This window comes from Thalassospira sp. CH_XMU1458, assembly GCF_037027205.1.
Taxonomy (GTDB): Bacteria; Pseudomonadota; Alphaproteobacteria; order Rhodospirillales; family Thalassospiraceae; genus Thalassospira; species Thalassospira tepidiphila.
In genome coordinates this window covers 1,030,118-1,086,500 of the sequence record NZ_JAYMDW010000002.1, presented here as the reverse complement: position 1 = coordinate 1,086,500, position 56,383 = coordinate 1,030,118, and the positions used below count along the sequence as shown (strand labels likewise).

Here is a 56,383-nt window from a genome sequence, read left to right as displayed (position 1 = left end):
GGGCGAGGTCAGTTTAAACGTAACGCTACGTTCTGTTTGATCGGAAATGGTCCAGAGCCGCCTGTCAAAACCATCCGGTCCGCCGTGCAGGTGATGTTCGCCTTCATTGGCGGCAAGCTGAACAATATCCCCGTTTTCATCCCGGTAGCGCGACTTTTCGATGCGGTTGGCATAACGCCCGCACACCGCCCCGATATAGCTATCCTGATCAAGATAGGCGGCATCATCAATCAGGTTAACCGCGATATTGGTTTCGTGTCCGTCCTTCGGATCACGCAAATATACCCCGCAAAGGCGCGCGCCAAGCGCAGAAACCAATACGCGAATCTGAGAGCTCTCTAATGCAGCGCGGGGGGCGTTTTCGCCCTTTTTAAGTGTGTTGGTGTGGGGTTTTGCCATGTCTGGTATCGCGATGGTTTGTGACATTCGATTCTTGCCAAGATATTGATTTTTATTGGTTTAGCCAAGTTTTAATGTCGCTTGGCGCGATCACTCTAAAGGATGATGCACTATATGGTTGAGGGCTTAGAAATCATATTGTAATACTATATGGCTTTTAAGCAATAAGCCACTCTTAGGGAGGAAATCGTGGTAAGTTTTAAGAAGATGGCAGTTTCTACTGCCGCAATGGGTGTTGCACTTGGTCTGTCGTTTGCTGCGCACGCAGAAATGATGATCGGTTTCTCGCAGATCGGTTCGGAAAGTGGCTGGCGTACGTCTGAAACGGCGTCGATCAAGGCCGAAGCCGAACGTCGTGGAATTGATCTGAAATTCTCCGATGCACAGCAGAAACAGGAAAACCAGATCAAGGCAGTCCGTTCTTTCATCGCGCAGGGCGTGGATGGCATTCTTCTGGCTCCGGTCGTTGAAACCGGCTGGGATCAGGTTCTGAAAGAAGCAAAAGACGCCGGCATTCCGGTTGTCCTCGTTGACCGTGGTGTTGATGCAAGTGAAGACCTGTATCTGACCAAAGTGGCGTCGGACTTCGTGGTCGAAGGTGCACTGGCCGCTGCATGGCTGGCTGCTGAAACCAATGGCGTTTGCGACGTTGTCGAACTGCAGGGAACTGTTGGTTCGTCTGCCGCCAACGACCGTAAGGAAGGTTTTGAGTCGGTTGTTTCCAACTTCCCGGCCATCAACATCATCCGTTCGCAGTCCGGTGACTTCACCCGTTCCGGCGGCAAGGAAGTCATGGAAAGCTTCCTGAAGGCTGAAAACGGTGGTGCCAACATCTGTGCGGTTTATGCCCACAATGATGACATGGCACTGGGTGCCGTTCAGGCCATCAAGGAAGCCGGTCTGAACCCGGGTGAAGATATGCTGATCGTATCCATCGATGCGGTGCCAGATATCTTCAAGGCGATGGCCGAGGGTGACACCAATGCCACCATCGAACTGAACCCGCATCTGGGTGGCCCGTCCTTTGACGCGATCAAGGCGGCAAAGGCTGGTGAAGAAGTTCCGAAATGGATCAAGGCAAATGGCCCGCTCTATCTGCCAGATACCGCTGCGGAAGAATACAAAATGCGTAGCAAATAACCTCTGACGTCCCCCATGGGTTCTGCCCATGGGGACAAGAGGCACGCTTCTCATTGCATCGGACGTGCTCCGGCGATTGCCGGGGTGCGTCCGGCTGTATCCGCAGCAAAAGACTTCAAAGACAGACTAGGGAGAGGGGCAGGATATGTCAGACACAGTGCTTTCAGTGCGCGGTGCGGGGAAGTTCTTTCCCGGCGTCAAGGCGCTGGAGGATGTGGATTTTGACCTTGAACGCGGCGAAATTCACGCCCTTCTGGGCGAAAACGGGGCCGGTAAATCGACCCTGATCAAAGTGATTACCGGGGTGCATCCGCGCGATGCCGGTACGGTGTCACTCGAAGGACAGGAAATCCATCCGCAGCATCCCGGCGATGCGCAGGAACTCGGCATTTCCACGGTTTATCAGGAAGTCAACTTGGTGCCGACGCTGTCGGTCGCCGAAAACCTGATGTTGGAACGCCAGACCCGTAAATTCGGGTTGATTTCATGGAAAAAGACCGAGGCCGATGCCAAGACCGCCCTTGAGATTTTGGGGCTTGATATTGATGTCAATCGGCCGCTGGGCTCCTATTCGGTGGCGATCCAGCAACTGGTGGCAATTGCGCGCGCCGTCGCCCTTGATGCCAAGGTTCTTATTCTTGACGAACCGACCGCGTCACTTGACGGCGAAGAAATCAAAACATTGTTCCGGATCATGGGCGAGCTGCGCGACAAGGGGTTGGGGATTGTTTTTGTCACCCACTTCCTTGATCAGGTTTACGCGGTAACCGATCGTATCACGGTGCTGCGCAATGGCCGCCTGGTGGGTACGTTTGTCACCAAGGAACTGGCGCAGATTGATCTGATCAATCACATGCTGGGACGTGAATTGGCCGAAGTCAGCGCGCATCGCCATCAGGACGAAGGCAGCTATGATGGGCCGGCGCGCCAGATCCAGATCAAGAATTTGGGCAAAAAGCGTGTGCTTGAACCGGTTTCGCTTGATCTGAAAGCGGGCGAGATCGTTGGTCTGGCCGGTCTTTTGGGATCGGGCCGTACAGAGCTTGCCGAGCTGGTGTTTGGCACGCAAAAAGCCGATAGCGGTCTTGTGTTTCTGGATGGGGAGCCGGTTATGCTGCGTTCCCCGCGCCATGCGATCCGGGCCGGTTTCGGGCTGTGCCCCGAGGACCGCAAACAGGACGGCATTGTTGCCGAACTGAGTGTGCGTGAAAACATCGTGCTTGCCCTTCAGGGGCGGCGTGGTTGGCTGCGCCCGATCCCGCGCGCCGAACAACAGAAATTTGCCGATGACATGATCAAGGCACTGGGCATTGCCACCCCCGACAGTGAAAAGCCCGTCGGGCAACTGAGCGGTGGCAATCAGCAAAAAGTCATTCTGGCGCGCTGGCTGGTGTCCAAGCCGATCCTGTTGATCCTTGATGAACCGACACGCGGGATTGATGTTGGCGCACATGCCGACATCATCAAACTGATCAAGGAGCTCTGTGACGAGGGGCTGGCATTGCTGGTCGCGTCATCCGAGCTTGAAGAAATCGTCGCCTTTGCCGACCGCGTGGCTGTAATGCGTGATCGCGAAAAGGTTTCTGAACTGGTGGGTGCGGACATCACCCAGAACAGCATCATCGAGGCGATTGCACGATGACCAGTTTAAAAGACAAAAAGAAAATACGGGAAAGCAGCACCATGTCTGCATCTTCTTTGTTAAGTCGACCCTGGTTTGGTCCGGTCGCAGCACTGATCCTGATCGTGCTGGGGATCGGGATCATTTCACCGGATTTCTTCAATATCCGCATTGTTGACGGCCATCTGTACGGATCGCTGGTCGATGTTGTCCATCGCGGGGCCTCGACCGCCCTTGTTGCGGTGGGGATGGCGATTGTGATTGGCACGCGCGGCATTGATCTTTCGGTGGGCTCGATCATTGCCATTTCGGGGGCGGTGATGGCGGTTCTGATCCGCGATACCGATCTGCATCCGGCGGTGATTATCCTGGCCGCTCTTGGTGCCGGGATTTTGTGCGGTTTGTGGAACGGCATTCTTGTTGCGTTCCTTGATATTCAGCCCATCATTGCCACCCTGATCCTGATGGTGGCCGGCCGCGGCATTGCCCAGATGATCACCGGTGGGCAGATCGTGACCTTCCATGGCGAATTTTTCGAGGCGATCGGCAGCGGTTATTTGCTGGGTATTCCGTGGCGGGTGATTATTGCGGCTGCCGTGATTGCCGCGATCTATTTCATCATGCGCAAGACCGCCTTGGGTCTGTTTGTTGAATCGGTTGGTGGCAATGCGCGCGCCAGCCGGGTCGCGGGCATCGATGCACGCGGTATCAAGCTGATGGCCTACGCCGCATCGGGTCTGTGTTCGGCCTTTGCCGGGATCATCATTGCCGCGGACATCCGTGGGGCGGACGCCAACAATGCCGGTCTGTGGCTTGAACTCGATGCCATTCTGGCGGTTGTCATTGGTGGTGCGTCGCTGATGGGCGGTCGGTTCTTTATTGCCATGACCGTGATTGGCGTTCTGATCATTCAGGCGTTGACCACCGGCATCTTGTTGTCGGGTCTTCCGTCGCAATACACCCTGATCGTCAAGGCCGCAGTGGTGATGGTTGTTCTGCTGGTGCAGGCGCCCAAATCCCGCGAACTTGTGGGGCAGGCGATGGAACGCATGAAGCGGGGGAAATCCGATGAAAATTAATGAACGGTTTTATCCGATCCTTGCCACGCTTGCGGTTCTCGTACTGCTGTATGGCTACGGGATTGTTGAACACCGCGCCTTTTCCGATACCTATGTTCTGGGCGCGCTTCTGACCGACAATGCCTTTTTGATCATTACTGCCGTTGGCATGACCTTTGTCATTCTCTCAGGCGGGATTGATCTTTCGGTGGGGTCAATGATTGCCTTTATCGGGGTGCTGATGGCCGAACTTGTGACCGGCTTTGGCATGCATCCGGTGACGGCAGCCGTGGTTGCGATGATTGTCGGATCGGCATTCGGGGCGTTTATGGGGGTGATTATCGCCAAGTTCGATATTCAGCCCTTTATCATCACGCTCGCCGGGATGTTCTTCCTGCGCGGCATGTGCTTCCTGATCAATCTGGATTCCGTTCCGATTGATCATCCGTTTGTCTCGGCCTTCAGCGGGTTCAAAATCCAGCTGCCCGGGCGCGGCTGGTTGACGGCATCGGCCCTTCTGATGCTGGCGACGGTCATTGGCGGGGTGGTGATTGCCCACTTCACCCGGTTCGGACGCAATGTCTATGCGATTGGCGGGGACCGTCACTCGGCAGAATTGCTGGGTGTTCCGGTCCACAGTACCATCATCCGGGTTTACACCCTGTCGGGCTTTTTCAGCGCGCTTTCGGGCGTGGTGTTTGCCTTCTATACCGCGTCGGCCTATCCATTGGCTGCCGTCGGGGTGGAGCTTGATGCCATTGCTGCCGTCGTGATTGGCGGAACGCTTCTGACCGGCGGAATGGGCTTTGTGCTCGGCACGTTCTTTGGCGGGATCATTATGGGGGTTATCCAGACCCTGATCGCCTTTGACGGGTCGCTGAACAGCTGGTGGACCAAGATCATGATCGGCGCGCTTCTGTTTGGCTTTATCGTCTTGCAACGCCTGATTACCCGGTCGTTTTCGGGGATGCGGGCCGGGGCGACATAAAGCGTCCGGCGATCAAAATACCTTCCTTCAAAACGCCCTGTTTGAATAAGCAGGGCGTTTTTTTCTGTTCCCTTACATGGGTCGTTTTGATCGTGCAATCAGGCACCGGCGCGGGGGCAAAACTTTTGACAAAAAAATTGGTCAATCAGGCGCATTATTCATTTTTGGTGAATAATAAGCCCTGTCTGCGCCAAACGCGCTACCCGGCGTTTTGGGGGTAAATTCAAATAGTATGAGGAATGGGGGCGGTGATCGTTTTGATCCGCCCCATCGGCATCGATTACAGGCCGATCTGATCCCAGTCATGTTCGACCGACATGCCGAGCTCCTTGCGCAGTTCGCGCATGGTCCGGCGCAGCAGGCCGTGCATTTTGCTGCGCGCCTCTTCGGGGTCGCGCTGGCTGATGGCGGCATAGACCGCGTGGTGATCAGGCAGCGACTTGACATGCGCCTTGGGTCCGCCAGACGACAGGCGGAAAGATCCGATCAGGGCGGTTTCGATCAACATGCCGAACGACTTCATGAAATCGTTGCCCGACGCATCCAAAATGCCCTGATGGAACACAAGGTCGGTAATATAGACCGCCTCGGTACCGGGTTCGGCCTTTTCCATTTCGAAATAGGCGGTTTCAAGATGCTTGATCTGTTCCGGCGTGGCGCGGACAGCGGCCATGGCGGCGGTGTTGGGCTCGATGATCAGGCGCGTTTCAAGCAGGCTATAGAGAAATGCCGGGTCCGGGTCCGGGAAATGCCAGGACAGGACATCGGGATCGAGCAGGTTCCAGCTTGAGCGCGGTTTGACCCGTGTGCCGGTTTTAGGCCGACTTTCAATCAGCCCCTTGGCCGAAAGGATTTTGATGGCTTCACGAAGCGCTGTGCGTGAAACATCAAGGGATTCACTTAAGGCCGCCTCTGTCGGCAGGACATCGCCAGGCGCAAGCTTGCCCGAAACAATGCGTGCGCCAAGATCGTGGGCAACAATGCTGTGCAGACTGCGTTTGGCGTAAGTTCTCGACATGGTAGACGACATATATTCCCTCCGGCGTGGCCCTGATTGAAAAGCAAATAGGCAAAAGGCCCGCTTTGTCATTATTCATATAATATGAATTAATTTTCAGGGCAACTTATCTGGTGCCGTCAACGCCTTGTGCTGCATAGCATATAATTATTTCAGAGGGGCGTCACGATGGCTGTTACGTATTTGCTTATGTCATGAACTTATAAACAAGCTTTCAGATAATGAAAGAAAAGACTGCATGGTTTGACGCTTGACAGGCCCGGATATCCTGATCATTAATGTTATTGTATGAAGAATAAAAAACAAGATTATCAGGAGGAAGCATCACGCAGCCGCGCACGGGAACGTGCCCGGACCATTCGTCTGGTCTGATGGGGGCTTGTCGGCGTAGCATGATGTTGGCGTCAGGAATTTTTCGCCTGTTGCGCCGCACATAGCTTGATGGATGCACTTTCTGTCAATTTTGGCCTAGAATCGTGTTTGGCGTCAGGGGAATCCGACGTCTGACATCTGAAAACAAAACGCACGACGGGAGATGAAACGATCATGTCTGATCGCATGCCGACACACTACACAAGCCTAAAAGACAAATCGGTATTCATCACCGGTGGGGCATCGGGTATTGGCGAGGCGATTGTGACCGCCTTTGTCGAGCAGGGGGCAAAAGTCGCCTTTGTCGACATCATGGAAGATGCCGGTAACGCACTTGTCGAAAAGCTTTCGAAAGATGCGCGAAATTCGCCTGTCTTTATCAAATGCGATCTGACCGATATTGCCGCCTTGCAGGCAGCCGTTGCCAAGGCGGCCGAGATCAATGGCCCGATCACCGGGTTGATGAACAATGCAGCGAACGATACCCGCCATAAATGGCAGGACGTCACCCCGGAATATTGGGATGAGCGTCAGGCAATCAATATTCGCCCGTCCTTCTTTGCCATTCAGGCGGTGGCCCCGATGATGCAGAAGGCCGGCGGCGGTGCGATCATCAATTTCGGATCGGTCAGCTGGATGATGGGGCAGGGCGGTATGCCGGGCTATACGACGGCAAAGGCCGCAACCCATGGTCTGACGCGCGGTATGGCACGCGATCTTGGCAAGGATCATATCCGCGTCAATACGCTCGTGCCCGGTTGGGTCATGACCCAGCGCCAGCTTGATCTTTGGGTCGATGAAGCCGCCGAACGCGAAATTGACGAGCGTCAGTGCCTGAAAAACAAGGTGATGCCCGATGACATTGCCCGCATGGCGCTTTTCCTGATTTCGGACGAGGCCCGCATGGTGACCGCGCAAAACTTTATCGTCGATGGCGGCTGGGTCTGAGGCCCGTATCGCCACACCGTATAACCACATTGACATCCCCGTATTCCGACATAGACCCAAGACCGTTCAGGACAGAATTCATGAGACTGGTTCAATTCAAGGACACCGCCGGCGCGCAACATGTTGCCGTGGTCGAAGATCAAAATACCCTGGTCCCGCTTAAGGGCGTTTCCACCACCCGTGAACTTGCGACCATCGCGCTTGCCAAGGGCATGACGATGATCGAAAAGGCAAAAATTCGTATGGGCGACACCACTGTCGACTATAACGAAGTTGCCCGTGATGGCCGCCTTTTGCCGCCGATCACCCATGTTGATCCGGCGCATTTCCTGGTGACGGGCACCGGGCTTACGCATCTTGGGTCGGCCTCGGCGCGTGCGAACATGCACAAGGCCGATAACAAGGACGCCAACGAAACCGATTCCATGAAGATGTTCCGCATGGGGGTTGAGGGCGGCAAGCCCAAGGCTGGCGAACATGGTGTGCAGCCGGAATGGTTCTATAAGGGCGATGGCTCCATCGTTGCCAATCCGGGGGCAGATATCCCAAGCCCGTCCTTCGCCCTTGATGGCAGTGAAGAACCGGAAATTGCCGCTGTTTATGTCATTGATCATGATGGCACCCCGGTGCGCATCGGCTTTGCGATTGGCAACGAGTTTTCCGATCACGTGATGGAACGTCAGAACTACCTGTATCTGGCGCATTCAAAGCTGCGCCATTGTGCGATGGGTCCTGAATTGCTGCTGGGTGATCTGCCAAGCCATGTCGAGGGCACCTCGCGCCTCTATCGCGATGGCAAGGTGATCTGGGAAAAGCAGTTTGTTAGCGGCGAAGACAATATGTCGCACTCGATCGCCAACCTTGAATATCACCACTTCAAATATGACCTGTTCCGCCGTCCGGGCGATGTGCATGCGCATTTCTTTGGCACCGCAACGCTCAGCTTTGCCGATGGTGTCACCACCCAGGACGGGGATGAATTCGAAATTGAATCGCCGCTATTTGGCCGCCCGATCCGCAACCGCCTGATGGTTCAGGCAGAGCGCCCGGTGACCGTCAAGGCGATCTGATGTCTTTCTGAGACTCCCAAGGGCCAAAAACCCTGTCTACCTCCAAACGACACGACTTGCCCCGGCGCTTAACTGTGCCGGGGTTTTCTTTTTTTAACTTTAGGTTGTGTTTTCTTTTGTTTATATTGTGTTTCTAATGTATCCCTTGTGTAGGGTGGGTTTTGAAGGGCTTATCTAAATAAGGATGGATGTTATGGTCGATTGTGGCGGCAAAGATTGTGTTGAGCCTGAGGTTGCTGTAATTAATGCAAAAAAAAACCGTGAATGGAATTTGTTTGCATTTACAATTATAATTCTTTTAATTTTTTCTGGGCCTGCTTTTATTTATATTGTGGTCCAGAATAGTCCTGAAAATCTAATTTTTGTTAGGGACAACATCCTACGCTTCACTATTCTAATTTTATTAGTGCCCACTCTATTTGGGCTTTTAATGTATAATCGAATACAGGCAGAGACGGCTATCGCGATTTTGGCCTCAATAGTCGGATTCGCATTTGGGACAGACACACTGAATGTAGGTTCTGGTTGAATCAGCAGTCGATTAAAGGGGGCAGTCCTCTTTTCACGGGTGATGTGCATGCGCATTTCTTTGGCACGGCGACGCTCAGCTTTGCCGATGGTGTCACCACCGAGGACGAGGACGAGTTCGAAATTGAATCGCCGCTATTTGGTCGTCCGATCCGCAACCGCCTGATGGTTCAGGCAGAGCGCCCGGTGACCGTCAAGGCGATCTGATGTCTTTCTGAGACTCCCAAGGGCCAAAAACCCTGTCTACCTCCAAACGACACGAACTCCCCGGCTCATGTTATTGGGGCGGGGTTTTGCTTTGGGGTTTCGGGGGTTTCTGTCGACCGCCTGAACGTTTTAATGACAGAGGTAAAAAACAATCGATTTCTTCAGAGCTGAATGTCAAATCCTCCATATTTTTTAAGCGGTTCTGAGCTTCGATATAAGCTTTGCCATCTGTTTGTGGAGCGGATTGATAAAGTGCGGCGAGCATAGCTTGCAACTCATCGCGACGTTCAACTGCATCATGCCTATCAAGGGCTGGCAAATCTGTCAGAAGAGAGAGGTAGCACTCTCGAATGTTCCATAGTTTTGCTGCAGCATCACGATGTTTTTGTGCAGTTGAGCCTAGGTCGAAGTTTTTCAGATACGTTGATACGAACAGCGTAAGAGACGAAATTAGAACCGTAGTGATCTCAACCCACGTCTTATCTGTAACAATTACACCAACAGCACTCGTGCTCGTTAGGGCGGTGAGGATGATTTGCCAGAGCTTATACCGATTAAGTGTTTTGGCACAGTTATCGGCCATTCGTTCATGTGTTTTGTGTGTATAAACCACGCGACCGAAGCACTCGCGGATTTGATCTTCAAGGAAAATGTCATCGTCAGCTTTCATGCTAACTTACCTCGGCACTTTGTGCGCTGATGGGAACCAGAATGTTATCACGAGCAACAACAACGCCATTCAAAACTGCAAAGCAGTCTACACAGTGATTGCCCCGGAAATCAGTGCTTTCGCGTCGCTCCCAATTACCTCCATCACTGATAATCTGACCGCGTATCATATCTCGACGTTCAGCCTCGTCACCTCGGTTAAGCACTTTCCAGTAAATGCTTGTGCCCGCTGGAAGATCGGTGCCATCCGCGATAAAGAATCGGAGGCTTTTTTTACGAAGAAGGATGTTGTGACGTTCAAGAAGGTTGAGCAAAAGTGTTGGCCGGAAGCCATTTTGCGTTACTTCACAATCAATTCGCATTTCATATCGTATGTCTAACGGGAAACGATCTTCAATGAATTCTTCAGTGTTGCGGAATGTGCTGTCAGCGAATGCGGCTTCCATCGCTCTAGAAACCGGAGCAGGATAACCATTACCGAACACATTGCGCCATTTCTGTCGTTCATTGGTCTGCCCACTGGCCTCAATAGCTTCCGAACACAGTTCGTAAGCTTTCTTTGCTCTTTTCTCGAATCTTTTCTTTACCTTTACACGCTGTCGGCTACCAAGGGCGGCATATTCGGTTTGCTTGGGCTGGTCAGATAAAAACTTGAAGAAATCACGACACATGTAACCGTAATAGAGGTAGCTTTTTTCGTCATATTCGTCGGTGGCCTCAAGAAAATTATAAGCGAGTGTGTCGATCAGAAGACCTCCCATTGCCACGCCATGTTTATTTTTCCAAGCGCGGGTTATCTTGCAAAGGCGACGGAGGTTTCTGTTTTTTCTTTGGTTCGCTTCCCGCATTTCATCGAGTTCTGCCTGCGGTTTTGTAATCTTCCATGATCCGCCATTCGCCGTGTCGGGATACTTAAAGCTTCCGTCCTCTTGTCGAAAAGCTGGCATTACTTCGATATGGAAATCTTTGTAAAGAACCTGCACGACTAACCGATCAACCTTTACAGTTGTGGACGGATAGCGTGTTTGGATGGCATCTTTTGTAGCCCGAAGAATAGCATACTGCTTGCCGTCCTTGTAAGTATCCCATTCTCGCTCCGGGATGATGTAGATCATATCCAGATCGGAGATGCCTTTAATCGCGGTCCATCGCCCGTATGATCCAACTTGAAGGCTGTTCGCGGTTTTTGATTCGGTCTCTCTAAACCGCTTGTTGAGTGCTGCGGTGATTTCGCCATAACGGAGCGAGATATTCGCTTCATTATCGACTTTGATGTTGCCTAAGAACGTTTTGAAATCATCCGCGATACTCACTATGCCTCCTAAGGCTCAAACTAGTATGTGTTCGAAGTTGTAGTTTTAGAATGCGACGAAACCTTAAGGGGGCTCGTTGTTTCAGGGGATGTAAATTATAAAAATCTACTTTGGTAAGTTTTTAGCGGAAATAAGGAAGATTGACCAGAGACAGAAGCTTGTTCTTATTGTGAAAAGGGGGCAGCCCCCTTTTTCTGCTGGTTTCTATAAAGCTCTTCAGCGCGCACAATCATTCTGTCTGTTCTGGCGGTTGATACTCTGGCCTAGTGACTGGATTTGGAAAAAGCGGACAGATTTATTTTAGGCAAGAAGAAATAGAGGGATCACTTGATTGAATTAGGAAGTGTGTCATCTGTTTTTTCGATAGGAGAAAAGACCGCTGTGAGTCTGGAGGTGGGCGAGTTGCCAGATCAAATCTCTCCAAACAAAACAGTCATACATTTTGAAGCAATATCTCCTGTTCTACTAAGCGGCTATAGATGGTGGCCGGAAAAAGAACTCTTGGATTTAATTTTTGAGACGAAACATATCTCGCCATTAATTGGTGCCCGCGTACATATATCCAATGAATAGTATGTAAAAAATCCGGCGTTTCCTTTTTCAGTCCCAACACGGAAAAGGGCACAGCCCCCTTTTAGCTTGTTTGATAGATGGACGCCCGCCTGCGCGGGCGTGACGGGCTGTGGGGCGTGGCATGACGGGGGTGGTGTTCGTTGTGGCAGATGGATGCCGGTAGAACGCGATAAGGGCAGCGGATTAGTTCCGCTGCCCTTGGTTTTGGTTGTTGGTGTGTGAGGTGGTGATGCGAAGGGGGGGGCTAGGCTTGTTCGCGGGCGAGCGGGGCGGTTCGCAGGCCCAGGGTTACGATGATCGATGCGGCGAGAAGCAGGAAGCCGGCAATGGTAAAGACGCCAAGCGCGCCGCTGGTGTCAAAGACAAGACCGCCAACCGCGGCACCGGTGGCAATGGCAAGCTGGAAACCGGCGACCAGAAGTCCGCCGCCGCTTTCGGCCTCATCCGGCACGGTGCGCGTGATCCAAGTGGACCATGCGACCGGCACACCGCCAAAGGCCATGCCCCAGATCGCAACAAGCACGGTGGTCGGGGCAACCGCACCATCAATGGCGACCATGCCGACCCCGGCCAGCCCCATGATCATCGGCATCAGGGCGATGGTCATGCGCAGCGAGCGGGCAATCAGCGCGCCGCCGACATAGGTACCGATAAAGTTGGCAACACCAAAGCCCAGCAAAATGCCCGAGACACCCGCCGTCGTGACGCCCGAGACATTTTCAAGGAACGGGCGGACATAGGTAAACAGCGCGAAATGGCCGGTAATGATCAGGACCAGTGAAAACAGCCCGAATTTCATGCGCGGGCGGTTGATGACCTCGATCAGGGTGCGCAGGGTCGCACGCCCGCGCGGCGGCATCTTGGGCAGGGTTGCGAATTGCACGACAAGGGCAAGAACGCCCAGCAGGGACGCCAGCATAAACACATTGCGCCAGCCAATGACATCGCCAAGATAGCTGCCGAGCGGGGCGGCAAAGACAGTGGCGGCGGAAACGCCGCTAAACAGGATGGCAAGGGCGCGCGGGACGTTCTTTTCCGGCACAAGGCGCATGATGATGGCCGCCGACATGGTCCAGAAACCACCAAGGGCAACGCCCAGCAAGACCCGGCCGGCCAGAAGGATGGCATAGTTCGGGGCCTGTGCGATCATGATGTTCGCGGCAATCAGAAGAACCGAAAAGCCGAGCAGAACATAGCGGCGGTCGATCTTGCGGGTCACCGTCGCGGTCAGAAGGCTGGTGATCAGGGCCATAACGGCGGTGGCCGACATGGCTTGGCCTGCCATGCCTTCGGTAATGCGCAGATCATCTGCCATCGGGGTGAGCAGGCTGACCGGCAAAAATTCGGCCGTGACCAGCCCGAATACCCCAAGCGTCATGGAAATCACAGCAGCCCAGGCAGCAGGTGCGGGCGCAGTGGTTTGATCCACGGCTTGGTCGGGGCGCGATTGAGGTTCACTCATGGGAAGTCCTTCGAGTTGATGTTTTGCATTGCACCCAAAATAGTCTGGACCGTTCGGACGATCTATGACAGTTTGTCTTTATTCATTGATCAATCGTCCGGAATGTCATGTCGCTTATTGCAAATGCAGATCTAAACAGCCCGTCCGATCATATCGAAGGCCAGTTCAATCCCGCCGGTCATGACATGGTAAATGAACTGCTTTCCGGTGTGCGGTTACGCGGCCTTGATTATCGTCGCATTGAAATATCCGCCCCGTTCGGCTTGCGGTTTGGCGAGGATGTTGACGATGGCCGCGCCTGGTTTCATTTCATCGGGCAGGGCACAGTTCATCTGCGGACCAAAAGTGGTGCGACGCATGTTCTGGGCTGCGGGGATGCGGTGTTGTTGCCCTGTGCGGGCATTCACGATCTTTACAGCCAGGATGGCGTTGCAATGCGCAGCATTGATGCGTTTGAAAAGGCGCCGCTATGTGATGCGGCATCGGAAATCCGCGCCTGCGAGGCCGATGTGTGCCGATCAAAGGACAATCTGATTTTCAGCTGTGCGATGGAATTTGATCTTGGCTGGCTGCATCCGTTGGCCCACCTCAAGCCGGAAATCATGCATATCGAAACGGTGCCGGATCATGATCCGCAAATCCCGGCAATCCTTGATGTGATGACAGCCGAACTTCGCGCCAAGCGGCCGGGATATGGTGTGATCCTGACCCGTCTTGCCGATGTGGTGGCCGCAGCGATCCTTCGGCGCTGGGTCGAGACAGGATGTGATGTGTGTGGCTGGGTGGAGGCGATCCGTGATCCCAAGCTGGCGCGTGTTCTAGCCGCCCTGCATAAGGAGCCGGGGCGGAGCTGGTCGGTTGCGGATATGGCATCGGAAATGGGTGTGTCGCGGTCTGTCTTTGCCGAGCGGTTTGTCGAGCTGACGAAATCAACGCCGCAACAATATCTGACCAACTTGCGCATGCGCCTGGCCAGCCAATGGATCGGGCGGGAAAACCTTTCCCTGGATGAAGTGGCCGATCGTCTTGGCTATGCCTCGGTCGCGGCATTCAGCCGTGCGTTCAAACGCACCACGGGCAAGTCCCCCGGTGCCATCCGCCATATTGATTACGCATCGCCATAAAGGACGTGCTGTGCGCTTTTTGCAGCGGATTGTAGCTTTGCCAGCAAGCCTTCGCGATTTTGCGCCAGCGTTGCCGGGGATGCACCAAACACCGAAAAGGCCGAGATCATATTGCCATGTTTGGTCAGAATCGGCACGGCGATGGCATAGATGTCTTTTTCGCGTTCGCCATTATTGGTGGAGAAGCCCTGATCACGGATGGTGGCAAGTTCGGCCCTTAGATCATCAAGGTCGGTGATGGTGTGATCCGTCATGCCGGTCAGGCGGGCATTCTTCAAATAGCGGTCCTGATCATCGGGGCTGAGATGCGCCAGCCACAGTTTGCCATGCGCTGTGCAAAAGGCATCAAGGCGCGATCCAATCCGGATATCGACATAAAGCGCCCGGTCGGGCAGGGCGCTCGGTGATCTTCGAGGCGAATTGACAATATGGGATATTTCTAAAGCGTCGGAAGTCACCGCTTAGAAATTCTTGATACAACAGCGGCTGATTTGGTGAGGACACGATTAGGTATGGTAAACATTTTCCCTGCAAAATGTTTACCTACCGACAGGTGTTTTGTAAACTTGTGACGTAAATCATAGTACAGCTCAACAATGCCTTGTTCTGAAAACTGAGAATAAGCTGCTCCACTAATCTCCCATTTTTCCCCTCGTTCCCACTGTCGAGTTCTTTTTGATAGTTTGTCTCCAAAACCAAGTAATCGTGTCCCGGGATATGTGTGCGCACGCATTATTTTACGCTCACATCCTTCTTTCAGGAAGCTGCCTCTGTGAAATACATCAGTGTTAAATATTATTAAGGATCCGGCAGGTGCAAGGATTTCAACAAACGGAGGTAGTCCCTCTGGGAGTACCTCGTTATTCATAGTATAGAATTCAGGAACTCCAACCGTTATTGTTCCATTGTGCTCTAATTGTGAAAACCATGCTCTGAACTGTTGCCTTGCGAGTGGTGCACTGCCGGGATGCACACCAAAAGCCCCTCTCCCGGTCTCTAGAATATCTTCCAAATAGACCATAAATTTGAGATTCCAAGTCTTATCAAAGTGCGAGGGAGCTACTTCCTTGCCGGTACCTATATCATGTGTGGCGTATATCTCAGTATTCAGCATGCAAGGTCTACCTACGATTTTCTCCGTTAGTTGAACGATCTTGTCGTCAGCAAATACCTTATCTACGGTCTCGAATGTTGGAGCAGTAACGGAACCACGGTCAAAAGCTGCATAATCAGCAATATCTCCACCGACTTTACGGACGTAGGCTACCTCGTCTTTATTCCTGAGACTTCTTATATGTTCCCATTCAGCTCGGAGGTTATCAAGGTTTGGTTGGGACACCCATGAAGGCAAAACAGCTACACCGAATTTTCTCAATGCACGCTCTACATCTTCCTCCTGAAAGCCATTTTTTAGGGTAATGTCTTCCAAAGTTGCGGCATTCATGGTGCTTTCTCCAAGTGGTTTCTTCGCTAATCGAATGCAGTAAAAATCTAATTATGATTTTAAATCAATTATTAGAAATTGCAATTGCACTAACTGTTGTGCGCCATTTACCAATTGCCTAGGATTTTTTTTTGTTTCAATAGTCCAAGTTCGCATTGGATCTTCTCTTTGAATCAATGATTGGGACATTGCAAAGGGGAGCATCTGATATTTGTCTATATCGTTACTCTTCGTGTCCAATATCTTTTTTATCGTTGCTCTGCTTACGTAATTCCACCCGATTTCCCATTCCCCTTCGGTATCACTTCCTTCGATAACACGTCGATGCCTCATAATCACATCGACCGGGTGGTCATTTATCATGTCGAGGACAACTATTCTGCCATTTGGCAGGGTAAGGTTAACTAAGTTCGACAAAACAGGTTCAGTGTCATCAAAGCAATTTAAAACACCTGACATGATACTGAAATCGAATTTTGAAGTGGGCGATAAAGTAGGTACAGAAATATCACCCTGAATAAACTCAACGCTAGGAAGGCGTTTCCTGGCAAGTTCTAACATCTTTTGTGATACATCAAAGCCGCTCAGCTTCAGTTTAGGAAACCTGAAGCTCAGATAATGCAATAAATCTCCGGTCGCGCAGCCAATGTCTATACAACTTCCACCATTTTTTGCTCCTTTTTCCTCCAAGATATTACCAATATGAACAAAAATATCCTTTGGTTTTTCTCTTCGATCTTCGTTTATGTAGATATCGTCATCCGCTATTCTGCGGCCAGAACCAGACCATTTACTTTGCATCTATCTTGTCTCTTTCTATTTGCTCTAACTGCCTGCAGATTCGAACAAAAGAGTTACCATCTAGTGGACCGAAACCAATCAATTCCTCTAAGCTATCAGAGATAAGTTGCTCAAATCGACTCTTTTCGGTCGCTAGCAATTTAATTTCCTCTAGAGTTTCCGAGTACGAAGATGTGGCCAAATAACTTGCAATGTTTGGAAATTCATCTAACCCAAACTGAAACAAATCGTAGTCTATGCACACTTTTCGAGCGGCGAGAGCCCACCGTGCGGTGCTGGAACCGTTAACCAACAAAACATCGTAAGATGGAATTAAATCAACAACGAAACCTGGGGTATTATATATACCGTTTTTCTCGAGCTTTTTTACGTCGTCTGTGATTATTCGTGGATGAAGGGAAAAAGATAATTGTACATTATTGAATCGCTTTAAATCATCGCAGAGCCGAGATATGTAATTCGCTACACTTGAAAATTCACTTTTTTGGGCCCAGCTGGTAGTTTCGCTTGGAGGAACGCAAACTAGTATTTTGACTTTATTTCTAGATATCTTTGTGCAGTTAGCAAACGCTATTTGAGCGGCGGGATCTCTTTCAAACGCATCGGATACCACATCTCCGTATATAGACCCGGTAACCACAATTTTCTTCTCTGGGACGCCCTCCTGTAAGTATCGCGCCTGCATTGCTTGTCCCTCGCTCAATATGATGTCGCTATTTCCTCCTTGAAAGCACCAAGGGTCTCTGAAGGTTATTCCGCAGTATTCCATTGCGATAATAAAAGAAGGCGGCAGATATATACTGTTTCCAAAATGAGTTCCTCTAATCCATTGAGGGTGATTGGTCTTTATGTACGAGCCTCCTGCGCTATCTGTATTGTATAGACTGCCATCTTCTGCTTTTTCCTCGACGCCTTTGTATACTAGTGATGAGGAATCCGCCATTCCATAGGGTAGGGTAGCTATGATCAGACCGCGTTGCTTTGCGACATGCAATAGCCAATAGTCTGAGGCAATACCATCCTCACCAGTTACAATCACTGTGGCGCCACTCTCATCAATTACCCTTTGGGCATCTTCAATACGAAATGTGTGGTACTTCACCATCTCAGAAAGTGCAGCATCAGGAATGCCGGTATCTTTAGGCACTCCGAGCGCAAAAGACTTTTTATTTATTAAATAATGTATTCTTTTTAGTATTCTAGAAAAGAAATTGTTTGTATTTTGTGCTGTATTATCGACCGGTCCGCGGTCTCCTTTATGAATAAAAAAACTAGCATTGAGAGATGTTGCTACGTCTGACACACGTTGAGCAACGCCGTCATCGTCTCGATCGCAGCAAAAACAGACAGAAAACCCATAGCGCTGCATTCGTTCAGCGACTTCTTTGTAATAGTTTAGTTGTCCAGTTTCGCCGCAAATAATAAGAATTCTTGGGTGAGTCAATTTTCATTATCTCTTATTAAATTTTGAAAAATATGTTTTCACTAATTATGCTCTGTTATTAGTCTGACAATATTTTCTGTTGCTCTTCCGTCAATTTCCCCCCATATTTTCCTGTTTTCTTCCATACCGCGTGCTTGTGTTTCATAGTATTCGTTATTTAGCATTTTCAATACTTTTTCTTTTGAATTCGAGAAGTTCGCAAAAGAAAAAAAACCTGGAGAATTGTCGTAGATAGAGAGGTTAAATCCATACATATCATAGTTGATGACCGGTTTTCCAGCTGCGAGCGCCCAGCGAATAGTCGATGAAAAGCATGTGAAAAATAAGTCGTGAACAGGGATTGCCGTAATCACACCGTTTTCAATAGTATTTAGATTCAAATTGTTGATGACTTCTCTGTCAGAATCTAGGGTGTTCGGGTGAATAGAAACTGAAATTTCAAGTTGTTCATTTTCGTCTTCGAGTCTCTTTAATTGTTGCCAAACTGTACTGTATGACTCAAATTCGCAAAATTTAGCACGAGTAGCATGATAGTTCGGCGGCAGTGATACTAGTATTTTTGTTTTGTTTGGGGCTATTTTTTTCTTGTTCTCAAATGCCCTCTTGGCATCCCCGTGTTCGGATATTTTCTCATAAATTAAGTCACAATATATCGAGCCAGTTGGCACAAGTTTTTTTTCGTCGATATTTTCATCTCGGTAGACACGCATCGTGTTTTCGCTCTCTACTGCAATGTATGAGCTTGGTCCGCCGTGTACAGTCCAAGGATTCTGAAGTTCTCCAATTATATCTTCTCTTGCAAGTATATACTCAGGGGGGAACAGTAAAAAATTTTTACGTTTGTATGTTTTGATCCATTGTGCGTGTTTGGAGCGGATCAATTGACCTAGTGCCGAGTTTGGAACTTCGTATAGTGTACCGTCAGCATACTTTTCAAGCAGTAGGTTTTGAAAGTCTTGGTGGTTGGATATCTCGTAAGGAACAACGATAACCGGTATCTTCAATTCTATAGCCGCAGATATGTATTCGAAAGGGGAAGATATTCCGTCTTCGAAGCAGATCAAATGTGTAGATTGTGACTTAGATATCTCTAGTTTTGCGATTTTCTTTTTCTGGAAAAAGTCACGTGCCGTACGCAGATACTTAATTCTGGACCGCATGGGTGCTGCTCTGTACTTCAATTGGCTTAGTGCTAGTAAATATAAATTTTCACAAAAGTTTTTAATAGTATTTATGTGTTCTCTGTTGCTAATCGTTGAGTTCGTTTTTTTCGATATTGTTATTATTTCTTGCGTTAAACCAGAGTTATTGGGCGTGCATAAAGTAACTTTAATACGCTGTTGTTGCAGCCTTGATGCTAGTTCGGTTGTCAATTGCAGCTGAGATTTCAGCGTTGGTACTATGAAAACTCTTGATTTTCTTGTTTCCCGGTTTGTTGTCATCCCCTTACCCTTCTTCTCTCCAGAATGTTTTGTGTTGCACTAATTCTGTGTTTAGTGGTTGGGGTTTGCATTTGCTTGCACGGATGCAATTGGCGCATAGAGTTCCTTCAAGGTCGTCAGCAATGTGGCGTTGACGTAAGTCACGAAACCGTTTGCTATGCCAAGCATCCTTTACTGACATGTTGGAAATGCTCTCTACTGCGAGTAGGTTTTCGTAGTCATTACAGCATGCTTTCATATACCCTTCTAGGCTAAAATGTGCTTTGTTAAAAGGAAGGTGGCAGTCACGGTAGGGAGGGTCAGGGAATTCTGACATTTGGCCTGATTGATTGGATGCCTCATAGTATAGTATTTCGTCAACATAGTCTGAGATAAGAGATTTCAAGTTGTCGAATGAGGCAATTGTATGGGGCATGCCGACAAACGAGACGCCTAGATATACATCTTGAGAAACCTTTTCTCTATAGGCGCTTACAAATCGGATGTTATCGATAACCTTGTCAAAGTTATCTTTTCCATGAACTGCTTTATAGGTTTCTCGGTCGCCGCCGTTTACAGAAAACTTAATCGAGTTCAGCCCTGCATCGAGAATTTTCTTAAATTTGTCGTGTCCGACCAATGCCCCATTGGTCGAGATGTACTGATATTCGTAGCCAGTTTCTTTGCAAAACGAGATATACTCGTCTAACCACTTGCAGGTCAGTGGTTCTGCACCTGCGAATAAGCCGATTTCCCTAGCGCCGCATTCGTAGGACTCTGTAACGATACGTTTGAATAGATCTCGATCAATGTGCCTCTTTGGGCGCTCCATTAGTGTGTAAGCGCAAAAATTACAATTATGGTTACATATGTTCGTTGTCTCAACCTGAATCTGTCTAGGGAATGGAGGGCATTGTTCTCGTTTTGAATCAGTTATCATATTCAAAAGTCGCGTACCAATATGGCTTTTCCCGGTGTATCCGCTAGAGAATATTTCGGTGAGATCATCTTCGATGAATTGTTTGTTCTCTTTTGCCATAGTTAATTCGGTTCCCAAAAACTGATTTGATTAGCCATATCTTGTGCCTTTTTTTAAATGATGTGCAAATGAATTCCAACACCGAATTCATACGTGGTGAGGATAAGCGGGACAGTCGGCTGGTGTAAGCGTGCAGGGTAACCCGCTTCACATAATATTTCTTGCTAAAGCATCTTGGAGATGTTGATGATAATAATTTGCACTTGTGTGTAAGGGGCATGTATTGCCATAGCATGGTCACAAAGGGTTCAGGGGATAAGCGTATGATAGCAGTATTGGTCGGCTAATCAGTTCGCGCCGCAAATTGTAATTTTTGCAAGATGTGCGGCAATTTGCGTGCTCTCTAGAAGGCTCTGGCGGTTCTGGTCAAGTATCTCAACTGATGCGCCAAATACCGAAAAGGCCGAGATCATATTGCCATGTTTGGTCAGGATCGGCACGGCGATGGCATAGATGTCTTTTTCGCGCTCGCCATTATTGGTGGAAAAGCCCTGATCGCGGATGTGGGCAAGTTCGACCTTTAGTGCATCAAGATCGGTGATGGTGTGATCCGTCATCCCCTTAAGGCGGGCATTTTTGAAATAGCGGTCCTGATCATCGGGGCTGAGATGCGCCAGCCACAGCTTGCCATGCGCTGTGCAAAAGGCATCAAGCCGCGACCCAATCCGGATATCGACATAAAGCGCCCGGTCGGGGAGGGCCTTGGCGATGCAAACTGCTGCGTCGCGATCAAATTCGGTTGCCATGCAGGCTTCGCCTGTTTCGCGCGCCAGCTGATCAAGGATCGGCTGCAGGATGGTCGGCAGGTTGCCATCGTGCAAAACACGATCCCCCAGATCGGCAAACATATACCCCAGCCTGAAAACCCCGCGTGACGTCACCCGCAATGCCCCGGCATGCACCAGTGTGTGCAGAAACCGGTGGGCGGTGATCATGTTGATGCCTAGTGCATCGGCCGTTTCCTTGGCGGTCAGTTCACTTTGCCCCGCCGCAAACAGATCAAGAATTTTAAAGGCCTTAAGCACGGAACCATTGAGTTGGCTGGTCATCGGGTTGCTTTTCTCCACGCAAACAGATCGGACGCCGCTGTGCCGTCTTGACGACCACCGGATTTCAATAATAAACTATATTATAAATCATATTTCAACTATAGAAATAACGGGCATGCGCCCGGAAAGCAAGAGGCGTCTGATGAAAAGCGACAAGCAGGAAAATCCCGGCCAACTGACCCTGACTGCCGGTGGGGCGGTCCTGGCCCGCATGAAGGCCATCGGGATTGATTACATCTTTGCCAATTCAGGGACCGATTTCCCGCCAATCATCGAAGGGTTGGCCGAGGCCGCGGCAAAGGATATCGACCTGCCGCACGCGCTGATTATGCCGCACGAAAATGCGGCGATGGGGATGGCGCACGGCTATTACCTTGCCACCGGCAAGACGCAGGCCGTGATGGCGCATACCAATGTTGGCCTTGCCAACTGTGCAATCGGGGCGATCAATGCCGCGACCGAACATGTGCCGGTTGTTTTGATGTCGGGCCGAACGCCAGTGATGGAAAAGGGGCGTCTGGGGGCGCGCACCGTGCCGATTGGTTGGGGCCAGGAAATGCGCGATCAGGCAGCGCTGGTGCGCGAAAGCACGAAATGGGAGTATGAGCTTAAATTCCCCGAACAGGTGCCGGATGTTGTCGACCGTGCTTATGCGATTGCATCATCGGTGCCCAAGGGCCCGACCTATGTCAGCCTGCCGCGTGAAGTTTTGTGCGAACCGTGCCCGAGTGATCAGATCGAAGGTCCGCTTCGTATGCAGCCGGTGCCTGTCGCCCCGCCACAGGCCGTGGTGGAACAGGCAGCCGACATTCTGGCCAATGCCAAAAACCCGGTGATCATTGCCCAGCGTGGAACGGGCACGGCGGAAGCCTTTGGCCGCTTTGGCGATCTGGTCGATCAGTGGGGCATTCCGGTGGTGCAATACTGGGCGATCCAGCTTGCCATTGGCACCGAACACCCGATGTTTGCCGGGATGGACCCAGCGCCGTGGCTTAAAAATGCCGATGCGGTGGTGGTGATCGATTGTCTCGCCCCCTGGTCGCCCGATATCCATGATTTGCCGGATGACTGCAAAGTCATCCAGATCGGGCAGAACCCGCTTTATTCGCGTTTCCCGGGGCGTAATTTTGCCGCCGATATCTCGCTTGTTGGTGAAACCGGTGATGTGATCATGATGCTGGCGGATGCCATGGATCATCGTCATGACGACCAAAAATCTGTTTGCGAGGATCGCCGGGCCAAGGTGGCAGCCATCAATGCCGAAACCCGTAAAAAGGCGTTGGCGGCGGCGGATGCCGGGGCGGTGGACCCGATGACCAAGGCCTATGTGTCACGCTGTCTTTCGGATGCGATTTCAGGCCGGGCGGCGACGGTGTTTTCGGAGTTGGGCTGTCCGTTGGAACCGCTTTCGCTTTCTGAACACAGCAGCTGGTATCAGGAACCGCATTCCGGCGGGCTTGGTTGGTCCTTCCCGGCATCGATGGGCTATCAGTTGGCGGATAAGAATAAACTGGTCGTCGCGACCATGGGGGACGGATCCTATATGTTTGCCAACCCGACGGCGTGTCATCAGATTGCCGAGGCGTTGGAGCTTCCAATCCTGATCCTTGTGCTCAACAACAATGAATGGGGGGCGGTGAGACAGTCCGTGACGGGGATGTATCCCGATGGTTATGCGGCAAAAACCAACGAAATGCCGCTGACCGCCCTTAAGCCCAGCCCCGATTTCACCAAGGTCGCCGAGGCCAGCCGTGCCTGGGTTGCCAAGGCCAAACGCGCCGAAGATTTGCCCGGTATCCTGAATGAGGCGATCAAGCATATCGACACCAACCGCACCCATGCGTTTGTTGAGGTAACGATTGCGCCTTAAGCGACTGCTTGGGTCATTAATGATCGGCGCCCGGCATATTGTCGGGCGTCATCGTTTTGATCAGATGCACTGTATTGTGGCATCGCAAAATGCCTGCTTGCATCGCAGGCAATTTCATTATTTGATTGAGCTAATTATTTGAATTGCCTACCCGGAAGGAACCATTATGGATCGTGTCGTTGGAACATCGGGACGTATCGCGTTTGCAAGCGCGATGCGCAACCTCCTTGCGGATGTGTACCCTGGGCACGATCAAGCGGAATTGGTGCGTCGGGTTTTTGAAGTTCTTGGTCTGCCGATTGAGGGAGACGGGCCTGAACCCTGCGAGGAATATTTGCGCAAATGGGATCAGCGCGATGCGTTTTTGATCACCTATGGCGACAGCATCCAGCAGGACGGTAAAAAGGGGCTGCAAAGCCTTGGCGAATTTCATCGCAAATGGCTGAAAGACTGGCTGACGGGTATTCATATCCTGCCGTTCCATCCCTTCACATCCGATGACGGTTTTTCGGTCAGCGACTTTGACATGCTCCGCCCGGAACTGGGCGACTGGAGCGATGTCGAGGAACTGTCACAGCACGCAACCGTGATGGCCGATCTGGTGGCCAACCATATTTCGGCGTCTCACCCGTGGTATCAGCAGTTTCTGGCAGGCGAAAAGCCCGGTATTGATTACATCAAGACCGCAAATCTTGAAGATGACCTTTCCGATGTCGTCCGCCCGCGCAGTCATGCGTTGCTCAATCACGTGGTCACCAAGCAGGGTGAGAAGCAGGTCTGGTGTACCTTCAGCTATGACCAGGTTGATCTGGATTACGGTAATCCGGAAGTTTTCTTTGAGATGCTCAGGGTGGTTCTGAACTACCTCAAACACGGCGTGCGCGTGGTTCGTCTGGATGCCATCGGCTTTATCTGGAAGGAAGTCGGCACGACCTCGATCAACCTTGATCAGACCCATAAACTGATCAAGGCAATGCGTCTGGCATGTAATGCGGTGCATCCGGATGTGTTGTTCATTACCGAAACCAACCTGCCATTGCTTGAAAATCTGTCCTACTTTGGCAATCAGGACGAAGCGCACCTGATTTATAACTTTTCGCTGCCGCCGGTGATCATTCATGCGTTGCTCAGTGGGCGGAGCGATTTTATCCGCAAATGCATCATGGCAATGCCACCGGCCCCGGCGGGTTGTACCTTCTTTAATTTCACCGCCAGCCACGATGGCATCGGCCTGCGTCCGGCCGAGAACCTGATCCCGGATGAAGATATTGAAGGCCTGCGCGATCATGCGGTCAAGATGGGCGGGCAGGTCAGTTACCGTGCGCTCAAGGGTGGCGGGCAGAAACCTTATGAGCTTAATGTCACGTTGTTTAGCATGCTGGCACAAAACTTCGCTGGCGAGGCCACCATGGGGCTTGAGCGCTTTGTGATGAGCCAGGCGATCGCCATGTCGCTTGAAGGCATTCCGGCGATCTATATCCAGACCATTCTGGCAACTGAAAACGATCAGAAGGCTTATGAGGAAACCGGCATTCCAAGGCGTCTGAACCGGAAAATCTGGAAGCTTGATGATGCCGAGGAAACGCTGTCACGCGAAGGTGTGGCACGATCGGCCTTTGATCAGTTGCGCGCGCTGATGTCGATCCGTCAGGGGCAGCCGGCCTTCCACCCGAATGCCACGCAATATACCCTTAATCTTGGCTCGGAACTTCTGGGCGTCTGGCGGCAATCGCATCTTAATGAACAAAGCATTTTCTGCGTCTTTAACCTGACTGAAAAGCCCCAGGACCTTGATCTATCCAAGATCAACCTGATCATGACCGAAGGCTGGCAGGACCTGATTACGCAACAGGTCGTAGAAGACTATAACGGCGTGATGAAATTGGCGCCTTACCAGATCGTCTGGATCTCCAACATGGACGGCCGCAACCGCACCGAAAGCCGTCTTTTGCAGCGGTATCGGGATGCAATGCCGGTTTAGGGGCTTGCGTTCGAAATAGCGGAGAGGGCGGCGCCAAGTGGCGAAAATCTGGCGGTTTTTCGTGCCTCTTGTGGTGCTTCTTAGAATGGCGACTGAAAAATACGACCGAAAAATAAATCTGCCCCCTTTTTTTTCTACCTCAAACGGCGTTTTGGCACTCTCAGACAAATCTAAGGGGTTGACCTTCCATCATAGCATGCGAACGCCAGCTTGTTTCCATCTGGATCGCGCACGTACGCAACATAGAACTTGTCGCCATATCGTTCCGGGCGAAAGCCAGGGCGGCCTTCGTCTCGCCCGCCGCCTGCTATCGCTATTTCGTACAACGCGTCGACCGAGGTTGCTGTTGGCACTCGAAACGTAGTCATCGCGCCATTTCCAACGCTGGCGGGATTGCCGTCATACGGATGGCAGGAGAAAAATCGGGGTACAGTCTCATCATGCCGGTCGCCCCACGACACGACTTGCTCATCCTCGTAACAAGGCGATAGCCCCATCATCTCGAAAAGCGGATCGTAGAAAGCCTTGGCCCGATTGAGATCATTTGTACCGACCATTGTGTAGCCAATCACTTCATCCTCCTTTCTCTGCTCCCTACCGTAGGGCTCCCATCAGTGTGTTCAACAACCGTCGAAAAGATCATCATCAGAGTAAACACGAGATGAGCTTTATCCAAAAATAGCAGACATTCGTGCAACCCGCGGCATCGGTGTTTCTGGGCTAGAAGCCATCATTCGGCATCGTTTTTATTTGTGGTGCGTGGACTTTTCAAATTGCGGTTATTCCGTGCTCTATCGTACTACTTAAAATCATTAAACTATAACGTGTATTTGGTAGGCTGAAATGCGGTTGCGCACGGTTATTTGTTTCCTGTATGCGTGACGCCAAAGATGGAAGATCGAGGGGGCATGAAGCGCAATGGCTTATGCGCTGGAAGTTCGGATTCCGCACTTGCCCGATGATACGGATTACCGCGTTCGGGCATATGTGGAAATATGGTGGAATGCGGCCCGCAACGGGGAAGTTCCCGATCGTAAGCGTTTCAATGCAGATGTTTTGTCGCAATGGATCGATGACATCTGCATCTATGAATTCCTTCCCGAAAAACGCGACTTCGTGATCCGCATTGATGCACCCAATATCATTGCTGCCAGTGGCGAATGTTATCAGGGGTGCTCGCCGCGCCAGATTGATCTTGATTTCGGCACCACTGTGTATCCAACGCTTCTGGAAGTGATTGATACCGGAAAGCCCGCCTTTCATCGTGTCGGCCATGAACGCATGGTCTGGGAGGAATGGCTGCGCATAATGTTGCCGGTCCAGACCACCGACCGGGCAGGCAAGGTGATCAAGCAGGTCTTTGTCACCCATTTTCTCTATCGCGGGCAAAGCGAGCCGGATTAACGCCGCGCTTGTTTCGCATGGTGTCACGCCCCACGTGGATAAGGAAAGGGGCGATGGGTCCAATGCATGTCTCGATGCATGCATGCGATGGCAGTGTGACTGGGAATGTTATGGCAAAGCTTGGTGGTGAACGGGATAGGGAAATCCCGTTAACATATCTCGATGACGATGCGCCGCCTGCTGCGCAGGCTCTTCTGGATTTCTGGAACGCGCATGCGTCAGAGGGCAATCTTCCCACACGATCAGATTTCCAGCCTGATAACCTAATCCCTTGGATCGACGATATTTCTATCTATGAATATGTCCCGGAAAAGGATGACTTTCAGATACGGCTTGAAGGCGAAAACATTATCGCACTGACCGGTGAAAACTGGCGCGGTGCGTTTGCCCGCGAAGTCGATTGCCGCTTTTCAAGCGGACTGCATGCGGCGATGACCGCTGTACGAACTACGCTCCGACCACAGATCCATCATTTGCGAATTTTTCAAAGGGAATGGCAAAGCGGCATACGGTTGCTTTTGCCGGTTCTGCTGCAAAAACCGGGCAAGGAAGATATTATACAGATCTTCCTTGCGATTTTTCCGGTCGATGATTAGGCACGATCAATTGCGCGCGCTATGCCTTGCCAATATCCATGTCGTTGAGGTCATCTTCGACCGCAGCTGAAAGCTGTTCGAAGATGTCGCCCATGGCACTTTCGACACGCTGCCAGCTTGGGATGAACGGGCTTTCCAACGGGTTTTCAAGATAGTGCTGACCGGCACTGATGATCACTTCGGACAGGACTTCGACACAGTTTTCTTCCTCGTCACGATTGATCTTGAGCCCGTTAAACAGCGCATCGGCGCGGTATTGTTCAATCAGGTCCAGGGCAGCCCGGTAATAGGTTGCCTTGAGTGTTCTGAAGGTTTCCGGGGTAAAGACCGTGCCCTGGGTCGCCAGTTTACGGAACAGGGATTTGGCGATGTCACTTGCCATGCGTGACAGCCCGTCATCCTTTTGCGCCGGATCAAACTCACGGTGCTTGTGGTCATAGATATCGGCGATATCGACCTGGGCGAGACGATGGACCGTGTGATTGCGATACATCTCCGAGAGCATCGAAACTTCAAGACCCCAGTCGGATGCCACACGAAGGCCATAGGCCACATCGGTTCTGATCGCCATTTCGCCCGACAGCGCATAGCGGAAGCAATCAAGATAGTTGAGGAAATCGGTCTTGCCGACAACCTGCTTAAGCGCACGGATCAACGGTGTGACAAACAGGCGGCAAACGCGCCCTTTTAGCGTGCCATTGGCAACACGCGCGTAATAGCCCTTGGCAAAGGCAAAGTTGAAGGCCGGGTTGGCAATCGGATACATCAGCTTGGCGGGCAGATCGGGCGTATAGGTCGCAATATCACAATCATGGATGCCGATAACGGAACTGCGCCCGGATGCCAGCGTATAGCCAAGGCAATACCAGACGTTGCGACCCTTGCCCGGTTCATAGCGGGCCAGATTGTTTTCATCGAGACGATCGTGAACGCTGCGCAAGCGCGGCCCGTCATTCCACAGAATGCGGACATGTTGCGGCAGATCCTTGAAGAACTCACGCGCATGCAGGTATTGCTGCGCATCGGCGCGATCAAGCCCGACAACGATCTGGTCGATATAGGTTGCCTGTTTCAGCCCTTCGACAATTGTTGTCATCGCCGGTGTTTCCAATTCGGAATACAGGCAGGGCAGAATAAGGGTCTGACGCCGTTGGCGGGCAAAGGCGTTCATTTCATAGGCGAGTTCTTCCGGGTTTCGGTCAAGAATGCGATGAAGGGTTGTGATCGGGCCACCCTGATGGAAATCAGCCATGAAGTACCTCGCTGTTTTTATTGGTATTGATTATCTGATCCAGAATTTCGTTAACCGCTTCGTTCCATCCCGCCGGTCCCGGTTTGGGGGCAACGCGCAGGTTGGGATGGTCGAGCAACGGCATACTGCGTTTGCCATGCTTTGATGGGATTTGAACGGCATAATCTGCCTCGGCCAGCATGGGGATATCGTTCGGGGAATCTCCCAGCGCAATCGTCGTAAAGCGTTGCTGACGTTTGTTTCCAGGCGCATCTTCAAGCCAGGTGACGCTGAGGCGTTCAACCATGCGCCGCATGGCTTGTCCCTTGCTTGAGGGGCCGCACAAGGTGTGGAACCGTCCACCTTTCACCAGCGTCAAATCATGCTTTTCGGCGATCTTGCGGGCAAGTGCGATGTCCTTGGCGGCGGGCTGCCAGATCAGCGGGTCTGAGCAATGACGCTGCCCGGCGCGAATGGCGTCTTCAAGCGGCAAGCCGGTTTCTGTTGCGATGATTTCCGGGCTTACGGTGCGAAAGCTTTCGACCGGGACCGTGACGGCCGACTTGATTTCTTCGCGGGTGCGATCAACAGTTTCGCTGGCCGGGCCATATTGTTCGACATTGCCATTCAGCGCGATAACGCCGCCGTTCTCGCCGATCAATCCATCAAACAGACCGGATGTCTGATTGATATGTTCCAGTTCGGCGAGTGTTTTTGAAGATACCGCGATCAGGGGGATGGAAAGCTGCTTCAGCCGATCCAGTGCGGGGCGGGCATCCGTCCAGCTATAGGTGTCATGATCAAGCAATGTGCCGTCAAGATCTGTGAAAATGGCGATGGCGCGGCTTTGAGGCATCTTCCCGTTCTGTCGCGGTTTTAAGGGATTTTTGGCCATTGTGCAGGGCCGAAAGAAACAACTTAGCATAGTGCTGACAAAGGATCGACAGTTCACAGGATGAATTTTTCATCACGACGACAAATGCGATGAATTTTCCGGCACTATTACGCTTGTTTGAAGACATGGATCGGCCTTTGGCGGCAGGTCGTCCGTCTGACGGTTAGAACCAGATCACGCACAAGGTATAACCAAAACCCAATACATGTTCGATTTGTCCAATCATTATCCCGGTTTGTCCATTCTGTCCTTACAGTAACAAGCGTATTCTTTCCGCAATGGAACGGTTCTTGTTCCAATTCAAAAACAGAACCAAAAACCGTGATCTTGTGAGGAAATCGTCATGCATGTCCCTGTCGTTATCGTTGGTTCGGGCCCGGCTGGTCTGCTGCTGTCACATCTGCTGCATGTGCAGGGGATTGAGTCCATTATTCTGGAACGCAAAAGCCGCGACTATGTCGAAGGTCGCATTCGTGCAGGCGTTCTTGAAATGGGAACGGTCGATCTGATGAAGCGTGTGGGCGTTGATGCCCGCATGAACAAGGAAGGCATCATCCATGGCGGCATCTATATTAGTGTCAATGGCAAGCGCACCCATGTGAATATCGAAGAACTCACCGGTGGTTCGACCGTCATGGTGTATGGCCAGACAGAGGTCACCAAGGACCTGATTCAGGCGCGCCTTGATCACGGTGGCGAAATCATTTTTGAAGCCGAAGATGTCAGCCTGCATGATATCAATGGCGACACGCCAAGTGTTCGATATGTCAAAGATGGCAACGCGCTTGAACTGACATGCGACTATATCGCGGCCTGTGACGGTTTCCACGGCGTCGGTCGCAAGACCCTGCCGGGCGTCAAGGAGTTCGAAAAGGTCTATCCGTTCGGTTGGCTGGGCGTTTTGGCCCATGCAAAGCCGGTTGCCGAAGAACTGATTTACGCCAAACATGACCGCGGCTTTGCTTTGTGTTCGATGCGCTCGGACAAGGTTGTGCGTCACTATGTCCAGGTGCCGATTACGGACAAGATCGAAGACTGGTCAGATGATCGGTTCTGGAACGAGCTTCGCACCCGTCTTGGTGAAGAGGATGCCGAGCTGGTCAATGAAGGCGAAGTGTTCGAAAAAAGCATCGCGCCGCTGCGCAGTTTTGTGGCGGAGCCGATGCAACATGGCCGTCTGTTCCTTGCCGGTGATGCGGCCCATATCGTGCCGCCGACCGGTGCCAAGGGCCTTAACCTTGCGGCGAGTGACGTTCACTACCTGTCCGAAGCATTGATCGCAAAATACAAATCCAACCGCGAAGATCTGCTGGCAAGCTATTCCGATACGGCACTGGCCCGTGTCTGGAAGGCAGAGCGGTTCTCGTGGTGGATGACCTCCATGTTGCATACCTTTGATGACCAGAATGAATTTGATGGTCGCATTCGCAATGCAGAGCTTGAATATATCCTGTCGTCAAAAGCAGGTCTGAAAACCCTGTCGGAAAATTACGTCGGTTTGCCTTACTGATCGACGTAACGGGGATACCCACCCCCGACGGAGAAGTCCCGCTCTCCATTTCCGCCCAGAAGTCCGACAGGTCATGAAACGGTCCGCAACCCACGCGGACCGTTTCTTTTTGGCATCGCTTGCCGGTTTTTATTTATGGTCAAACCGTTATGCCCCGAAATCATCACAATTGGTTGGGGAACCTTATGCCATGTCCGCACGTTTCCTGTGTGTTGCTGTTTTCAAGACAATAGGAGAAAACCATGGCGACCAAGACCGAGACGACTGCTGATAATGCAAAATTGCAGGCGGATGTCGATGCCCTGCGCAGCGATCTGGCCGAAATCACCAAAACCCTGAAGACGATGGGTGGCCAGGCGGCAGAGACCAGAACGCAGGCGGCTGCGGAGCGCATTCGTGAAGTGACCGGTCAGGCGCGCGATCAGTTTGATCATGCACGCGGTGTGGCTGTGGATCAGGTTCGCGAGAACCCGCTGGCATCTGTAGCCGTGACCTTTGGTGTCGGCCTGCTTATCGGACGTCTGCTGCAGAAATGATTGATCAGCTGACCGACATACTTGTCGATCAGGCAAAGGCCGCGGTCCGAAAGGGCGCGGCTTTTGCCGCGATCGCAATTGTGATGTTGATCGGGGCAGGCTTCTTGCTGGCGGCCATCTATATGGCGATTGCCGCATCCTTTGGTGCGATTGCGGCTGCCATGGCGATTGGCGGCACGCTGGTGACACTGGGGCTGGTGGCCCTTGCCATCATGTTACAGCGTGATCCCGGCGATGCGGTTGATCCCGCAGCCGTGCATGACGATGCTGCGCGCCGGCAAAAAACAGAAGACGACATGCTGTTTGATCTTTTGGTGCATTCGGCCATGACCGGCTATGCCACTGGCCAGGGCAACAAACCGCGTATGCAATCCGGGTTTGATAAAATGGTCACCGACCTTGCTGCTCTTGGTATTTTCGATCCCCCGAAGGGACACATGGAAACCCAAGAGACGCACGACGATCTGAATACAAAAAAGGCGTGATAGCTGATCAAGCTGCCCGCCTTTTTTAATGCTGTTTTCGCCCGGCTTATTCGCCGTGGAAATGGACCGTGCCGATAAAGGGCAGGTTGCGGTTGTTCTGGGCATAATCGATGCCATACCCGACCACAAATTCGTCAGGGATATCAAAGCCGCAGAAATCAATCGGGATTTCAACTTCGCGGCGCGACGGCTTGTTCAAAAGCGTGCAGATTTCCAGACGGTTCGGATCGCGGGTTTTGAGAAGCCGAACCACTTCCGAGAGGGTGTAGCCGGTATCAATGATGTCTTCGACCAGCACGACATCCTTGCCTCGGATCTGACCATCAAGGTCCTTGACGATGCGCACATTGCGCGAACTTTCCGTGGAATCGCCATAGCTTGATGCGACCATGAAGTCGACTTCGACCGGTACGGTCAGTTTGCGTACCAGATCGGCGATGAAAACAAAGGAGCCGCGCAGCAGGCCGACAACTATCAGCTTTTCGGTATCCTTGAAGCTTTCATTGATCTCGGCGGCAAGCGCATCGATCTTGGTGGCAATCTCGTCCGCCGTTATCAGCGGCTTGACATCATAATCGGCCATAAATTCCGGTCCTGAAGCGTTATGGTGTGATGCTTCGCTTGCTAGCACAAGCCGGTCACGATGACCAGCCTGTGAATGGTAACAGAAGTATAATCCCGTAGCTCCGCGCACCGGAAATCGCGCAGCCCGCGAAGCCGTTTGATGTCATTAAACGCAGAAGTGTTTTGACGCTTTGCGCGGCGTTTAAGCCGCCTTGAAAATCACCGGCGTGTCGCCTTCGTGCCATTGGTCATATTTGGTCATGGCGCGTTCAAAAAGCTGGGAGGCCAGGAAATCATCAAGCCAGCGCTGCACATGAACGAACGGCATGGCGTCAAACGCCTCTTTGTCGGTATTGGCAAACTGGCGGATGAAGGGGGCGATGGCGAAATCGGCCAAGGCCGGGCGGGACCCAAACAGATATTTGCCAACCGCCAACCGGCCATCAAGGCGGTTAAGGATCTTTTCCGCATCCCGGCGATGTTCGAGCGGGTCTACGTCTTCATAGCGGTTGGGATATTTGTAACGATCAAGGTGATGCTTGAACGGGCCATCATTTTGCGAAATCAGGGCCAGCATGTCGTCAAGCGTGCCGCTTTCGGGTGTCAGCCATTCAAGCGGATCATTTTCCGCAAGCGCCCAGACCATGATTTCAAGGCTTTCATCGACCACTGTGCCATCGGGCAGGACCAGAACCGGGACGGTTGCCTTGGGCGATACATCGATCATGCTTTGCGGTTTGTCGCGCAGGACAACTTCACGCAGTTCGACATCAATTTCGGCGGCCAGCAACGCAATACGTGCCCGCATGGCATAGGGGCAGCGACGGAAACTGTAAAGGATGGGCCGGGATTGCGCAGCAGCGTCTGCTATGGCCTTCGCAGGGGGAAGGTCGGCGGTCTCGGTTCTGGCAGCTGCGGTGCCGGTGTCGGCATCGGTGTCGGCCTTGGGCATAACTTCGATTTCGGTCATATGTTTGGCTTAAACGGAGCCCGCGGGCAATGCAATAGACAATCGCGTGACAACCGGAATGCGCAAACATCCGGCTCCTTGACGCGTATGCTGCAAAAAATGGCCGGTTTTACGACTTTTTTGGCCCGATGGGCTTGATTTTACTGTCCGGTTTGTGAAAGGACAGTGCACCAGATTTAACAAAAGACTTTAGGATAGAGGGCAGACGCCAAAGTGCGTATGAGATATCCTGTAGTCTTGAAGACAAAAGCCGTTGGAAAGAACAAGGGGCAAGTCCTATGACACCGACAGAGATCGCACGCGTCGAAGATTATCTGCGTCGCACGTTTGATAACCCGAAAATCGCCATTGATGCGCCCAAAAAAAAAGGCCATCCGATTGAAATGCGTGTTGGCGACGAGTTCGTCGGTGTTGTCCATCGTGACGAGGATGAAGGCGAAGTCAGCTACTCGCTGAACCTTGTCATCCTTGAAGAAGATCTGCCGCCGGCACCCTGATCTCTGATCTGACTTGATCTGACTGATCGAATTTAAAACGCCCCGTCGCCAGTTTTGGCCGGGGCGTTTTGCGTTTGCTATGACAGCATCTGGCGAATTTCGTCCGGGGTGGCGACCTTGCCTTCGACCAGGATATCGTCATCGGCCATCAGGGCCGGGGTGCGCATGATGCCGGCATCAATGATCTTGTTGGTGTCGGTGACCTTTTCGATCTCGTAATCAAGATCAAGCGCCTGTGCGGCCGCTTCGGCGTTTTTCGCAAGCGCCTGGCACTTTGCGCAACCACTGCCATAAATGCTGAGTTTCATCTTTGATCTCCTGTGATCAGAATGATTGAATATTGCCGTAAACAAAGCCCGAAATCGTCGCCATGACGACGACCAGCGCGCAGTAAACCAGCGTTTTCTGCGTGCCAATCACGGTGCGAATAACCAGCATGTTGGGAAGCGACAAAGCAGGCCCGGCCAAAAGCAACGCCAAAGCCGGACCCTTGCCCATGCCTGCACCCATCAGGGCTTCGACAATCGGGATTTCCGTTAAGGTCGAAAAATACATGAACGCGCCCAGAACCGATGCCAGTGCGGTCGAAGTCAGGGAATTATCGCCAACAGCGGCCTGCACCCACTCATTCGGGATCAGGCCTTCATGGCCCGGTCGGCCCAGCAACAGACCCGCAATGAACACCCCCATCACCAGAAGCGGCAAAATCTGTTTGGTGAAATCCCAGCTTTGATCGACCCATTCACGGTCCTGATCGCGCGTCAGCGCAATCATCATCAGGCCGATCACGCCAATGGCAAAGGCCAGTTGCGGATATTGTGGAAAAATCACGGCAGCAAGGATGACGATTGCTGCAAGCCCCGCAACCTGTTTAACCGGCCAATTCCACTGCCAGATCAGAAGTCCGGCAAAGCCCGCCGCCAGAAGTGCGGTGGTGGTCCATTTAACATCATAAACCGCCATCCAGACCGGGCTGCCAGGGACGGATGCCCAGTTGGCAAAGACCAGAATGCCGACCATCAGACCAAAAAACGCAATGGTGATCGAAAGCGGTTTGCCATCATCGTCGCCGCCAAAGCCGCGTTTGGATTTCTGGGCGCGATCATGTTCCTCGTGACGATAGATCAGATGCATGATCAGGCCGATGACAAGGGCAAAGACAATCGCGCCAACCCCGCGTGCAAGGCCGATTTCAGCGCCCAGTACCTTGGCCGTGACGACAATCGCCATGATATTGATCGCAGGCCCGGAATACAGAAACGCAATCGCCGGACCAAGCCCGGCACCGCGTTTGTAAATCCCGCCAAACAACGGCAATACCGTGCAGGAACAGACCGCCAGCAACGTGCCCGAGACGGATGCCACACCAAGTGCGACCGGGCGCGATGCATCCGGTCCGAGATAGCGCATTACCGATCCCTGACTGATATAGACCGCCATCGCCCCGGCAATCACAAAGGCCGGAAGCAAACACAGGATGACATGTTCGCGGGCATACCAGTTGGTCAGATAGACGGCCTCAAGCACCGCATTGTCAAACCGCCCCGTTCCCGCAGGGATAAAATAGATCGCAAGGAAACCAAGCGAAATGGCGGCAAACAGCCGTCCTTCGCGGGGACTTTCACGATAAAGCGCGATCAGGCGATGAAGCATCGGACGGTCTCCATATGACCACGACGGGCGTTGTTGTTTTTAATCTATCCAGATTGGCCGACTATTACTTTGATACATCGCAACGTTGTGCACTGCCGCGACGCGGGGCAGGGCATCCCGCCATTTTCCGGATGGTCGCGCTGATCACAGATCGGCTTCGGAAACATTCGAAGGCCGATTTCAACCAATCGTCGCAAATCTTCTGAGCACAAGAGGAAGTTTAGGGGACGCAGCCCAGTTCGTTTGACAGTGGCTGGAACGCGGGCCTACCGTTTTGGTTGCACTGCGAATATCAAAAAACGCGCGGTGGGTTTGGTTCGGGCAGGGATGCGGCGCAAGATCGCATGGACCCGGACATCAACAACAATCCTGACAAACGATATCAGGGAAGAGGAAACAGAATATGAGCAGTCCATCAAATCGTGGCGTTGTATTCAAGGGTCCGGGAAAAGTCGCAATTGAAAACATCGCGTTTCCGGAATTGGCGCTGGGCAATCGCAAATGCCACCATGGCGTCATCCTGAAAGTTATCACCACCAATATCTGTGGCAGTGACCAGCACATGGTGCGTGGCCGCACAACCGCGCCCGAGGGGCTGGTTCTTGGTCATGAAATCACCGGCGTGATTGTCGAAACCGGCCGGGATGTCGAGTTTCTTAAGGTCGGTGATGTGTGTTCCGTGCCGTTCAACATTGCGTGCGGGCGTTGCCGCAATTGCAAATCCGGCCTGACGGGCATTTGCCTTAATGTAAACCCGGCGCGTCCGGGGGCGGCTTATGGCTATGTCGATATGGGCGGCTGGGTCGGCGGGCAGGCGGAATATGTCATGGTGCCTTATGCCGACTTCAACCTTTTGAAATTCCCCGATGCCGATCAGGCGATGGAGAAAATCCGCGATCTGACGCTTCTGTCTGACATCTTCCCGACCGGCTTCCATGGCTGTGTTACGGCGGGTGTTGGTCCGGGCAGCACGGTTTATATCGCCGGCGCCGGTCCGGTTGGTCTTGCGGCGGCTGCATCGGCACACCTTCTGGGGGCGGCCTGCGTGATTGTCGGCGATATGATCGATGATCGCCTTGCACAGGCACGCAGCTTTGGCTGTGAAACCATCGATCTTAAAAAAGACATGCCGATGGAAGACCAGCTTGAAGCGATCCTGAATGATCGCGAAGTGGATTGCTTTGTCGATTGTGTGGGCTTTGAGGCGCATGGCTGTGGCTGTAACCACAATCACGAAGCCCCGGCAACCGTTCTGAACTCTGCCATGCAGGTGACCCGTGCCGGTGGTTCGATCGGCATTCCGGGCTTGTACGTTACCGAGGATCCCGGGGCGGTCGATGATGCCGCCAAGGTGGGCGCACTTAGCATGCGGTTTGGCCTGGGCTGGGCAAAATCCCATTCCTTCCATACCGGTCAGTGCCCGGTGATGAAGTATCACCGCAACCTGATGCAGGCGATCCTGTTTGAAAAGATCGACATCGCCAAGGCGGTCAATGTGCAGATGATCAATCTGGATCAGGCACCAAAAGGCTATGCCGACTTTGACGGCGGGGCGGCGAAAAAATTCGTCATCGACCCGCATGGCAGTGTCGCTGCCTGACCCGGCAGCATCAAAACGCATCTTTGGCACCCCGGTCTTTTGGCCGGGGTGTTTTGCATCCCCCTGAAACAAAATCGCTGGTGGCACGTTGCGTGGATGGTGCCGGATCAAAGTTGAATTCGGCCCACCAAGTCGATTTTGATTTCAGGGGGACCCGATGGGTTCATGGATTGAACAACACGCGACCTTGCTTCAGGTTGGCGTCAGCATCGCAACATTGATGGTCTGGATTTTCTATGCGCAATTGCTGTTTCAAAGCTATCGCCGTGTCAGACGTCCGAAAATCGTCATCAACCAGATGCTTGGCAATTCGGACAAGGCGCGCTTTCTGATCAGCAATATGAGCCAGGAAGCCATTCATATCGACAAGGTGCTTGTCTGCATAGGCGATGAGACGCATCAGGTGTGTGAGCAGGTAACAGACAGCGATCCGGAAGTGGATTTCCAGACGGATCAGGGCAGCAAATCGGCCCACGCCGCCCGTCTTGAGGAACTTACGGTGCAAGGCCCGCTTGAATCCGGAAGATGCATCGAACTGGGCGCGCTGCAAAACCTGATGCGGCGGATCACACATCAGGCCCGCGCCAGCGACAAAGACACAGGTAATCATGCTGATAAAGCGGTGGGCGAAGGCAAGTGCCGCATCGAAATCATCGTCATTGCGGTCTATAGCTCGGAAAAGGGCGTGATTGGTGCCAGCCGGGCGTTTGTCTGTGACGAGGACGGGCAGCTGCACCCGGAAATGGTTCAGACAACCCAGCATGCCGGTTTTTTCGCGCGCCGACGTATGGCGCGTCTGCATGCGCAATATGCCTGATCAGCTCCATCAACACCCAAACGCAAACGGGCCCCGTAAAGGGGCCCGAAATGTTTGTTCGATTGTGGTGTGTTCTGATCAGGCCGCCGTCTTGGCATCCTCGGACTTGATGACCTTGTGGGTGTCTTCATTCATGCCAAGCTTCCAATAGCTTGAGATATAAAGATCATCCTTGCCAAGGCCGCGGTCCTCGCGGAAGTAGCTGCGCAATTCCCGCATCGAGGTAAATTCGCACGCTGCCCAGACCGAAAGCCGACCGTCTGCGTGCCAGGGGATGCGTTTGACCACATCACTCAGCACGGTGTTTTGTTCACCCGGACGCGGATTGATCACCCATTCGATTGTGATGTTGTCGGGCTTTTTCAAATCCTGCATGTCGGCCTCGGACCGAACTTCGATCACGGCATAGCCGCGCGCGTCACCCGGCAGGGTTTCCAGATTGACCGATACGGCGGGCAGGGCCGTCATATCGCCAACAATCAGAAACCAGTCGGCCGTCGGATCAACAAGCTTTTTCGGGCCGGGACCCCCGATGGTGATCACATCGCCGGGCTGGCAATTGACCGCCCAGTTCGAGGCCGGGCCGCCATGGTCATGATTGTCCGCGCCATGATCATCATCGCTATCATTACCGGCACCATGCATGACGAAATCGATATCAATCTCGCGGCCCTGATCGGTCACGCGGTCATGGCGCACGGTATAGGTCCGGCGCAAAACGCGGCCTTTTTCGTCGCCTTCAATCGGGAACATCAGTTTGACATAGGCACTTTCCTGATCGTCGGGAAAGTCCTTCATGCCGTCACCGCCAAGGGTGACACGCAGCATATTGGGGGTGACATATCCCTTTCTGATCACGGTCAGATCGCGTTGGGAGGGTTTACTCATTTCTTCACTCCTTGGTCCTCGGGGCGGTCGCCCGCAAAGTCCAGTTTCTTGCATTTGTGGGTTTCCAGATTGTCGGACATCAGATTGGCGATCTCGACAAAATCATGGATCTGTTGTGGCGTGAGGCCGCTGGTCATTCGGGATCTGACTTCTTTTTCAACAGCACGGAAGTCTTCCATTTTTGCGCTGCCGGCGGCCGTCAAATGCAGTGTTTGGCTCCGTCGATCTTCGGGGTGCGGGCGGCGTTCAATCAGCCCGTCATTTTCAAGTTCTTTCAAAAGCCGCGTGATCCGGCCTTTGTCCTGACCGGATTTTTCGGCCATTTGCTGGGCGGTGATACCGGGGATTTTGACAATCCATTTCATCACCCGCTTGTGCGAAATCGGCATTGGCATGCTTGCAGCCTGCATCGCATGCATCAGTCTGCGTTTATAGGCATGCACCAACCGATGCAGGGTTTCACCCGGAACGTGGACCTGATCTTCTTCGGTCATGGCAATTGTTTCTTCCTCACAGGCCAGCCGGGCTGGCAATCAAGCCGGAACGAAGGGCATGGCGGCGTCCTTCGCAAATGATGGCGGAAATAACGGCCGAGCCACTGGCGACGATCATGATGGTCGCAAGGTCAAAGTCCCCACCGGTGCCAATCAGAATGGCGGCAAGGGCCGCACCAACCGACTGCCCGGTCAGGCGTGCGGTCGACAATAACCCGCTTGCCCCGCCAGAGCGTTCGCGCGGCGCACTGGTCAGCATCAGGCGGTTATTGGGCGCCTGAAACAGACCAAATCCCGTGCCACACAGGGCAAGGGCGGCAATGATCGGCACCAAGCCACCGGCCTCGGCCGCCAGCGTCGTGCCATACAGCCCGATGGCAAAGACCGCCATGCCAATCCCGGTCAGACGGATCGGCGAAAACCTGTCGGCCAACCGCCCGGCAATCGGGGCAATGATCGCGGTCGCCACCGGCCATGGCGTCATCAAAAGACCGGTCATGGTGGCACTTTGTCCCAACACATCGTGGAAATAGAACGGCAGGGTGACGAACGCAATCATCTGCGCACAAAAACCGGTGACAGAGGACCCGATAGAGCAGGCAAAGACCGGAATTTTCAACAGATCAAGCGGCAGCATCGGGCGCGTGCGTGACAGTTGGCGATGCACCAGAAAGACACCCGCAACAAACGATACGGCAAACTGGGCACCAATCAGGATCGGGTTGCTTTCAATGCCCATATTGCCAAGCGCCGCGACAAGCCCGCCAAAGGTCAGCACATTCAAAAACGCACTGATGAAATCAAACCGTGCTCGGCTTGGCGTATTGAACGGCAGACTGAAATAGCCAATCACGACCGCCAGAACCGACATCGGCAGATTGATCAAGAACAGCCAGTGCCAGCTGGCTACTGCCATGATGGCGGAGGCAATGCTGGGCCCGGCGGCGGCAGAAACCGACACCGTCATCGCGATCCAGCCAATCGCCTGGCCGAGTTTCGCATGCGGGAAGACATGGCGCATGATGGCGGCATTGATGCTCATGATCGCAGCAGCCCCAAGGCCCTGCAACACACGCGCTGCGGTCAGAAGCTCGATCGTCGGGGCCATCGCACACAGGGCCGATGCCACCCCGAACAGGGCAACACCACTCAGATAAACCTTGCGAAATCCGATCGCCTCGCCAAGGGCTGCAAACGGCAACAGGGCCACCACGATGGCCAACTGATATGCCGTGATCACCCAGATCGCGTGTGCCGGTGTTGCGCCCTGATCATGGGCAATGGCGGGCAGGGCGACATTCATGATCGTGCCATCAAGCACCGCCATCATGATCGTGATCAAAAGCGCCAGGGCAGCATAAATGCGCCGTGGTCCCGGCAACCCATCGGGATGCACTTCGGGGGATATCTTGAGACGTTGGATATGAGGGATCGGCATGGGGCGGTCTCTTTATCAAATGGTGTGCGCGAAGGGGCAGACAGGCCAAAGAACAATGCGGCGAATGCACGACGTAACAACAAAGTCGGGTTTGGGGCGATGGGCCGACATCCAAATTGGATGGGGGCCGGTGGTGTCGCAGCAATCAGAAATTGGGGCGTCTGATCTGTGCGGTGGGTAATCTTAAGTGGTTGACTATATCAACTATATGAAAGTGGTTGATCATGTCAACTATATTTTTGCGAATGGATCGCAAATAAGGGGCCGGTCGTTAAAGTCTGTCGATGGAAATGTCGGGTAGGGCTTTGAAAAGACGAAGACTATCGGACGCGATAGACGTCATAGAAAATGCGTTTTTCTGCACCGAAATCTTCGTGATTGGGCAGATAGGGCATCGGATCGGAATGCGAAACCAGATCCCATTTGCGTGCCCGCGTCGTGGCATCAAGCGCACGAATAAAATCGCCGACATATAAATCACACCGCTGGGTGAAGCTGATGATCCCGCCCGGCTTGACCACGCGGCAGAACTCGGCAAACAGCTTTTTGATCTCACGCACATAGGTCAGCGTGCCAATGCACTGAACCGCGCCAAAGCCGTTATCGCCAAAGGCCAGCGGCTTGTTCATATCGCGCACCTTAAGATGGCGGTAAACGCCTTTTGCCTCTGCCGCCTGCAGGGATTCCAGCGATAAATCAATGCCCGTGATGTCGCGATAGCCTGCCTTGGAAAGCTCAAGCCCGGTCAAGCCCGTCCCGCATCCGGCATCGAGAATAGGCGCATCAACCGCAACATCCTGCTCAACCATGATCGCAGCTGCCCGGACCGGCGCCTCATAACCCATCTTGGGCAAATCCCGATCATAGCTTTCCGCCCATTGATCGTAATAGGCGGCAAGCATCTTGGGATCGGCATCCGTCATCTTTGTCAGATCAGATGCGCTGTCAGAAATATCCTCAGAATTGGCTGTGCCATCGCTGGCATCCATCATGGTTTACCTCACTTTTTTCGTTATTGGATTTTTTAGTTTGGAGGTGGGTATTAAGCCACATTCACGAAATGCATGCAAATGGCTGGTCGTTCGAGAGATGTAGTATCTTTTTTGACTACTTAAGATAGCATGACTGTCGCAGCGTTGGATGCGCCCTAGAACTTTGTGGCGTTTCAGAGAAATCTTCTAATGCTTCACGGCGTTTTCTGAGAATGAGGTTTGACAGTGACTTTTGCTAGTGAGTTTAGGCAACGATTAAATCAGTGCGCGGTAGAGCAGACAGAGGAGAATCTCAGTTATCTTACATCACTGGTTCGAGAAGAGGATGAAAGCTTGGCAGTGACGCCAGCGATGGCATGTCTTTTATTTTGGGGGCAGCGGGGAGTGGACCAGATTCGTCAAGTTTGTTTAGAGACACCAAGGATAAAGGTTATTAGTCCTGCGATCTCCTTGCTGCTCGGCATTTCGATGAATGTTGAATTATCAAAGCTGACGCTGTTCATCTACGACGAAGATCTTTTGGCAAAGTTAGAGAAATCGGTGGTTTCAAGTAACCTTGCCGAATATTGCGAGGACTGCCTGTCTGAAATTATTCTGAACCTTGAAGACGAAGATATCATTTTCGCCCTCGGAACGCTGATGCACCGTGTCGGTATGATGGAGCCATCTATATTCCAAGTGTTTATGAATGGCTTGAGTGCTCGATGGTTGGGGTTTGGAGCTAGAGCTATCTCAGAGTACGAAGGTTTACTCAGAGAAGAGCGAGACAACGAACCAGCTTTTCATTCTTTTTTTGAAAATCATCCTACTTTTTTGGACCCGCTTGCTATCGAAGTATGGAGTAAGCCGGATTTCCACGGCTTTCTGGAGCCCGATTTTGTTGTAAGGAGAGGGGATGATTCGTATTTGGTCATTGAGATCGAAAAACCGTCTAAGATGCTTATTACGCAAAGTGGCCAGATTTCGGCAGCCGCTACTCAAGCAGAAAAACAGGTTCTCGATTACAAGAGGTTTATCACCCAACGCTTACAGGAAATGAATAATCACTTTCCTAATATCGATGAGCCGGATTGCTTGGTTGTAATAGGTATGGAAAGTAGTCTGTCTGCTAGCCAGAAAGAGAGTTTGAGGTTGGTTAACCTCTCAAATGTGAAGTTGAAAATAGTTGGTTTTGACCATTTGATGCAAAGAGCAAAAACCTTGATAAAAAATGTTACGCGCCACAAAAGCGACGTACATGTTCGACATCGAGTTTACTGACATTCCATGTGCATTTGTCGCTAAATAAGGCACCCACTCAACAAATACCCACCTGTAGGCGCCTCCCAATCCACCATCTCGCCAAGGCAATAGGTGCCGGGGCGGTTGATGAGTTGGAAATTGTCATCGAGTTCTTCCCATGCGACACCGCCTGCGGTGCTGATGGCCTCGTCCAATGGGCGGGGCTTTTTGATTTGGAGTTTCAGGTTTTTGATGGTGGTGGCGAGGGCTGCCGGGTCGTTCAGGGTGTCGCGCGGGGTGACTTCGAAAATCAGCGCTGTTTTGGTGGCATCAAGGCCGAGTGTTTTGCGCAAATGGTTGCCCAGCGAATTTTTGCCGCGCGGTTTGCTTAGGCGCGTTGTGACGTCTTCAAGCGTGCGGTCGGGGCAGAGGTCGAGTGTGAGGGTGCCAACCCCGGTTTCAAGCCATTGATCGCGGAGCGTTGCCGAGATGGCATAGACCGCGCTGCCTTCGATGCCGGTTTTGGAAATCACGAACTCGCCGCGCACGGTTTGGTCGCCACAGGTCAGCGTTACAGCCTTGACCGGGGAGCCTGCGCATTTGTCTATCAGATGGTCGGTCCAGTCGAGTTCAAAGCCGCAATTGGCCGGTTTGAACGGGTTGCACTTGATCCCGGCGTTAAGCAGGATTTCCATCCATTTGCCGTCTGATCCCAATCGTTTCCAACTGCCGCCGCCAAGGGCCAAAATAGTGATGTCGGCGGTGGCGGTAACTTCGCCATCGGGCGTTTTGAAAACTGCCTGATCAGCGTCGTTCCAGCCGGTCCAGTAATGACGGTACTGGATGGTGCAGCCCAGATCATCAAGTCGCCTAAGCCAAGCGCGCAAAAGCGGGCTTGCCTTCATCGCGGTCGGGAACACCCGGCCAGAGGAGCCGACAAAGGTTTCAACACCCAGCCCCGCGCACCATGCGCGGATTTGATCCGGGCCAAATTTGCGCAAATGCGGTTCAAGCCGTGCGCGTGATGTGCCATAGCGGGTCAGGAAGGTTTCAAGATCTTCGCTGTGCGTGATGTTAAGCCCCGACTTCCCGGCCATCAGGAACTTGCGGCCCGCACTTGGCATGCCTTCATAGATCGTGACCGCGTAGCCATCACCCGCAAGCCGTTCGGCCGCCATCAGGCCCGCCGGACCCGCACCGATCACCATGGCGGTTTTGCCATGCGGGGCAGGGCGGGCGGGCAGCGCATTCGGCGCATTCGGTGTTGGGCTTGGCATGTGCGGCCTTTGGTGCGGGTTGATATCGGCTGGTTTTAGCGGCTTTGGGGCCTGTTGGCAATTTGTCCGGCGTCAGATGAGATGTTGTGGGCGGGTTCGTGATGCTTGACCGCACAGAGCTCGCTGTTTACCACTGCCATCTTGTAACGCCACCACCAGCCCATCAGGACCACAGCCATGATTACCGGAACCTGGCAAACGCCAACGGATGAAGAACTTCTGCGCATTCGCGAGATGATGGAAGATGCGCAGTTTTATGACGCGATTGCGCGTGTGCCCGATGATGCCCTGAGCGCGGCACTGGCGGGATCAAAGGACACGGCACTTTGGGTGTTTCGCGTTGATCAGAAGGCGGTTGCCTATGTCTATATGACCGAGATGGCAACAAGCCTGCCCAAGGTCGATGAGTTTGGCGTGTTTGAACGCGGGCAGGGCTTTGGCAAGGCGGCGTTATCAAGCCTTGCTGCCAAAATTGCGCAAACGCCGGACTATGAAAAGCTGTGGCTGAATGTTGTCGATGGCAATGACAACGCGCTTAATCTGTATCGCAAGGTCGGGTTTGGCGAGGAAAAGTTCATTGCCAAGGGCTGGAAAACCCGGTCCGGCCGGGTGGTGGATCAGGTCCGCATGTGGCTGACGCTTGATACGTTGCGAGGCCAGGCTTCCTGAGGCTCGGACCCTATCGATTATCGGTGCGAAAGCGGGCCGGGGATACCCCGGCCTTTTTGGTGAAGAAGCGCGAAAAATATCCGGCATCGCGAAAGCCCAGACTATCTCCGATCTGTTGAATGGCGATGTCGGTATAAATCAGGGTCCGCTTGGCTTCCAGCATCAGGCGGTTTTGCACCACCTCGCTTGCGGTCATGCCATAGATGTCCTTGGCGATGCGGTTAAGCTGGGTGGTGGTGACGCCAATTTCGCGGGCATAGAAATCAAGCGATTTGTGTTGCTTATAGAACGTTTCGACCAGCGTCTGAAACTTGCGGAATTTTTCGGCCTTTTGTTCCTGGCGCGACAGGCGGGCCGAATGATCCTGTGGCACGGTGCGCCCGATGCCAAGCAACAGCAATCCCAGAATATGACGAAGCGCAAACAGCCGCCCGGTATTGTGGCTGTAATATTCCGTGACCAGTTGCGATATCAGGAAATCGGTTGGACTGTTGACATCGCCAGAGGATGACCGCGTATCAACGCAGATCGCCTGATCAAGCCGCGCGAGGAGTTTTGGCGCGGGGGCAAGGATTTCCTGCAGGTGATAATCGGTCAGTGAAATCACCCAGCCATCAATATCATCACTGAACTTAAAGCCATGTACGGTGCCGGGTGGGACCGTAATCAGCTGGCCTGCCTGCATGGTCAAATGTTGATCATCAAAGCTGATCTCGGCCGTGCCATGGGTAATGTAAAGCAGCTGAAACAGGTTGGTATGGCGGTGCGGTTTGATGTGCAGGTCATGCAGGCGCGATCGTTCCGGGATGCTTTCGAGGTGAAAGAATTCCGGTTCGGTGACCGGTTGCGGATCGGATGCCGGGACAGTGTCCAGATCATAGCCATCACGTGCGCGGGGGCGGGTTACCGCATCGCGTTCGCCGTAAAGCTTATAGATCGGGATGGTGTTGCGCATGGATGCCTTGATCTTGGGTCGCCGGATAGGAGATTGGTTGGCGTCAGTTTAGCGTGTTTTGGGACCGACCAAAAGAAAAGCCCGCCAAGATGACGGGCGGGCTTTTCCGAGTTCAGTTAGCGTCGCTAATTGCCAAGCAGTGTTGGCACAAACAACGTTAATATCGGCGCAAAGATCAGAAGCAGAATACGAATGATCTCTGCGCCAAAGAACGGCATCACACCGCGGAAGGTCTGGCTCATCGGGACACCCTTGGCGAGTGCGTTAATGATGAAGACATTCAGCCCGACGGGGGGCGTAATCAGCCCCAATTCCACGACAATGAGTGCGAGGATCCCGAACCAGATCTTCAGATCCTCGGTCCCCATGCCATAGGCCGCGGTTGCCGCCGTCGCCCAGTCGCCGCCATTGATATCAACAAGGGCCGGCCAGAAGAACGGGATGACCACGACAATCATCGACAGGCTTTCCATGAAGCAGCCCAGAAGGATCAGGGCAAGCAACATCAACACCATCACAAGCCACGGATCAAAGCCACTGGTGGCGGCGGCCTCTGCCATATAGGCCGGAAGGTTGGCACGGCTAAAGAAGCCCTTGAGGATTTCTGCACCGAGCAGGATGAAGAAAATCATCGAGGATGTGATGGCGGTGTCTTTAAGCGACTGGCGCAAACCTTTCCAGGTCAGTCCGCCTTTGCCGCGAATGCGCATATAGACGCCATACACCAGAATGGCGAACACGCCCACGCCCGCCGCCGGTGTCGGGGTAAATAGACCGGCACCGAGCCCCAGAATGATCGATCCAAAGATCACCATCACCGGGATCAGGCGCAGCAACGCTTCTTTGCGCTCAGCGGCTGGCATCGGTTCCGGTTTCGGGGCCAGTGACGGGTTCAGGCGTACCTGAATGGCAATCACCGCCATAAAGAACAGAACCGCAATCAGGCCCGGAATGATGGCGGCCTGAAACATCTGAATGATCGATGCTTCGACCGTGACCGCGTAAATCACAAGGGCGACTGACGGCGGGATCAGAATGCCAAGCGTACCGCCCGCTGCCAGCGTACCGGTGGCAAGGCGCGGGGAGTATTTCAGGCGGTCAAGTTCGGGCAGGGCGACCTTGCCCATGGTCGATGCGGTGGCAAGCGATGATCCACACACCGCGCCAAAACCGGCACACGCCCCGATGGCCGCCATGGCGACACCACCCCGGAAACGGCCAAGGATGGCGTTTACGCCCTGAAACAGATCGCGCGACAGGTTGGCCTGACTTGCAAGATAGCCCATCAGAACAAACAGCGGCACGACCGACAGTTCGTAGTTCGACACAATCCCGTACAGCAGGGATTTGAACTGCTGCAGATAGGGATCAAAGCGCAGGAACGGGAAAAACAGGCTGAGCACATAGTTGCCGCCGATGCCGACACCGACCATGGCAAGGCCTACGGGCACGCGCAGTGCCAGGATGACAAAGAGAAGGGCAAGGCCTCCAAGGCCGATCAATTCACGTTCAGACATCGGCCTCTCTCTCGAAAATCTGGTTTCCGGCAATTGCCGCCCACAGGAACATCGCAATGATGCCCGGGACATAGAACGGCCAGATCGGCCAGCCCAAAATTGCCGAAAGGGTATTGTCGCTGCGCACTTCAATCAGGCCATTGACCATCATATACCCCAGGAACAGGGCGAGTGCAGTCATCAGAACGGACGACAGGGTATCGACCATCCGCGCAAACCAGTCGGGAAACATCTTGATGAAAACATCCACCGCGACATGGCCGCGATGTGCCTGACAGTAGGGGAAAAACATCAACGCCGCCGAACTGACGATCATGCTGACAAAGTCCTCATAGCCGATGATGGCCGGGACATTGGCATCAAACAGCCGGGCGATCTTGTCGAGACCAAAGGCGGTCACGTTTACGATCGTAACAATCGAGATCAGCAGGGCAAGCATGCCACCGGCAATAGCAAGCCACGAAGCGGCCTTGTAGAGCACGTTTTTCATATCTCTAACATTCTTGCGGGAACAGAGGGTCACGTATCGCCATGATACGTGACCCCACAAGATTTACCAGCAACGTCGGGATGTTACTTGGTGTGGCTCTGAACAGCGGCCTTGGCATCTTCGACAAGTTTCGCGCCATCGATGCCGTTGGATTTGGCTTCTTCGATCCAGCGATCAACGACCGATGCGGACGCATCGTCAAAGGTTGCCTTTTCGGCAGCGGTGATCTGAACGACCTGGCCTTTGCCTTCGTTGACCATGCGCTTGCCGACTTCTTCAACGCCGTTAAACACGTCACCGATTTCAGCGGCAAAATCACGGCCGGAGTTACGGTCGATGATTTCTTTCAGGTCATCGGGCAGGCTCTCGTACCGGTCCTTGTTCATCGCAAACAGGAAGGTCGAGGTGCCAAAGCGTGAATTTACGCCTTCGCCTTCAACAGAATAGGAAATCAGTTCAGCCAGTTTCAGCGGCGGAACAACTTCGAACGGCACCAGGCCGCCATCAACCACGCCAAGTGACATGGCCTGCGGCAGGGCCGGAACCGGCATGCCAACGGGCTCGGCACCCCAGGATTCAATCACCCAGGAACCGGTACGGGTCGGGGTGCGCAGCTTCAGACCCTTGACGTCATCAACCGTGCGGACTTCCTTGCTGGTCAGATGGATTGCCTGACCGGCATGCACGTGAACGGCAAGCGGGTGAATATCGGTAAGGTCTTCGGCATATTCATCACGAAGATCCCACATCGCAAGGTTGGTTGCGCGTGCATCGCCAAGGTGAACACCCGGAAGTTCAAACACTTCAAGGCGCGGGAAGACGCCCGGGGTATAACCCGGAAGAGTCCAGACGATGTCGGCCACGCCGTCGCGGACCTGACGATACAGTTCCGGCGGATTGCCGCCCAGCGACATGGACGGGAAGATTTCAAACTTGATACGGCCGTTTGATTCTTCTTCGATTTTCTTGGCCCACGGTTCGATCATTTTCGACTGGGCCGGTGCTTTCGGACCCAGGAAATGGTGGACGGTCAGGGTGACTTCCTGTGCGTGTGCGCCGAACGACACCATCGTCGCGACAGCTGCACCGGCAAGCAATTTGGTGATCTGTTTCATTCTCTTCCTCCTTTGAACGTCTTGTCGCGTTCATTGCGCTGACAAACGTTCAGCCACGATGCGCATCTAGCGTGCGAAGTTTTCCAAGAGTTCTTTTTGTTATTGTTTTTGTTCTTCTTTTTATCACATGACTTGCGTTTGGCGCATTTCAGCCATGTCGAATTAAAGGCAATCTAATCGGTACGTGATGGTTATGTATAATGATATGTAAGCACATATCCATAACCAAATGATTATCCTTTCGCCCCTGCCTGTGCACTGTGATGACGTTGTGCTTCTTCGCGCACAGCATTGATCAGCATTTCAACCGGCGGCGAAATTGGCGAATCAATTCTGGTCGTCAGGCCAACGGGACCAAAGGTATCGCTGGTGTCGATCGGCAGTTCGACCAGATGCCCTTCGGCAATGTCGGATGCCACAGCCCCGTTCGAAATGATCCAGATCGCATCGGTTTCGCGCGTAAAAGCCCGCCCGAAAGATGTCGAAACGGTTTCGATACGGTCGGGAATGGCGCCAATGCCATGCGCAATCAGCATCTTGTCGACCGTTGGGTGAATAATCGCGTGTTTCGGCGGTACCAGAACGGTGAATTCGCGAATGCGGGTAATGTCCGGGTTCTTGTCGGCCAGCAACGGATGGCCCGGTCTGGCGACCAGCGAAATGTGCTCGGAATATAAATGTATGAACGACAATCCCGACATCTGATCGGGTTCGGCCAGGCGTCCGACCACCAGATCAAGTTCCCCCACGCGTAATTGCCCCATCAACATCACGTTCGGACCAGCCACGACCTTGACCGTGGTATCGGGGCTCAGCGTTTTGAAATGGCGGATGGCGTTGGGCATCACGCTGGCGGCCACCGTTGGCAGAACCCCAAGATTGATCGAAAGTCCGCCTTGCATGCGGACCTGACTGATGCTGTCGACACCTTGGCGAAGTGCCGTAACACTCGCCCCGGCATAACGCAGGAAAACCTTGCCGAAATCGGTCAGGGTGACGCCGCGCTTTGATCGGTCAAACAACCGCGCATCAAGATGTTCTTCAAGCTCGCGAATGGTTTTGGAAACAGCGGGCTGTGTGATCGAAAGTGTATCGGCTGCCTTGACGACACTGCGTTGGCGCGCGACCTCAAGAAAGCAGGTCAGATGGCGGAATTTAATGCGTTGATCAAGCATGGGTGCCCTATACATCAACAGTTTAGAATGTTCTTATGGCTGGTTCATGCATAATTATATAGTTATGCAAATTACGCAATTCCTCATTTTACATAACCAAAACCATCTGCGAATGTGAGGGCAAACAAGCAGGGTGGAAACGATAATGAGTCTGCAAGTCGCCCCGGTCAACGGGACACACATTCATTACAGCCAGTCAGGCCCGAAAAGCGGCCCGGCACTGGTCTTTGCAAATTCTCTGGGGACGGATCTTCGCATCTGGGATGATGTCGTTGATGCGCTTTCCTCAACGTTCAACATCGTGACCTATGACAAACGCGGGCATGGCCTGTCGGGGATTGGTGATGCGCCTTATGACGTCGCGCTGCATGCCAATGATCTGATCGGGTTGCTTGATTTCCTTGGCCTTGATCAGGTGATCATTTGCGGCCTGTCTGTTGGCGGTCTGATCGCCCAGAAAGTGACCGAACTGGTGCCAAACCGCGTGCGTGGGTTGATCCTGTGTGATACCGCCGCCAAGCTTGGCGATTATGACAGCTGGAACACCCGGATCGAGGCGATCAAGGCGGACGGGATTGCGTCCATGGGCGATGCGATCATGGAACGCTGGCTGTCGCCGACCTTCCGCAAGGAACGGGTTCTCGAAACTGCGATGTATCGCGACATGCTGGTGCGCACCACGGTTGAGGGTTACGTCGGAACCTGTATTGCGCTGCGCGATGGTGATCTGCGCGATGCGGCGGGAAAAATTGCTGTGCCGACATTATGTATCTGTGGATCGGAAGATCTGGCAACGCCGCCCGATGTGGTGCGCGCCATGGCATCAATGATCCCCAATGCCGAATTCGAATTGATTGACGGGGTCGGGCATCTGCCATGCATCGAAACCCCGGAATTGCTGACCCGGTTGATCGACCGATTTACCAAGGAGAAGAACCTTGTCTGAGAGCCGGTATGACGTTGGCATGAAAACCCGCCGTTCCGTTCTGGGCGATGCACATGTGGATCGCGCCACCCAAAAAATTACGGAAATCGACGAAGGTTTTCAGCGCTATATCACCGAGAATGTCTGGAACGGTGTCTGGACAAGCGACGCCTTCACCAAGCGTGAACGCTCCATCGTGACCATCGCACTGCTTGCGGGGCTTGGCCACGAAGAAGAACTTGCGATGCATATTCGCGCGACCCTGAATACCGGGGCAACACGCGATGATATCCGTGAAACCCTGATGCATGTTGCGGTTTATGCTGGCGTTCCCGCTGCCAATACGGCCTTCCGCATTGCCAAACAAACCTATGCCGAAATCGACGCGGCATCAGACGCGTCACCCAAGGGAGAGTAAGCCTCATGTCCACCTTCAAACCGCGTGACTGGGGCTCCCACGCCCCCTATATCGCACCTGGTTACAAATCGACCCTGTTGCGTGGTCCGACCCAGGCACCGCTTGCCATCAAATCGGGACTGACCGAAGGCACCGGGCCGCGCTTTGCGCCCGCATCTGTGCGTGAGCTTGATTTCGATCTGACCAAGAACGGTGTCGTCAATGGTGAGCCGCTTGGCGAACGCATTGTTGTGCATGGTCGGGTGATGGATACCGATGGTCGTCCGCAACCCAATATTCTGGTCGAGGTCTGGCAGGCGAACGCAGCAGGCCGCTATGTGCACAAGGTCGATCAGCATGACGCGCCGCTCGATCCGAACTTCCGCGGGTCAGGTCGTTGCTTTACCGATGATCACGGCAACTACAAATTCTATACCATCAAGCCGGGCGCCTATCCGTGGGGCAACCACTTCAATGCCTGGCGTCCGAACCATATTCACCTGTCGTTGTTCGGTCCGGGTTTTGCCACCCGTCTTGTGACCCAGATGTATTTCCCAGGTGATCCGCTGCTTGATCTTGACCCGATTTTCCTTGGGACTGAGGACGCAGCGGCCCGTGAACGGCTGATTGCCAAATTCTCGATCGACAAGACCGAGGAAGGCTTTGCCCTTGGTTATCAGTTCGACATTGTCCTGCGTGGACGCAACGGCACCCCGATGGAGAATTAAGTCATGGCTTATGGTGAAACCCCCTCACAGACGGTTGGTCCGTATTTTGCCTATGGCTTGACCGCAGGCCAGTACGCATACGACTTTACCGACATCGCTGATCCGACCGTTGCCGGCCCGGATGCCAAGGGTGAACATATCCGCATCACCGGTACCGTCTTTGATGGCGACGGCAACCCGGTCAACGATGCGATGATCGAAATCTGGCAGGCCGATGCCGACGGCAATTACAACGAAAAGCCGATTGATGTGGCTGATACCGGTTTCCGCGGGCTTGGCCGTAGCGGCACCGGCACCGATGCCAAGCTGCGCTTCTGGTTTGATACGGTAAAGCCGGGTGTTGTTGCCGACGCCGAGGCGCCGTTTGTCAACGTCATCGTCTTTATGCGCGGCATGCTGGTTCACGCCTTTACCCGTTTTTATTTCGACGACGAGGCGGATCTGAATGCCAAGGATCCTGTTTTGCAGTCGGTGCCCGCGGATCGTCGCGACACCCTGATTGCCAAGCGTGTCGAAACCCCGACGGGGATTGAATACCGGATCGATATTCACATGCAGGGGGACGCGGAAACCGTGTTCTTCGACGTGTAAGTCGATCTGGTCCGATGGCTGCGTCCGCTGCTTTGGGGAAAGCCGGCGGTCGCAGCCATCGACCTGAATTTCCTGCACTACCGGGGCAACTGCCCCGCGTTTCTAATGTTTTGGATTGATGCCACAGGAGTTTTGCCGTGGTTGCACGTTTCATGTCGCTTAAAGAAGCAGTCGCATCCTGCGTTAAGGATGGCGACACCATTTCGATGGAAGGCTTTACCCATCTGATCCCGCACGCCGCAGGGCACGAGATTATCCGTCAGGGCATCAAGAACCTGACCTTGGTCCGCATGACGCCCGATGTGATCTATGATCAGTTGATCGGGGCCGGTTGTGCCAAGAAACTGATCTTTTCCTGGGGCGGTAACCCGGGTGTTGGTTCGTTGCACCGTCTGCGCGATGCCTATGAAAAAAGCTGGCCGACCAAGCTTGAGATCGAAGAACACAGCCACGCGGCGATGGCCAATGCCTATGACGCGGGTGCGGCTGGCCTGCCTTGTGCGGTGTTCAAGGGGTATCGCGGGGCGGAACTGCCGCGCGTGAACCCGAACATCAAATTCATCGAATGCCCGTTCACGGGTGAAAGCCTGGCCGCTGTTCCGGCGATCCGCCCGGATGTCACCGTGGTGCATGCCCAGAAAGCCAACAAAAAGGGCGACGTCCTGTTTGAAGGCATTGTCGGTGTGCAGAAAGAAGCCGTTCTGGCCGCGAAAAAATCCATCATCACCGTCGAAGAGATCGTCGATGATTTCGGTGATATTTCGCCCAATGCCGTCATGCTGCCGAACTGGGCGGTGACTGCGATTGTTGAGGTGCCGGGTGGGGCGCATCCGTCCTACGCCCAAGGATATTATAAGCGCGACAACGCGTTCTATAAGGCATGGGATCCGATTGCACGTGATCGCGAAACGTTCCAGGCCTGGCTCGAAGAGCATGTCATTAATGGCGGTCCCGAAGATTTCGCGGCCAAGCGTGAAGCAAACAAAGGCTAAGCGGAGGAAAAATCATGGTTGAATATACCCCGACTGAAATGATGACGGTATCCGCCGCACGTGCGCTTAAAAACGACGATGTGTGCTTTGTTGGCATCGGGATGCCGTCGGCTGCGTGCAACCTGGCACGTTTGACCCATGCGCCGGACATTACCCTTATTTATGAAAGTGGCACCATTGGCACCAAGCCCGATGTCCTGCCGCTGTCGATCGGTGATGGTGAGCTGTGCGAAACCGCTGTCAACACCGTCGCCGTGCCGGAAATGTTCCGCTACTGGCTTCAGGGTGGCAAGATTTCGGTTGGCTTCCTTGGTGCGGCTCAGCTTGACAAGTATGGCAACATCAACACCACCGTGATTGGTGATTACGACAACCCCAAAGTCCGCCTGCCGGGCGGTGGTGGTGCGCCGGAAATCGCGACCAGCTGTGGCGAAGTGTTTCTTGTCATGAAGCAAAGCAAACGTGGTTTTGTCGAAAAGATCGATTTCGTGACATCGCTTGGTCACGGCAAGGGGGGCAACGACCGTGCATCTTACGGCGTTGATACCAAAGGTCCATCGCGTCTGATCACCGATCTTTGCATCATGGAACCGCATCCGGTGGGTAAGCAATTCGTTGTGACCTCGATCCATCCGGGCGTAACCCGCGAAGAAATCATCGAAAATACCGGTTGGGATGTTGAGTTTGCCGACGAAGTCGCGGAAACTGCGATCCCGTCCGAGAAAGAATTGCAGGTTCTGCGTGAACTGCATGCTCGTACCGCCAAGGCCCATGGGGACCAGCAGTAAGAGCAATAATAAGGATCTTAGAAATGGCTGACGCATATATTTGCGATTATATCCGCACCCCGATTGGCCGCTTTGGCGGCAGCCTGTCGCAGGTGCGCGCCGATGATCTTGGCGCTGTTCCGCTTAAGGCGCTGATCGACCGCAATCCGGATCTGGATTTTGCCGCTGTTGATGATGTCATCTTTGGCTGTGCCAACCAGGCTGGTGAAGACAACCGCAACGTTGCGCGTATGTCTTCGCTTTTGGCAGGGCTTCCGGAAACAGTGACCGGAACCACGGTCAACCGTCTGTGCGGTTCGGGCATGGATGCGATCATTATGGCTGCGCGTGCCATCAAATCGGGCGAAGCCGATCTGATGATTGCCGGTGGCGTTGAAAGCATGTCGCGTGCGCCGTTTGTCATGCCAAAGGCGACGTCGGCATTTTCGCGCAATGCAGAGATCTATGACACCACCATCGGCTGGCGCTTCGTCAACCCGGTGATGAAGAAACAGTACGGCGTGGATTCCATGCCCGAAACCGGCGAAAACGTTGCCGAGGACTTCAAGATTTCCCGCGAAGATCAGGATGCCTTTGCCGCCCGTTCGCAGGACAAGGCGGTTGCCGCACAGGAAAATGGTAATCTGGGCGCGGAAATCACCCCGGTCACCATCCCGCAGCGCAAAGGCGATGCCATTATTGTGGACAAGGATGAACATCCGCGTCCGGGCACCACGGCCGAAAAGCTTGCCAAACTGCCGACCCCGTTCCGCGAAGGCGGTTCGGTTACGGCTGGCAACGCATCGGGTGTCAATGACGGGGCCGCGGCCCTGATCATCGCATCGGAGGCAGCCGTCAAGAAATACGGCCTGACCCCGATTGCACGGGTGGTTGGTGGCGCGACTGCGGGTGTTGCGCCGCGTATCATGGGCTTTGGCCCGGCACCGGCATCGAAAAAACTTCTCGCACGTCTCGGCTGGTCGACAGAGCAGCTTGACGTGATCGAACTGAACGAAGCCTTTGCATCACAGGGGTTGGCAACGCTTCGTGATCTTGGCATTGCCGATGACGATGCGCGTGTGAACCCGAATGGTGGTGCGATTGCCCTTGGTCATCCGCTGGGTATGTCGGGTGCGCGTATCACCGGCACGGCTGCGCTTCAGATGAAACGTGCTGGTGGCAAGCGGGCGCTGGCGACCATGTGCATTGGTGTCGGTCAGGGTATCGCGATTGCGCTTGAATCTGTTTAAGGCGGATGGCTGATTGATCTTGAAAAAGGTGCCCCTGTGCCGGTTGTCGGGCAGGGGCTTCTTTTTGCGTTATTGACCAATATGGTTGCTGGCGCGACACTATCGACTTGATTTCACACCAGTTTGAACGGTGGATGAACCCTGATGAGCGTTTCGCCCTTTGACTCTGCCCTGCTTGGAAATCTGTTTTCCGATCCGGAGATCG

General features: G+C 53.2%; 58 protein-coding genes (2 of these 58 cut by a window edge). 29 read left to right on the top strand and 29 right to left on the bottom strand.

The features are described 5' to 3' along the window. Positions 1–399 carry the beginning of an aldose epimerase family protein gene (locus WBY09_RS12485; RefSeq protein ID WP_443082660.1) on the bottom strand. It extends 624 nt beyond the left edge of the window, so 399 of the gene's 1,023 nt are visible here — the first part of the coding sequence; the start codon lies at positions 397–399; its stop codon lies beyond the left edge, outside the window. Positions 400–588: 189 nt separating this feature from the next. On the opposite strand from WBY09_RS12485, the gene WBY09_RS12480 reads away from it, so the two are divergent. The 4 genes from WBY09_RS12480 (at position 589) to yjfF (ending at position 5,206) form a co-directional block, all read left to right on the top strand. After that, positions 589–1,539, top strand: a complete 951-nt coding sequence (locus WBY09_RS12480; protein ID WP_286791151.1) for an ABC transporter substrate-binding protein — start codon at positions 589–591, stop codon at positions 1,537–1,539. A 145-nt stretch (positions 1,540–1,684) separates the two neighbouring features. Further along, positions 1,685–3,181 (top strand): sugar ABC transporter ATP-binding protein, encoded by a 1,497-nt coding sequence (locus tag WBY09_RS12475; protein ID WP_120225879.1) that lies wholly within the window; start codon positions 1,685–1,687, stop codon positions 3,179–3,181. Positions 3,182–3,222: 41 nt separating this feature from the next. Beyond that, positions 3,223–4,239: an ABC transporter permease gene (locus WBY09_RS12470; protein WP_167351244.1), complete on the top strand. Its 1,017-nt coding sequence runs from the start codon at positions 3,223–3,225 to the stop codon at positions 4,237–4,239. Then, entirely contained in the window at positions 4,229–5,206 is a 978-nt protein-coding gene (yjfF, locus tag WBY09_RS12465; protein ID WP_083952797.1) for a galactofuranose ABC transporter, permease protein YjfF, read from the top strand. The genes WBY09_RS12470 and yjfF overlap by 11 nt, the downstream gene beginning before the upstream one ends. Positions 5,207–5,486: 280 nt before the next feature. Here the strand turns inward: yjfF and WBY09_RS12460 are convergent, their stop codons facing one another. Next, positions 5,487–6,236 (bottom strand): FadR/GntR family transcriptional regulator, encoded by a 750-nt coding sequence (locus WBY09_RS12460; protein ID WP_120225880.1) that lies wholly within the window; start codon positions 6,234–6,236, stop codon positions 5,487–5,489. Between the two features lie 534 nt (positions 6,237–6,770). Here WBY09_RS12460 and WBY09_RS12455 point away from each other — a divergent pair. The 4 genes from WBY09_RS12455 to WBY09_RS12440 all read left to right on the top strand — a co-directional run bounded on the left by WBY09_RS12455 (position 6,771) and on the right by WBY09_RS12440 (position 9,349). Further along, positions 6,771–7,544 carry an SDR family NAD(P)-dependent oxidoreductase gene (locus tag WBY09_RS12455; RefSeq protein ID WP_064790660.1) on the top strand — a complete coding sequence of 258 codons (774 nt, stop codon included), beginning with the start codon at positions 6,771–6,773 and terminating at the stop codon, positions 7,542–7,544. 80 nt (positions 7,545–7,624) lie between these two features. Continuing rightward, a complete protein-coding gene (araD1, locus tag WBY09_RS12450; RefSeq protein WP_336232856.1) occupies positions 7,625–8,614 on the top strand; it encodes an AraD1 family protein in 990 nt (329 codons plus the stop codon). Positions 8,615–8,807: 193 nt separating this feature from the next. Beyond that, positions 8,808–9,143: a hypothetical protein gene (locus WBY09_RS12445; RefSeq protein ID WP_336232855.1), complete on the top strand. Its 336-nt coding sequence runs from the start codon at positions 8,808–8,810 to the stop codon at positions 9,141–9,143. Then, positions 9,140–9,349 (top strand): hypothetical protein, encoded by a 210-nt coding sequence (locus WBY09_RS12440; RefSeq protein ID WP_336232854.1) that lies wholly within the window; start codon positions 9,140–9,142, stop codon positions 9,347–9,349. Before WBY09_RS12445 ends, WBY09_RS12440 begins: the two co-directional genes overlap by 4 nt. A gap of 70 nt (positions 9,350–9,419) precedes the next feature. Here the strand turns inward: WBY09_RS12440 and WBY09_RS12435 are convergent, their stop codons facing one another. The 3 genes from WBY09_RS12435 to WBY09_RS12425 form a co-directional block, all read right to left on the bottom strand. Then, on the bottom strand, positions 9,420–10,019 hold the full coding sequence (locus WBY09_RS12435; protein WP_336232852.1) for an SLATT domain-containing protein: 600 nt from the start codon (positions 10,017–10,019) through the stop codon (positions 9,420–9,422). A gap of 1 nt (position 10,020) precedes the next feature. Further along, positions 10,021–11,331 (bottom strand): SMODS domain-containing nucleotidyltransferase, encoded by a 1,311-nt coding sequence (locus WBY09_RS12430; RefSeq protein WP_336232851.1) that lies wholly within the window; start codon positions 11,329–11,331, stop codon positions 10,021–10,023. A gap of 817 nt (positions 11,332–12,148) precedes the next feature. Beyond that, positions 12,149–13,366: an MFS transporter gene (locus WBY09_RS12425; RefSeq protein ID WP_336232850.1), complete on the bottom strand. Its 1,218-nt coding sequence runs from the start codon at positions 13,364–13,366 to the stop codon at positions 12,149–12,151. Between the two features lie 107 nt (positions 13,367–13,473). Between WBY09_RS12425 and WBY09_RS12420 the strand changes: the two genes are divergently transcribed. Further along, entirely contained in the window at positions 13,474–14,490 is a 1,017-nt protein-coding gene (locus WBY09_RS12420; RefSeq protein WP_083952795.1) for an AraC family transcriptional regulator, read from the top strand. Here the strand turns inward: WBY09_RS12420 and WBY09_RS12415 are convergent. From WBY09_RS12415 to WBY09_RS12385, 7 genes are all read right to left on the bottom strand, one after another. Then, positions 14,475–14,948: an IclR family transcriptional regulator gene (locus tag WBY09_RS12415; RefSeq protein WP_336232847.1), complete on the bottom strand. Its 474-nt coding sequence runs from the start codon at positions 14,946–14,948 to the stop codon at positions 14,475–14,477. The two genes, WBY09_RS12420 and WBY09_RS12415, sit on opposite strands and share 16 nt — an antisense overlap. Next, the gene (locus tag WBY09_RS12410) at positions 14,945–15,934 is read right to left on the bottom strand and encodes a phytanoyl-CoA dioxygenase family protein (protein WP_064782079.1); all 990 of its coding nucleotides are present in this window, start codon (positions 15,932–15,934) and stop codon (positions 14,945–14,947) included. Before WBY09_RS12410 ends, WBY09_RS12415 begins: the two co-directional genes overlap by 4 nt. Before the next feature lie 51 nt (positions 15,935–15,985). Continuing rightward, a complete protein-coding gene (locus WBY09_RS12405; protein ID WP_064782078.1) occupies positions 15,986–16,735 on the bottom strand; it encodes a class I SAM-dependent methyltransferase in 750 nt (249 codons plus the stop codon). Further along, the gene (locus tag WBY09_RS12400; RefSeq protein ID WP_157097783.1) at positions 16,725–18,179 is read right to left on the bottom strand and encodes a hypothetical protein; all 1,455 of its coding nucleotides are present in this window, start codon (positions 18,177–18,179) and stop codon (positions 16,725–16,727) included. Before WBY09_RS12400 ends, WBY09_RS12405 begins: the two co-directional genes overlap by 11 nt. A gap of 41 nt (positions 18,180–18,220) precedes the next feature. After that, positions 18,221–19,621 carry a hypothetical protein gene (locus WBY09_RS12395; RefSeq protein WP_197147311.1) on the bottom strand — a complete coding sequence of 467 codons (1,401 nt, stop codon included), beginning with the start codon at positions 19,619–19,621 and terminating at the stop codon, positions 18,221–18,223. Between the two features lie 4 nt (positions 19,622–19,625). Beyond that, entirely contained in the window at positions 19,626–20,639 is a 1,014-nt protein-coding gene (locus WBY09_RS12390; protein ID WP_064782075.1) for a radical SAM/SPASM domain-containing protein, read from the bottom strand. 287 nt (positions 20,640–20,926) lie between these two features. After that, on the bottom strand, positions 20,927–21,688 hold the full coding sequence (locus tag WBY09_RS12385; protein ID WP_064782074.1) for an IclR family transcriptional regulator: 762 nt from the start codon (positions 21,686–21,688) through the stop codon (positions 20,927–20,929). A gap of 142 nt (positions 21,689–21,830) precedes the next feature. Between WBY09_RS12385 and WBY09_RS12380 the strand changes: the two genes are divergently transcribed. Both WBY09_RS12380 and WBY09_RS12375 read left to right on the top strand, forming a co-directional pair. Further along, the gene (locus WBY09_RS12380; RefSeq protein WP_336232845.1) at positions 21,831–23,558 is read left to right on the top strand and encodes a thiamine pyrophosphate-requiring protein; all 1,728 of its coding nucleotides are present in this window, start codon (positions 21,831–21,833) and stop codon (positions 23,556–23,558) included. A 265-nt stretch (positions 23,559–23,823) separates the two neighbouring features. Continuing rightward, on the top strand, positions 23,824–25,539 hold the full coding sequence (locus tag WBY09_RS12375) for an alpha-amylase family glycosyl hydrolase (RefSeq protein ID WP_336232844.1): 1,716 nt from the start codon (positions 23,824–23,826) through the stop codon (positions 25,537–25,539). A 170-nt stretch (positions 25,540–25,709) separates the two neighbouring features. Here WBY09_RS12375 and WBY09_RS12370 read toward each other — a convergent pair whose 3' ends face one another. Next, positions 25,710–26,111 carry a VOC family protein gene (locus WBY09_RS12370; protein ID WP_064782072.1) on the bottom strand — a complete coding sequence of 134 codons (402 nt, stop codon included), beginning with the start codon at positions 26,109–26,111 and terminating at the stop codon, positions 25,710–25,712. A gap of 346 nt (positions 26,112–26,457) precedes the next feature. Between WBY09_RS12370 and WBY09_RS12365 the strand changes: the two genes are divergently transcribed. Then, positions 26,458–26,943: a hypothetical protein gene (locus WBY09_RS12365; RefSeq protein ID WP_286791153.1), complete on the top strand. Its 486-nt coding sequence runs from the start codon at positions 26,458–26,460 to the stop codon at positions 26,941–26,943. 53 nt (positions 26,944–26,996) lie between these two features. After that, positions 26,997–27,539 (top strand): PAS domain-containing protein, encoded by a 543-nt coding sequence (locus WBY09_RS12360; protein ID WP_287446942.1) that lies wholly within the window; start codon positions 26,997–26,999, stop codon positions 27,537–27,539. Positions 27,540–27,558: 19 nt separating this feature from the next. Here WBY09_RS12360 and WBY09_RS12355 read toward each other — a convergent pair whose 3' ends face one another. Together WBY09_RS12355 and WBY09_RS12350 are read right to left on the bottom strand one after the other, a co-directional pair. After that, entirely contained in the window at positions 27,559–28,791 is a 1,233-nt protein-coding gene (locus tag WBY09_RS12355; protein WP_063086879.1) for a hypothetical protein, read from the bottom strand. Further along, on the bottom strand, positions 28,784–29,626 hold the full coding sequence (locus WBY09_RS12350; RefSeq protein WP_336232843.1) for an HAD-IIB family hydrolase: 843 nt from the start codon (positions 29,624–29,626) through the stop codon (positions 28,784–28,786). The genes WBY09_RS12355 and WBY09_RS12350 overlap by 8 nt, the downstream gene beginning before the upstream one ends. A gap of 382 nt (positions 29,627–30,008) precedes the next feature. On the opposite strand from WBY09_RS12350, the gene pobA reads away from it, so the two are divergent. The 3 genes from pobA to WBY09_RS12335 all read left to right on the top strand — a co-directional run bounded on the left by pobA (position 30,009) and on the right by WBY09_RS12335 (position 32,196). Then, positions 30,009–31,175, top strand: coding sequence for a 4-hydroxybenzoate 3-monooxygenase (gene pobA, locus WBY09_RS12345; protein ID WP_336232842.1), 1,167 nt, complete (start codon positions 30,009–30,011; stop codon positions 31,173–31,175). 242 nt (positions 31,176–31,417) lie between these two features. Next, the gene (locus tag WBY09_RS12340) at positions 31,418–31,711 is read left to right on the top strand and encodes a DUF883 family protein (RefSeq protein WP_286791156.1); all 294 of its coding nucleotides are present in this window, start codon (positions 31,418–31,420) and stop codon (positions 31,709–31,711) included. After that, positions 31,708–32,196 (top strand): hypothetical protein, encoded by a 489-nt coding sequence (locus WBY09_RS12335; RefSeq protein ID WP_336232841.1) that lies wholly within the window; start codon positions 31,708–31,710, stop codon positions 32,194–32,196. The genes WBY09_RS12340 and WBY09_RS12335 overlap by 4 nt, the downstream gene beginning before the upstream one ends. A 46-nt stretch (positions 32,197–32,242) precedes the next feature. Here the strand turns inward: WBY09_RS12335 and hpt are convergent, their stop codons facing one another. Both hpt and WBY09_RS12325 read right to left on the bottom strand, forming a co-directional pair. Then, on the bottom strand, positions 32,243–32,779 hold the full coding sequence (hpt, locus tag WBY09_RS12330; RefSeq protein ID WP_008891923.1) for a hypoxanthine phosphoribosyltransferase: 537 nt from the start codon (positions 32,777–32,779) through the stop codon (positions 32,243–32,245). Positions 32,780–32,962: 183 nt separating this feature from the next. After that, a complete protein-coding gene (locus WBY09_RS12325; RefSeq protein WP_336232840.1) occupies positions 32,963–33,730 on the bottom strand; it encodes a glutathione S-transferase in 768 nt (255 codons plus the stop codon). Positions 33,731–34,008: 278 nt separating this feature from the next. On the opposite strand from WBY09_RS12325, the gene WBY09_RS12320 reads away from it, so the two are divergent. Continuing rightward, entirely contained in the window at positions 34,009–34,227 is a 219-nt protein-coding gene (locus WBY09_RS12320; protein WP_008891916.1) for a DUF3126 family protein, read from the top strand. Positions 34,228–34,304: 77 nt separating this feature from the next. On the opposite strand, the gene WBY09_RS12315 is transcribed toward WBY09_RS12320, so the two are convergent. Continuing rightward, positions 34,305–34,535, bottom strand: coding sequence for a thioredoxin family protein (locus WBY09_RS12315; protein WP_008891915.1), 231 nt, complete (start codon positions 34,533–34,535; stop codon positions 34,305–34,307). A 16-nt stretch (positions 34,536–34,551) separates the two neighbouring features. Then, entirely contained in the window at positions 34,552–35,880 is a 1,329-nt protein-coding gene (locus WBY09_RS12310) for a permease (protein ID WP_336232839.1), read from the bottom strand. 403 nt (positions 35,881–36,283) lie between these two features. On the opposite strand from WBY09_RS12310, the gene fdhA reads away from it, so the two are divergent. Together fdhA and WBY09_RS12300 are read left to right on the top strand one after the other, a co-directional pair. Next, entirely contained in the window at positions 36,284–37,480 is a 1,197-nt protein-coding gene (gene fdhA, locus WBY09_RS12305) for a formaldehyde dehydrogenase, glutathione-independent (RefSeq protein ID WP_008891913.1), read from the top strand. 157 nt (positions 37,481–37,637) lie between these two features. Then, positions 37,638–38,297, top strand: a complete 660-nt coding sequence (locus WBY09_RS12300) for a hypothetical protein (protein WP_336232838.1) — start codon at positions 37,638–37,640, stop codon at positions 38,295–38,297. A gap of 78 nt (positions 38,298–38,375) precedes the next feature. Here WBY09_RS12300 and WBY09_RS12295 read toward each other — a convergent pair whose 3' ends face one another. The 4 genes from WBY09_RS12295 to WBY09_RS12280 all read right to left on the bottom strand — a co-directional run bounded on the left by WBY09_RS12295 (position 38,376) and on the right by WBY09_RS12280 (position 42,109). Next, positions 38,376–39,185, bottom strand: coding sequence for a siderophore-interacting protein (locus WBY09_RS12295; RefSeq protein WP_336232837.1), 810 nt, complete (start codon positions 39,183–39,185; stop codon positions 38,376–38,378). After that, positions 39,182–39,679 carry a MarR family winged helix-turn-helix transcriptional regulator gene (locus tag WBY09_RS12290; protein ID WP_336232836.1) on the bottom strand — a complete coding sequence of 166 codons (498 nt, stop codon included), beginning with the start codon at positions 39,677–39,679 and terminating at the stop codon, positions 39,182–39,184. Before WBY09_RS12290 ends, WBY09_RS12295 begins: the two co-directional genes overlap by 4 nt. 16 nt (positions 39,680–39,695) lie before the next feature. Continuing rightward, positions 39,696–41,117 carry an MFS transporter gene (locus tag WBY09_RS12285; protein ID WP_336232835.1) on the bottom strand — a complete coding sequence of 474 codons (1,422 nt, stop codon included), beginning with the start codon at positions 41,115–41,117 and terminating at the stop codon, positions 39,696–39,698. 320 nt (positions 41,118–41,437) lie between these two features. Then, positions 41,438–42,109 carry a class I SAM-dependent DNA methyltransferase gene (locus WBY09_RS12280; RefSeq protein ID WP_336232834.1) on the bottom strand — a complete coding sequence of 224 codons (672 nt, stop codon included), beginning with the start codon at positions 42,107–42,109 and terminating at the stop codon, positions 41,438–41,440. 339 nt (positions 42,110–42,448) lie between these two features. On the opposite strand from WBY09_RS12280, the gene WBY09_RS12275 reads away from it, so the two are divergent. Continuing rightward, positions 42,449–43,369: a Shedu anti-phage system protein SduA domain-containing protein gene (locus WBY09_RS12275; RefSeq protein ID WP_336233063.1), complete on the top strand. Its 921-nt coding sequence runs from the start codon at positions 42,449–42,451 to the stop codon at positions 43,367–43,369. 20 nt (positions 43,370–43,389) lie between these two features. Here WBY09_RS12275 and WBY09_RS12270 read toward each other — a convergent pair whose 3' ends face one another. Continuing rightward, positions 43,390–44,607 carry a TIGR03862 family flavoprotein gene (locus WBY09_RS12270; RefSeq protein ID WP_336232833.1) on the bottom strand — a complete coding sequence of 406 codons (1,218 nt, stop codon included), beginning with the start codon at positions 44,605–44,607 and terminating at the stop codon, positions 43,390–43,392. Between the two features lie 177 nt (positions 44,608–44,784). Here WBY09_RS12270 and WBY09_RS12265 point away from each other — a divergent pair, with 177 nt between their 5' ends. Next, on the top strand, positions 44,785–45,276 hold the full coding sequence (locus WBY09_RS12265) for a GNAT family N-acetyltransferase (protein ID WP_336232832.1): 492 nt from the start codon (positions 44,785–44,787) through the stop codon (positions 45,274–45,276). Between the two features lie 10 nt (positions 45,277–45,286). Here WBY09_RS12265 and WBY09_RS12260 read toward each other — a convergent pair whose 3' ends face one another. The 5 genes from WBY09_RS12260 to pcaQ form a co-directional block, all read right to left on the bottom strand. Further along, on the bottom strand, positions 45,287–46,231 hold the full coding sequence (locus tag WBY09_RS12260) for a helix-turn-helix domain-containing protein (protein WP_336232831.1): 945 nt from the start codon (positions 46,229–46,231) through the stop codon (positions 45,287–45,289). A gap of 125 nt (positions 46,232–46,356) precedes the next feature. Continuing rightward, positions 46,357–47,748 carry a TRAP transporter large permease gene (locus tag WBY09_RS12255; protein ID WP_063086895.1) on the bottom strand — a complete coding sequence of 464 codons (1,392 nt, stop codon included), beginning with the start codon at positions 47,746–47,748 and terminating at the stop codon, positions 46,357–46,359. After that, positions 47,741–48,238: a TRAP transporter small permease gene (locus WBY09_RS12250; RefSeq protein ID WP_336232830.1), complete on the bottom strand. Its 498-nt coding sequence runs from the start codon at positions 48,236–48,238 to the stop codon at positions 47,741–47,743. Before WBY09_RS12250 ends, WBY09_RS12255 begins: the two co-directional genes overlap by 8 nt. Positions 48,239–48,321: 83 nt before the next feature. Further along, a complete protein-coding gene (locus WBY09_RS12245) occupies positions 48,322–49,353 on the bottom strand; it encodes a TRAP transporter substrate-binding protein (protein WP_063086897.1) in 1,032 nt (343 codons plus the stop codon). Between the two features lie 233 nt (positions 49,354–49,586). Continuing rightward, positions 49,587–50,528 carry a pca operon transcription factor PcaQ gene (pcaQ, locus tag WBY09_RS12240; RefSeq protein WP_008891899.1) on the bottom strand — a complete coding sequence of 314 codons (942 nt, stop codon included), beginning with the start codon at positions 50,526–50,528 and terminating at the stop codon, positions 49,587–49,589. A gap of 145 nt (positions 50,529–50,673) precedes the next feature. Here pcaQ and pcaD point away from each other — a divergent pair, with 145 nt between their 5' ends. From pcaD to pcaB, 8 genes are all read left to right on the top strand, one after another. Beyond that, the gene (gene pcaD, locus WBY09_RS12235) at positions 50,674–51,474 is read left to right on the top strand and encodes a 3-oxoadipate enol-lactonase (protein ID WP_336232829.1); all 801 of its coding nucleotides are present in this window, start codon (positions 50,674–50,676) and stop codon (positions 51,472–51,474) included. Then, positions 51,467–51,871, top strand: coding sequence for a 4-carboxymuconolactone decarboxylase (pcaC, locus tag WBY09_RS12230; protein ID WP_008891897.1), 405 nt, complete (start codon positions 51,467–51,469; stop codon positions 51,869–51,871). The genes pcaD and pcaC overlap by 8 nt, the downstream gene beginning before the upstream one ends. A 5-nt stretch (positions 51,872–51,876) precedes the next feature. Continuing rightward, on the top strand, positions 51,877–52,578 hold the full coding sequence (gene pcaH, locus WBY09_RS12225; protein ID WP_336232828.1) for a protocatechuate 3,4-dioxygenase subunit beta: 702 nt from the start codon (positions 51,877–51,879) through the stop codon (positions 52,576–52,578). A gap of 3 nt (positions 52,579–52,581) precedes the next feature. After that, positions 52,582–53,169 (top strand): protocatechuate 3,4-dioxygenase subunit alpha, encoded by a 588-nt coding sequence (pcaG, locus tag WBY09_RS12220; RefSeq protein ID WP_336232827.1) that lies wholly within the window; start codon positions 52,582–52,584, stop codon positions 53,167–53,169. Between the two features lie 137 nt (positions 53,170–53,306). Continuing rightward, a complete protein-coding gene (locus tag WBY09_RS12215) occupies positions 53,307–54,161 on the top strand; it encodes a CoA transferase subunit A (RefSeq protein ID WP_008891894.1) in 855 nt (284 codons plus the stop codon). A gap of 14 nt (positions 54,162–54,175) precedes the next feature. Then, positions 54,176–54,949 (top strand): CoA-transferase subunit beta, encoded by a 774-nt coding sequence (locus WBY09_RS12210; protein WP_008891893.1) that lies wholly within the window; start codon positions 54,176–54,178, stop codon positions 54,947–54,949. A 23-nt stretch (positions 54,950–54,972) separates the two neighbouring features. Then, a complete protein-coding gene (gene pcaF / locus WBY09_RS12205) occupies positions 54,973–56,178 on the top strand; it encodes a 3-oxoadipyl-CoA thiolase (protein WP_336232826.1) in 1,206 nt (401 codons plus the stop codon). A gap of 144 nt (positions 56,179–56,322) precedes the next feature. After that, positions 56,323–56,383 carry the beginning of a 3-carboxy-cis,cis-muconate cycloisomerase gene (gene pcaB, locus WBY09_RS12200; RefSeq protein WP_336232825.1) on the top strand. It continues 1,277 nt past the right edge of the window, so only the first 61 of its 1,338 coding nucleotides appear in the window; the start codon lies at positions 56,323–56,325; its stop codon lies off the right edge, out of view.

What these genes read in the sequence shown, in the direction of transcription:
- WBY09_RS12475 (WP_120225879.1), top strand. Translation starts at nt 1,685, where the DNA reads ATGTCAGACACAGTGCTTTCAGTGCGCGGTGCGGGGAAGTTCTTTCCC.
- WBY09_RS12470 (WP_167351244.1), top strand. Translation starts at nt 3,223, where the DNA reads ATGTCTGCATCTTCTTTGTTAAGTCGACCCTGGTTTGGTCCGGTCGCA.
- yjfF (WP_083952797.1), top strand. Translation starts at nt 4,229, where the DNA reads ATGAAAATTAATGAACGGTTTTATCCGATCCTTGCCACGCTTGCGGTT.
- WBY09_RS12460 (WP_120225880.1), bottom strand. Translation starts at nt 6,236, where the DNA reads ATGTCGTCTACCATGTCGAGAACTTACGCCAAACGCAGTCTGCACAGC.
- WBY09_RS12455 (WP_064790660.1), top strand. Translation starts at nt 6,771, where the DNA reads ATGTCTGATCGCATGCCGACACACTACACAAGCCTAAAAGACAAATCG.
- araD1 (WP_336232856.1), top strand. Translation starts at nt 7,625, where the DNA reads ATGAGACTGGTTCAATTCAAGGACACCGCCGGCGCGCAACATGTTGCC.
- WBY09_RS12445 (WP_336232855.1), top strand. Translation starts at nt 8,808, where the DNA reads ATGGTCGATTGTGGCGGCAAAGATTGTGTTGAGCCTGAGGTTGCTGTA.
- WBY09_RS12435 (WP_336232852.1), bottom strand. Translation starts at nt 10,019, where the DNA reads ATGAAAGCTGACGATGACATTTTCCTTGAAGATCAAATCCGCGAGTGC.
- WBY09_RS12425 (WP_336232850.1), bottom strand. Translation starts at nt 13,366, where the DNA reads ATGAGTGAACCTCAATCGCGCCCCGACCAAGCCGTGGATCAAACCACT.
- WBY09_RS12420 (WP_083952795.1), top strand. Translation starts at nt 13,474, where the DNA reads ATGTCGCTTATTGCAAATGCAGATCTAAACAGCCCGTCCGATCATATC.
- WBY09_RS12410 (WP_064782079.1), bottom strand. Translation starts at nt 15,934, where the DNA reads ATGAATGCCGCAACTTTGGAAGACATTACCCTAAAAAATGGCTTTCAG.
- WBY09_RS12405 (WP_064782078.1), bottom strand. Translation starts at nt 16,735, where the DNA reads ATGCAAAGTAAATGGTCTGGTTCTGGCCGCAGAATAGCGGATGACGAT.
- WBY09_RS12395 (WP_197147311.1), bottom strand. Translation starts at nt 19,621, where the DNA reads ATGACAACAAACCGGGAAACAAGAAAATCAAGAGTTTTCATAGTACCA.
- WBY09_RS12390 (WP_064782075.1), bottom strand. Translation starts at nt 20,639, where the DNA reads ATGGCAAAAGAGAACAAACAATTCATCGAAGATGATCTCACCGAAATA.
- WBY09_RS12385 (WP_064782074.1), bottom strand. Translation starts at nt 21,688, where the DNA reads ATGACCAGCCAACTCAATGGTTCCGTGCTTAAGGCCTTTAAAATTCTT.
- WBY09_RS12380 (WP_336232845.1), top strand. Translation starts at nt 21,831, where the DNA reads ATGAAAAGCGACAAGCAGGAAAATCCCGGCCAACTGACCCTGACTGCC.
- WBY09_RS12365 (WP_286791153.1), top strand. Translation starts at nt 26,458, where the DNA reads ATGGCTTATGCGCTGGAAGTTCGGATTCCGCACTTGCCCGATGATACG.
- WBY09_RS12360 (WP_287446942.1), top strand. Translation starts at nt 26,997, where the DNA reads ATGGGTCCAATGCATGTCTCGATGCATGCATGCGATGGCAGTGTGACT.
- WBY09_RS12355 (WP_063086879.1), bottom strand. Translation starts at nt 28,791, where the DNA reads ATGGCTGATTTCCATCAGGGTGGCCCGATCACAACCCTTCATCGCATT.
- WBY09_RS12350 (WP_336232843.1), bottom strand. Translation starts at nt 29,626, where the DNA reads ATGCCTCAAAGCCGCGCCATCGCCATTTTCACAGATCTTGACGGCACA.
- pobA (WP_336232842.1), top strand. Translation starts at nt 30,009, where the DNA reads ATGCATGTCCCTGTCGTTATCGTTGGTTCGGGCCCGGCTGGTCTGCTG.
- WBY09_RS12340 (WP_286791156.1), top strand. Translation starts at nt 31,418, where the DNA reads ATGGCGACCAAGACCGAGACGACTGCTGATAATGCAAAATTGCAGGCG.
- WBY09_RS12335 (WP_336232841.1), top strand. Translation starts at nt 31,708, where the DNA reads ATGATTGATCAGCTGACCGACATACTTGTCGATCAGGCAAAGGCCGCG.
- hpt (WP_008891923.1), bottom strand. Translation starts at nt 32,779, where the DNA reads ATGGCCGATTATGATGTCAAGCCGCTGATAACGGCGGACGAGATTGCC.
- WBY09_RS12325 (WP_336232840.1), bottom strand. Translation starts at nt 33,730, where the DNA reads ATGACCGAAATCGAAGTTATGCCCAAGGCCGACACCGATGCCGACACC.
- WBY09_RS12320 (WP_008891916.1), top strand. Translation starts at nt 34,009, where the DNA reads ATGACACCGACAGAGATCGCACGCGTCGAAGATTATCTGCGTCGCACG.
- WBY09_RS12315 (WP_008891915.1), bottom strand. Translation starts at nt 34,535, where the DNA reads ATGAAACTCAGCATTTATGGCAGTGGTTGCGCAAAGTGCCAGGCGCTT.
- WBY09_RS12310 (WP_336232839.1), bottom strand. Translation starts at nt 35,880, where the DNA reads ATGCTTCATCGCCTGATCGCGCTTTATCGTGAAAGTCCCCGCGAAGGA.
- fdhA (WP_008891913.1), top strand. Translation starts at nt 36,284, where the DNA reads ATGAGCAGTCCATCAAATCGTGGCGTTGTATTCAAGGGTCCGGGAAAA.
- WBY09_RS12300 (WP_336232838.1), top strand. Translation starts at nt 37,638, where the DNA reads ATGGGTTCATGGATTGAACAACACGCGACCTTGCTTCAGGTTGGCGTC.
- WBY09_RS12295 (WP_336232837.1), bottom strand. Translation starts at nt 39,185, where the DNA reads ATGAGTAAACCCTCCCAACGCGATCTGACCGTGATCAGAAAGGGATAT.
- WBY09_RS12290 (WP_336232836.1), bottom strand. Translation starts at nt 39,679, where the DNA reads ATGACCGAAGAAGATCAGGTCCACGTTCCGGGTGAAACCCTGCATCGG.
- WBY09_RS12285 (WP_336232835.1), bottom strand. Translation starts at nt 41,117, where the DNA reads ATGCCGATCCCTCATATCCAACGTCTCAAGATATCCCCCGAAGTGCAT.
- WBY09_RS12280 (WP_336232834.1), bottom strand. Translation starts at nt 42,109, where the DNA reads ATGATGGATGCCAGCGATGGCACAGCCAATTCTGAGGATATTTCTGAC.
- WBY09_RS12270 (WP_336232833.1), bottom strand. Translation starts at nt 44,607, where the DNA reads ATGCCAAGCCCAACACCGAATGCGCCGAATGCGCTGCCCGCCCGCCCT.
- WBY09_RS12265 (WP_336232832.1), top strand. Translation starts at nt 44,785, where the DNA reads ATGATTACCGGAACCTGGCAAACGCCAACGGATGAAGAACTTCTGCGC.
- WBY09_RS12260 (WP_336232831.1), bottom strand. Translation starts at nt 46,231, where the DNA reads ATGCGCAACACCATCCCGATCTATAAGCTTTACGGCGAACGCGATGCG.
- WBY09_RS12255 (WP_063086895.1), bottom strand. Translation starts at nt 47,748, where the DNA reads ATGTCTGAACGTGAATTGATCGGCCTTGGAGGCCTTGCCCTTCTCTTT.
- WBY09_RS12250 (WP_336232830.1), bottom strand. Translation starts at nt 48,238, where the DNA reads ATGAAAAACGTGCTCTACAAGGCCGCTTCGTGGCTTGCTATTGCCGGT.
- WBY09_RS12245 (WP_063086897.1), bottom strand. Translation starts at nt 49,353, where the DNA reads ATGAAACAGATCACCAAATTGCTTGCCGGTGCAGCTGTCGCGACGATG.
- pcaQ (WP_008891899.1), bottom strand. Translation starts at nt 50,528, where the DNA reads ATGCTTGATCAACGCATTAAATTCCGCCATCTGACCTGCTTTCTTGAG.
- pcaD (WP_336232829.1), top strand. Translation starts at nt 50,674, where the DNA reads ATGAGTCTGCAAGTCGCCCCGGTCAACGGGACACACATTCATTACAGC.
- pcaH (WP_336232828.1), top strand. Translation starts at nt 51,877, where the DNA reads ATGTCCACCTTCAAACCGCGTGACTGGGGCTCCCACGCCCCCTATATC.
- pcaG (WP_336232827.1), top strand. Translation starts at nt 52,582, where the DNA reads ATGGCTTATGGTGAAACCCCCTCACAGACGGTTGGTCCGTATTTTGCC.
- WBY09_RS12210 (WP_008891893.1), top strand. Translation starts at nt 54,176, where the DNA reads ATGGTTGAATATACCCCGACTGAAATGATGACGGTATCCGCCGCACGT.
- pcaF (WP_336232826.1), top strand. Translation starts at nt 54,973, where the DNA reads ATGGCTGACGCATATATTTGCGATTATATCCGCACCCCGATTGGCCGC.